This is a genomic window from Paenibacillus protaetiae (assembly GCF_004135365.1).
Lineage (GTDB): Bacteria > Bacillota > Bacilli > Paenibacillales > Paenibacillaceae > Paenibacillus_AP > Paenibacillus_AP protaetiae.
Window position 1 is genome coordinate 2,397,672 of record NZ_CP035492.1, and the last position, 57,671, is coordinate 2,455,342.

54 protein-coding genes, 3 pseudogenes and 1 riboswitch (2 of these 58 cut by a window edge) are annotated in these 57,671 nt (G+C 51.5%); of the genes and pseudogenes, 14 read left to right on the forward strand and 43 right to left on the reverse strand.

The window, feature by feature from the left end:
* A riboswitch (cobalamin riboswitch) is annotated at positions 1 to 5 on the reverse strand; it reaches 189 nt to the left of the window's first position.
* Positions 6 to 164: 159 nt separating this feature from the next.
* The 5 genes from ET464_RS11150 to ET464_RS11170 all read left to right on the forward strand — a co-directional run bounded on the left by ET464_RS11150 (position 165) and on the right by ET464_RS11170 (position 4,786).
* Complete coding sequence (locus ET464_RS11150) at positions 165 to 1,424, forward strand: ABC transporter ATP-binding protein (protein WP_129440885.1); 1,260 nt, start codon at positions 165 to 167, stop codon at positions 1,422 to 1,424.
* Positions 1,425 to 1,427: 3 nt separating this feature from the next.
* Complete coding sequence (locus ET464_RS11155; protein ID WP_129440887.1) at positions 1,428 to 2,087, forward strand: ABC transporter permease; 660 nt, start codon at positions 1,428 to 1,430, stop codon at positions 2,085 to 2,087.
* A complete protein-coding gene (locus ET464_RS11160) occupies positions 2,084 to 2,989 on the forward strand; it encodes a glycine betaine ABC transporter substrate-binding protein (RefSeq protein ID WP_208543852.1) in 906 nt (301 codons plus the stop codon). The genes ET464_RS11155 and ET464_RS11160 overlap by 4 nt, the downstream gene beginning before the upstream one ends.
* 7 nt (positions 2,990 to 2,996) lie before the next feature.
* The gene (locus ET464_RS11165) at positions 2,997 to 3,698 is read left to right on the forward strand and encodes an ABC transporter permease (protein WP_129440889.1); all 702 of its coding nucleotides are present in this window, start codon (positions 2,997 to 2,999) and stop codon (positions 3,696 to 3,698) included.
* Positions 3,699 to 3,958: 260 nt separating this feature from the next.
* Positions 3,959 to 4,786, forward strand: coding sequence for a restriction endonuclease (locus tag ET464_RS11170; RefSeq protein WP_129440891.1), 828 nt, complete (start codon positions 3,959 to 3,961; stop codon positions 4,784 to 4,786).
* Positions 4,787 to 5,009: 223 nt separating this feature from the next.
* Here ET464_RS11170 and groL read toward each other — a convergent pair whose 3' ends face one another.
* From groL to ET464_RS11220, 10 genes and pseudogenes are all read right to left on the reverse strand, one after another.
* Positions 5,010 to 6,638, reverse strand: coding sequence for a chaperonin GroEL (groL, locus tag ET464_RS11175; RefSeq protein ID WP_129440893.1), 1,629 nt, complete (start codon positions 6,636 to 6,638; stop codon positions 5,010 to 5,012).
* Positions 6,639 to 6,731: 93 nt separating this feature from the next.
* Positions 6,732 to 7,013, reverse strand: a complete 282-nt coding sequence (groES, locus tag ET464_RS11180) for a co-chaperone GroES (RefSeq protein WP_129440895.1) — start codon at positions 7,011 to 7,013, stop codon at positions 6,732 to 6,734.
* Between the two features lie 296 nt (positions 7,014 to 7,309).
* On the reverse strand, positions 7,310 to 7,906 hold the full coding sequence (locus tag ET464_RS11185) for a TetR family transcriptional regulator (protein ID WP_129440897.1): 597 nt from the start codon (positions 7,904 to 7,906) through the stop codon (positions 7,310 to 7,312).
* A gap of 52 nt (positions 7,907 to 7,958) precedes the next feature.
* Positions 7,959 to 9,134 (reverse strand): YhgE/Pip domain-containing protein, encoded by a 1,176-nt coding sequence (locus ET464_RS11190; protein ID WP_129440899.1) that lies wholly within the window; start codon positions 9,132 to 9,134, stop codon positions 7,959 to 7,961.
* A gap of 121 nt (positions 9,135 to 9,255) precedes the next feature.
* Positions 9,256 to 9,993: a twin-arginine translocase subunit TatC gene (gene tatC, locus ET464_RS11195; protein ID WP_129444300.1), complete on the reverse strand. Its 738-nt coding sequence runs from the start codon at positions 9,991 to 9,993 to the stop codon at positions 9,256 to 9,258.
* 94 nt (positions 9,994 to 10,087) lie between these two features.
* Entirely contained in the window at positions 10,088 to 10,330 is a 243-nt protein-coding gene (locus tag ET464_RS11200) for a twin-arginine translocase TatA/TatE family subunit (protein WP_129440901.1), read from the reverse strand.
* A gap of 37 nt (positions 10,331 to 10,367) precedes the next feature.
* Positions 10,368 to 11,386, reverse strand: a pseudogene (locus ET464_RS11205) (molybdopterin-binding protein).
* Positions 11,383 to 11,880 carry a MogA/MoaB family molybdenum cofactor biosynthesis protein gene (locus ET464_RS11210; RefSeq protein ID WP_129440903.1) on the reverse strand — a complete coding sequence of 166 codons (498 nt, stop codon included), beginning with the start codon at positions 11,878 to 11,880 and terminating at the stop codon, positions 11,383 to 11,385. The pseudogene ET464_RS11205 and the gene ET464_RS11210 overlap by 4 nt, the downstream one beginning before the upstream one ends.
* A 27-nt stretch (positions 11,881 to 11,907) precedes the next feature.
* Positions 11,908 to 12,390 (reverse strand): cyclic pyranopterin monophosphate synthase MoaC, encoded by a 483-nt coding sequence (gene moaC / locus ET464_RS11215; RefSeq protein ID WP_129444301.1) that lies wholly within the window; start codon positions 12,388 to 12,390, stop codon positions 11,908 to 11,910.
* A 70-nt stretch (positions 12,391 to 12,460) separates the two neighbouring features.
* Positions 12,461 to 13,075: a 5-formyltetrahydrofolate cyclo-ligase gene (locus ET464_RS11220; RefSeq protein ID WP_129440905.1), complete on the reverse strand. Its 615-nt coding sequence runs from the start codon at positions 13,073 to 13,075 to the stop codon at positions 12,461 to 12,463.
* Positions 13,076 to 13,251: 176 nt separating this feature from the next.
* Here ET464_RS11220 and ET464_RS11225 point away from each other — a divergent pair, with 176 nt between their 5' ends.
* Positions 13,252 to 15,204, forward strand: coding sequence for an ABC-F family ATP-binding cassette domain-containing protein (locus ET464_RS11225; protein ID WP_129440907.1), 1,953 nt, complete (start codon positions 13,252 to 13,254; stop codon positions 15,202 to 15,204).
* Between the two features lie 340 nt (positions 15,205 to 15,544).
* Here the strand turns inward: ET464_RS11225 and ET464_RS11230 are convergent, their stop codons facing one another.
* From ET464_RS11230 to yyaC, 18 genes and pseudogenes are all read right to left on the reverse strand, one after another.
* Positions 15,545 to 16,195 carry a response regulator transcription factor gene (locus tag ET464_RS11230; RefSeq protein ID WP_129440909.1) on the reverse strand — a complete coding sequence of 217 codons (651 nt, stop codon included), beginning with the start codon at positions 16,193 to 16,195 and terminating at the stop codon, positions 15,545 to 15,547.
* Between the two features lie 20 nt (positions 16,196 to 16,215).
* Positions 16,216 to 18,468, reverse strand: coding sequence for an ATP-binding protein (locus tag ET464_RS11235; RefSeq protein WP_129440911.1), 2,253 nt, complete (start codon positions 18,466 to 18,468; stop codon positions 16,216 to 16,218).
* 145 nt (positions 18,469 to 18,613) lie between these two features.
* Positions 18,614 to 18,781 carry a competence pheromone ComX gene (comX, locus tag ET464_RS19840; protein WP_165279981.1) on the reverse strand — a complete coding sequence of 56 codons (168 nt, stop codon included), beginning with the start codon at positions 18,779 to 18,781 and terminating at the stop codon, positions 18,614 to 18,616.
* Positions 18,782 to 18,915: 134 nt separating this feature from the next.
* Positions 18,916 to 19,836 carry a polyprenyl synthetase family protein gene (locus tag ET464_RS11240; protein ID WP_129440913.1) on the reverse strand — a complete coding sequence of 307 codons (921 nt, stop codon included), beginning with the start codon at positions 19,834 to 19,836 and terminating at the stop codon, positions 18,916 to 18,918.
* A gap of 111 nt (positions 19,837 to 19,947) precedes the next feature.
* Positions 19,948 to 20,154, reverse strand: a complete 207-nt coding sequence (locus ET464_RS11245) for a hypothetical protein (protein ID WP_129440915.1) — start codon at positions 20,152 to 20,154, stop codon at positions 19,948 to 19,950.
* A 57-nt stretch (positions 20,155 to 20,211) separates the two neighbouring features.
* A complete protein-coding gene (locus ET464_RS11250) occupies positions 20,212 to 21,036 on the reverse strand; it encodes an ABC transporter ATP-binding protein (protein ID WP_129440926.1) in 825 nt (274 codons plus the stop codon).
* A 606-nt stretch (positions 21,037 to 21,642) separates the two neighbouring features.
* Entirely contained in the window at positions 21,643 to 22,701 is a 1,059-nt protein-coding gene (gene tsaD / locus ET464_RS11255) for a tRNA (adenosine(37)-N6)-threonylcarbamoyltransferase complex transferase subunit TsaD (protein WP_244226766.1), read from the reverse strand.
* Positions 22,702 to 22,790: 89 nt separating this feature from the next.
* Entirely contained in the window at positions 22,791 to 23,267 is a 477-nt protein-coding gene (gene rimI / locus ET464_RS11260) for a ribosomal protein S18-alanine N-acetyltransferase (protein ID WP_129440931.1), read from the reverse strand.
* The gene (gene tsaB / locus ET464_RS11265; RefSeq protein ID WP_129440933.1) at positions 23,264 to 24,073 is read right to left on the reverse strand and encodes a tRNA (adenosine(37)-N6)-threonylcarbamoyltransferase complex dimerization subunit type 1 TsaB; all 810 of its coding nucleotides are present in this window, start codon (positions 24,071 to 24,073) and stop codon (positions 23,264 to 23,266) included. The genes rimI and tsaB overlap by 4 nt, the downstream gene beginning before the upstream one ends.
* Complete coding sequence (gene tsaE, locus ET464_RS11270; RefSeq protein ID WP_129444303.1) at positions 24,066 to 24,557, reverse strand: tRNA (adenosine(37)-N6)-threonylcarbamoyltransferase complex ATPase subunit type 1 TsaE; 492 nt, start codon at positions 24,555 to 24,557, stop codon at positions 24,066 to 24,068. Before tsaE ends, tsaB begins: the two co-directional genes overlap by 8 nt.
* 22 nt (positions 24,558 to 24,579) lie before the next feature.
* On the reverse strand, positions 24,580 to 25,653 hold the full coding sequence (gene thiL / locus ET464_RS11275) for a thiamine-phosphate kinase (protein ID WP_129440935.1): 1,074 nt from the start codon (positions 25,651 to 25,653) through the stop codon (positions 24,580 to 24,582).
* A 20-nt stretch (positions 25,654 to 25,673) separates the two neighbouring features.
* Entirely contained in the window at positions 25,674 to 26,546 is an 873-nt protein-coding gene (locus ET464_RS11280) for a YitT family protein (protein ID WP_129444305.1), read from the reverse strand.
* A 188-nt stretch (positions 26,547 to 26,734) separates the two neighbouring features.
* Positions 26,735 to 27,817, reverse strand: coding sequence for an HD-GYP domain-containing protein (locus ET464_RS11285; RefSeq protein WP_129440937.1), 1,083 nt, complete (start codon positions 27,815 to 27,817; stop codon positions 26,735 to 26,737).
* A 140-nt stretch (positions 27,818 to 27,957) separates the two neighbouring features.
* On the reverse strand, positions 27,958 to 29,637 hold the full coding sequence (locus ET464_RS11290) for a histidine kinase N-terminal 7TM domain-containing diguanylate cyclase (RefSeq protein ID WP_129440940.1): 1,680 nt from the start codon (positions 29,635 to 29,637) through the stop codon (positions 27,958 to 27,960).
* 92 nt (positions 29,638 to 29,729) lie between these two features.
* Positions 29,730 to 30,910 (reverse strand): annotated as a pseudogene (locus tag ET464_RS11295) (class I SAM-dependent methyltransferase).
* An 11-nt stretch (positions 30,911 to 30,921) separates the two neighbouring features.
* Positions 30,922 to 31,581: a DUF6483 family protein gene (locus ET464_RS11300; RefSeq protein ID WP_129440942.1), complete on the reverse strand. Its 660-nt coding sequence runs from the start codon at positions 31,579 to 31,581 to the stop codon at positions 30,922 to 30,924.
* 14 nt (positions 31,582 to 31,595) lie between these two features.
* Entirely contained in the window at positions 31,596 to 32,441 is an 846-nt protein-coding gene (locus tag ET464_RS11305; protein ID WP_129440944.1) for an alpha/beta fold hydrolase, read from the reverse strand.
* Positions 32,442 to 32,453: 12 nt separating this feature from the next.
* Positions 32,454 to 32,987, reverse strand: a complete 534-nt coding sequence (gene yyaC, locus ET464_RS11310; protein WP_244226508.1) for a spore protease YyaC — start codon at positions 32,985 to 32,987, stop codon at positions 32,454 to 32,456.
* 169 nt (positions 32,988 to 33,156) lie between these two features.
* On the opposite strand from yyaC, the gene ET464_RS11315 reads away from it, so the two are divergent.
* Positions 33,157 to 33,381 (forward strand): DUF1128 domain-containing protein, encoded by a 225-nt coding sequence (locus tag ET464_RS11315; protein WP_129440948.1) that lies wholly within the window; start codon positions 33,157 to 33,159, stop codon positions 33,379 to 33,381.
* 142 nt (positions 33,382 to 33,523) lie between these two features.
* On the opposite strand, the gene ET464_RS11320 is transcribed toward ET464_RS11315, so the two are convergent.
* The 4 genes from ET464_RS11320 to ET464_RS11335 form a co-directional block, all read right to left on the reverse strand.
* The gene (locus ET464_RS11320; protein ID WP_129440950.1) at positions 33,524 to 33,985 is read right to left on the reverse strand and encodes a hypothetical protein; all 462 of its coding nucleotides are present in this window, start codon (positions 33,983 to 33,985) and stop codon (positions 33,524 to 33,526) included.
* A gap of 177 nt (positions 33,986 to 34,162) precedes the next feature.
* Entirely contained in the window at positions 34,163 to 35,746 is a 1,584-nt protein-coding gene (locus ET464_RS11325; RefSeq protein ID WP_129440952.1) for a UDP-glucose--hexose-1-phosphate uridylyltransferase, read from the reverse strand.
* A 19-nt stretch (positions 35,747 to 35,765) separates the two neighbouring features.
* Positions 35,766 to 36,758, reverse strand: a complete 993-nt coding sequence (galE, locus tag ET464_RS11330; RefSeq protein WP_129440954.1) for a UDP-glucose 4-epimerase GalE — start codon at positions 36,756 to 36,758, stop codon at positions 35,766 to 35,768.
* 41 nt (positions 36,759 to 36,799) lie between these two features.
* On the reverse strand, positions 36,800 to 37,972 hold the full coding sequence (locus ET464_RS11335) for a galactokinase (RefSeq protein ID WP_129440956.1): 1,173 nt from the start codon (positions 37,970 to 37,972) through the stop codon (positions 36,800 to 36,802).
* A 200-nt stretch (positions 37,973 to 38,172) separates the two neighbouring features.
* Here ET464_RS11335 and ET464_RS11340 point away from each other — a divergent pair, with 200 nt between their 5' ends.
* Both ET464_RS11340 and ET464_RS11345 read left to right on the forward strand, forming a co-directional pair.
* Complete coding sequence (locus ET464_RS11340; protein WP_129440958.1) at positions 38,173 to 39,033, forward strand: AraC family transcriptional regulator; 861 nt, start codon at positions 38,173 to 38,175, stop codon at positions 39,031 to 39,033.
* Between the two features lie 46 nt (positions 39,034 to 39,079).
* A complete protein-coding gene (locus tag ET464_RS11345; RefSeq protein WP_129440960.1) occupies positions 39,080 to 40,312 on the forward strand; it encodes an NAD(P)/FAD-dependent oxidoreductase in 1,233 nt (410 codons plus the stop codon).
* A gap of 112 nt (positions 40,313 to 40,424) precedes the next feature.
* On the opposite strand, the gene ET464_RS11350 is transcribed toward ET464_RS11345, so the two are convergent.
* Entirely contained in the window at positions 40,425 to 40,949 is a 525-nt protein-coding gene (locus ET464_RS11350; RefSeq protein WP_165279982.1) for a general stress protein, read from the reverse strand.
* A 190-nt stretch (positions 40,950 to 41,139) separates the two neighbouring features.
* Here ET464_RS11350 and ET464_RS11355 point away from each other — a divergent pair, with 190 nt between their 5' ends.
* Positions 41,140 to 42,297, forward strand: a complete 1,158-nt coding sequence (locus tag ET464_RS11355) for a magnesium transporter CorA family protein (RefSeq protein WP_129440964.1) — start codon at positions 41,140 to 41,142, stop codon at positions 42,295 to 42,297.
* A gap of 47 nt (positions 42,298 to 42,344) precedes the next feature.
* On the opposite strand, the gene ET464_RS11360 is transcribed toward ET464_RS11355, so the two are convergent.
* On the reverse strand, positions 42,345 to 43,319 hold the full coding sequence (locus ET464_RS11360) for a Gfo/Idh/MocA family protein (RefSeq protein ID WP_129440966.1): 975 nt from the start codon (positions 43,317 to 43,319) through the stop codon (positions 42,345 to 42,347).
* A 95-nt stretch (positions 43,320 to 43,414) separates the two neighbouring features.
* Positions 43,415 to 44,394 (reverse strand): annotated as a pseudogene (locus ET464_RS11365) (cation diffusion facilitator family transporter).
* A gap of 238 nt (positions 44,395 to 44,632) precedes the next feature.
* Here ET464_RS11365 and ET464_RS11370 point away from each other — a divergent pair.
* Positions 44,633 to 45,481, forward strand: coding sequence for a lipase family protein (locus ET464_RS11370; RefSeq protein WP_244226509.1), 849 nt, complete (start codon positions 44,633 to 44,635; stop codon positions 45,479 to 45,481).
* Between the two features lie 14 nt (positions 45,482 to 45,495).
* Here the strand turns inward: ET464_RS11370 and ET464_RS11375 are convergent, their stop codons facing one another.
* The 8 genes from ET464_RS11375 to ET464_RS11410 all read right to left on the reverse strand — a co-directional run bounded on the left by ET464_RS11375 (position 45,496) and on the right by ET464_RS11410 (position 54,372).
* Entirely contained in the window at positions 45,496 to 46,194 is a 699-nt protein-coding gene (locus ET464_RS11375) for a lipase family protein (protein ID WP_129440968.1), read from the reverse strand.
* Positions 46,195 to 46,250: 56 nt separating this feature from the next.
* Positions 46,251 to 47,657 (reverse strand): glycoside hydrolase family 26 protein, encoded by a 1,407-nt coding sequence (locus ET464_RS11380; RefSeq protein ID WP_165279983.1) that lies wholly within the window; start codon positions 47,655 to 47,657, stop codon positions 46,251 to 46,253.
* Positions 47,658 to 47,842: 185 nt separating this feature from the next.
* Positions 47,843 to 48,052 carry a hypothetical protein gene (locus ET464_RS11385; RefSeq protein ID WP_129440972.1) on the reverse strand — a complete coding sequence of 70 codons (210 nt, stop codon included), beginning with the start codon at positions 48,050 to 48,052 and terminating at the stop codon, positions 47,843 to 47,845.
* A gap of 279 nt (positions 48,053 to 48,331) precedes the next feature.
* Positions 48,332 to 49,267 (reverse strand): TRM11 family SAM-dependent methyltransferase, encoded by a 936-nt coding sequence (locus tag ET464_RS11390; protein ID WP_129440974.1) that lies wholly within the window; start codon positions 49,265 to 49,267, stop codon positions 48,332 to 48,334.
* Positions 49,268 to 49,282: 15 nt separating this feature from the next.
* Entirely contained in the window at positions 49,283 to 51,079 is a 1,797-nt protein-coding gene (locus ET464_RS11395) for an FTR1 family iron permease (protein ID WP_129440976.1), read from the reverse strand.
* 19 nt (positions 51,080 to 51,098) lie between these two features.
* Entirely contained in the window at positions 51,099 to 52,406 is a 1,308-nt protein-coding gene (efeB, locus tag ET464_RS11400; protein ID WP_129440978.1) for an iron uptake transporter deferrochelatase/peroxidase subunit, read from the reverse strand.
* A 1-nt stretch (position 52,407) separates the two neighbouring features.
* A complete protein-coding gene (gene efeO, locus ET464_RS11405) occupies positions 52,408 to 53,283 on the reverse strand; it encodes an iron uptake system protein EfeO (protein ID WP_129440980.1) in 876 nt (291 codons plus the stop codon).
* Positions 53,284 to 53,505: 222 nt separating this feature from the next.
* Positions 53,506 to 54,372 carry a YitT family protein gene (locus ET464_RS11410; protein ID WP_129440983.1) on the reverse strand — a complete coding sequence of 289 codons (867 nt, stop codon included), beginning with the start codon at positions 54,370 to 54,372 and terminating at the stop codon, positions 53,506 to 53,508.
* A gap of 1,067 nt (positions 54,373 to 55,439) precedes the next feature.
* Here ET464_RS11410 and serS point away from each other — a divergent pair.
* From serS to ET464_RS11430, 3 genes are all read left to right on the forward strand, one after another.
* Positions 55,440 to 56,741 carry a serine--tRNA ligase gene (gene serS, locus ET464_RS11420; RefSeq protein ID WP_129440985.1) on the forward strand — a complete coding sequence of 434 codons (1,302 nt, stop codon included), beginning with the start codon at positions 55,440 to 55,442 and terminating at the stop codon, positions 56,739 to 56,741.
* 203 nt (positions 56,742 to 56,944) lie between these two features.
* The gene (locus ET464_RS11425; RefSeq protein ID WP_129440988.1) at positions 56,945 to 57,658 is read left to right on the forward strand and encodes a response regulator transcription factor; all 714 of its coding nucleotides are present in this window, start codon (positions 56,945 to 56,947) and stop codon (positions 57,656 to 57,658) included.
* Positions 57,636 to 57,671: the 5' portion of a sensor histidine kinase gene (locus ET464_RS11430; RefSeq protein WP_129440990.1), read on the forward strand. It continues 2,148 nt past the right edge of the window; the window shows 36 of its 2,184 coding nt (coding positions 1-36); the start codon lies at positions 57,636 to 57,638; its stop codon lies off the right edge, out of view. Before ET464_RS11425 ends, ET464_RS11430 begins: the two co-directional genes overlap by 23 nt.

The following is a 57,671-nucleotide window of genomic DNA, read 5'->3' on the forward strand; positions in this document are numbered from 1 at the left end:
TCAGTTTGTAAACCATCTTATCTAATCCTATAACATTTGTCATGTATAAATGATCATTTTTGCCCGAATAAAGAAATGTTTTTTCCTGTTTTTGTTTCAAAAACAGCCCGGAAGCTTATATTAACTTTAATAAGCAACCAACAAGAGCGGAGGAAACGAGATTAATGATCGAAATCCAGAACGTCAATAAAATTTATCCCGATGGATATCATGCGCTTAAAAATATTAATCTCACCTTTCACAAAGGTGAAGTTACCGTCCTGATCGGCCCAAGCGGCTGCGGCAAATCCACAACGATGAAGCTGATCAACCGGCTTATCCTGCCCTCGAACGGCAAAATTCTTATTAATGGAGACGATATTTCCACAATCGATCCGGTCAAGCTGCGGCGTAATATCGGCTATGTCATCCAAAGCATCGGCTTGTTCCCGCATATGACTATCGGCCGCAATGTCGGAGTCGTTCCCCATTTGAAAAAATGGGATAAACAGCGCATCGACAAACGTGTCGAAGAGCTGATGGACATGGTGGGCTTGTCCGCCAGCCAATATAAAAACCGTTATCCGTCCGAGCTGAGCGGCGGCCAGCAGCAGCGGATCGGCGTCATCCGCGCGATGGCGGCCGATCCGGAAATTATATTAATGGACGAGCCGTTCAGCGCGCTGGACCCGATCAGCCGGGAGCAGCTGCAGGACGATATCGTCCGCTTGCAGCAGGAGCTGCACAAAACGATTGTATTTGTTACCCATGATATGGATGAAGCGCTCAAAATCGCCGACCGCATCGTCATCATGCAGGCGGGAGTTGTCGTGCAAAGCGACAAGCCGGAGCGCATATTGCGCCGTCCGGCCAATGATTTTGTCCGTTCCTTTATCGGGCAGCAGCGGCTGGAGCAGGAACATGCAGCCGAGACATCTTCATACGATATTCCGCTCGTCGACGACGTCATGATCCGCCAGCCGGTCACCATCTATCCAAACCGCGGCTTGGCGGAAGCAATTACCATTATGGAGCGGCGGCGCGTCGACTCGTTGTTTATAACCGACCGGAATCGAAAGCTTCAGGGCATTGTGTCCATCTTCAACGTGCTTGAACATTACGGCAACGAAGATATGACCGTCGCCGACGTTATGAAGCCCATTGCATACAGCTTGCCCTCCGGTACGCCACTGCCGAATGCTGTCGAGATGCTAAGTCTTCATCAGCTGTCCAATTTGGCTATCGTCGACGGCACGAACCGCCTTGTAGGCCTCATTACAAGAGGCAGCGTCGTCCGGCATCTCGCAGAAGTGCTGCCGGTACTTCCGCCCGAACCGGAAGATTCGAACGAAGAATCGGCAAAAGAGTCCGGAACTCCGGATGAGACGCAAAATTCGTCCGCTGGCGATGCTGCAGCAGCTGACTCCTCCGGCAAGGAGGTGTAGGCGATGACTGACATTGGCGCTTTCATTCAGGAGCGGTGGCCCGACATTGTGACGGCTCTTCGCGAGCACCTTATCATTTCGTTTACGGCTGTCGTATTCGGCAGCATCGTCGCCATTCCGCTTGGTATTGTATTGGTGTATACCAAGCTGGGCTGGCTTCGTTCGGCTGTATTTTTTATCGCCAACATTTTGCAGACGGTCCCGAGCCTGGCATTGTTGGCTGTGCTAATTCCGCTGCTGGGCATTGGCGTAAAGCCGGCCATCCTGGCGCTGCTGCTGTATTCCATTATGCCGATTCTGCGCAACACGTACGACGGGTTTAAAGCCGTTGATCCGCATGTGCTGGAATCGGCAAGAGGAATGGGCTACAGCACGATGCAGCGCATTTGGACCATTCAGCTGCCGTTATCGCTGCCGTACATGATGTCGGGCATTCGCATTACGACCGTCTATATTATTAGCTGGGCCACGCTTGCGACACTGATTGGCGCAGGAGGCCTCGGCCAGCTGATTGTGTCGGGAATGGGCGTCAACAAACCGGAGCTGGTTTTTGCAGGCGCGATTGGTGCGGTTGTGCTTGCTTTTATCGCGGATTTTCTGCTCGGGCTGCTGGAACGGTGGCTGTCCGGACGATTCGGCCGCACAGGGGGTGCCGCTGCGTGACCCGGCATTTTAAACTTAAACCGGCTATAGCCGGTCTGCTGATTGCCGTTATTCTGCCGGCCGCCAGCGGCTGCGGCATTCGCAGCGACATTGTTATCGGCGCCCAGACGTTTACGGAAACGAAAATTTTAGCGGAAATGTACAAAGCGCTTATTGAGGACCGGACGGACGCAACTGCAGAAGTCATTCCCGATCTCGCATCCAGTCCGCTTGTTTTATCCGCAATGAAAAAAGGCGACATCGACATTGCGACGTTATACAGCGGCGAAATATTCAACAACCATTTTCCAATCGAAGAAACCAAAGACCGGGCACGCGTGCTGGAGCAGGCGCAGCAGGGGTTCCTTAAATTTTACAACCTGAAATGGTTTGACCCGCTGGGCTTTGAAAATACGTATGCCTTCACCGTCCGAAAGGATGTAGCGGAGCAAAAAGGCTATACGAAAATTTCCGATGTGAAGCCCGATGCAGGTTCAATGCGCCTCGGTGTCGACACAACTTGGCTGGAGCGGCCCAGCGACGGCTACCCGGCCTTCTCCAAACATTACGGCATTACGTTCGGCACCATTTACCCGATGGAGCTTGCGCTTGTCTATCAAGCCGTTGCCAACCGGCAAGTGGATATCGTACTCGCTTATTCCACCGATTCGCGGCTGAAGGCATACGATTTGAAAACATTGGAGGACGACAAGCAGTTTTTCCCTCCGTATGATGCTTCAACCGTTATGCGCGGCGATATCGCCAAGAAATACCCGGAAGCGGAAGCAGCCCTCACCAAGCTGATCGGAACGCTGGATGTCGAGACGATGGTCGATTTAAACTACCAGGTCGATATTGAGAAAAAAAGCGAGCGGGAAGTAGCCGTCAGCTATTTGAAGCAGGTTGGATTATTAAAGGAGTGACATGGCGATGGCAGGACCACATTTGACGATCGGGGATTTTTTCAGCTACGTATCACGCAATCGGGCGATGTTATGGGAATATTTGTTCCAGCACATCATGATGGTGCTGCTTGGCGTCGGTCTGGCCATCATCATTGGCGTGCCGCTTGGGATATGGTGCAGCCGAAGTAAAGGAGCAGCCAAAATCATTATGGCCATTACCAACGTGCTGCAGGTTATCCCTAGTCTCGCCATGCTTGTGCTGCTTATGATGTGGCTTGGCCTCGGTATGATGACGGTCACGTTCGGGCTGTTCCTCTACTCGCTGAATCCGGTTGTGCGGAACACGTACGTCGGACTGACGCAGGTGAATTCCAGCTACGTGGAAGCCGGAAGAGGCGTTGGAATGAGCCGCATGCAAATGCTGCTGCAGGTGCGCTTGCCGCTGTCGCTGCCTTACATTCTATCGGGCATCCGCATCGCTGCAGTCATTGCCGTCGGCGTGGCAGCCATTGCCCCGCTTATTGGCGGCTCAGGCTTAGGCCGCGAAATCTACGCCGGCATTAACAATCAGAATCCGCTTCGGATTTACGCAGGAGCAATCCCGGCCGCTGTGCTGGCCATTGCCGCGGATATTGTGCTTGGCGCACTGCAGCGAAAGGTGAACATGGAACGGCGCAAGTCGCGCAAAAGCGATGCCGTCCCGCCTGTGCCAAAAACGCAAGGCTAGACAAAACAAGGCGGCACTAAGCTGTGCCGCCTTTCATTGAACAAAATCACGTACAAAAGAGCCTAGGGCTCCTATATAAAAGGGACTTTGGCTCTTTGCTCCTGTCTGTTTTGAAATATGGAATATCAATGTGATGGATGATCCCCGATTCAAGAGTTCCAATTTGAACCCCGTAACTTCTTATCTAAATCTATGAATCTTTTAAATACGATATTCCTACGGCAAAGAGCTCCTTCCACAATTAGGATGAAGTAGATATAATGACCTATATACAATTCAAAATACCTAACAGAATCGAGGTCAAGACTTTGGCAAGGAGACGTAAAAAAGATCCTACATTCGTAGACATTGCATTGCAGCTTACACTTGGTTGCGCCTTTTTACTTGCATTCAACATCATCTTTAGCAAGTACGGAGCAACAATTGGAGGGGCATGGTTAAATCCACTTCTTATTTTCATCATTATCGTGCTTTCGACAAGTATTGGCTTACGCATCTACTATGTCCAGGAAAAGCTTAAGAAGGCAAATATCCAAGAGATTGATAAGATGAGTGGAACGATGTTTGAGCGTTACTTAGAGCAGTTCTTTAAACGTCGGGGTTGGCAGGTAAAACGTACTGGTGGCAAGGGAGACTACGGTGCTGACCTCATAATAACTTCAGGAGCAAGAAAGGTTGTCATACAAGCTAAACGTTGGAAAAAAAACGTGGGTTATGAAGCAATTCAGCAAGCCTACACAAGCAAGGATGTATATGGCTGCCAAGAAGCATGGGTAATTACCAACAGCGGCTTTACAGAACAAGCTAGGGATGGCGCAAGGCGTCTTGGCGTAAAGTTATGGGATAGAGGAGTTTTAATCGAGCAGATGGCAAATGTTAATGCAGCACAGACGATAAAGGTTAGCGATCTTGAACCTGTTAATGAGATAGCTGCTTCGACTGTTACTTCTGACTATAGACAGGATGGTGATCTGTTTGTTTGCGCTAGATGCGGAAAGCCGGTTGCAAATAAAGTTAAAGAATACTGCTTAGCGAATCCCAAACGTTTCAATGGACGAATTTACTGCTATGATCATCAACGGCACTAATCCTGGTTTTCTTTTGACTTGTTATCACCAAAACCTGATTGCAAGTCACGGAGTCTATGTCGAATAATTTATCTTCATCTAGATATTGAAACCGCAACATAAAAAGACTACCTCCTCGAAATTAGGAAGTAGTCTTTTCTTGGTTGCATGACCAGTGCTCAATGAACCGAGCAGGGGCGGGAAAGCAGCTTGCGCTACTTTCCCAACATAAGGCTTATCAGCCTTACATCATGCCGCCCATACCGCCCATGCCGCCCATGTCTGGAGCAGCAGCGCCTTTAGGCTCTGGCTTGTCGGCAACAACCGCTTCGGTTGTCAGGAACATCGCTGCAACGGAAGCTGCGTTTTGCAATGCGGAACGCGTTACTTTCGCAGGGTCAACGATACCCGCTTCGAACATGTTCACCCATTCGCCGGTTGCTGCATTGTAGCCTACGCCGATTTTTTCGTTTTTCAGACGTTCAACGATGACAGAACCTTCTTGGCCTGCGTTCGCTGCGATCGTGCGGATTGGCTCTTCGAGGGAGCGAAGCACGATGTTAACGCCTGTTTGCTCGTCGCCTGCTGCTTGAACAGCCGCAACCGCTTTGTATACGTTCACGAGTGCCGTACCGCCGCCGGATACGATGCCTTCTTCCACTGCTGCGCGAGTGGAGTTCAGGGCATCTTCGATACGGAGCTTGCGCTCTTTCAGTTCAGTTTCCGTAGCTGCGCCAACTTTGATAACCGCTACGCCGCCAGCCAGTTTAGCCAGACGTTCTTGCAGTTTTTCGCGGTCGAAGTCGGAAGTGGTTTCTTCCAGTTGCGCGCGGATTTGGTTGACACGAGCCGTGATGTCGGCTTTGTCGCCAGCACCGTCAACGATGATCGTGTTTTCTTTCGTTACACGAACTTGGCGAGCGGAACCAAGCTGTTCCACAGTCGTCGATTTCAGGTCAAGACCAAGCTCTTCCGTAATCACTTGAGCGCCAGTCAATGCCGCGATATCTTGCAGCATCGCTTTGCGGCGGTCGCCGAAGCCAGGAGCTTTAACGCCTACGGACGTAAACGTACCGCGCAGACGGTTCATGATCAGGGTTGCTTGTGCTTCGCCTTCGATATCTTCAGCGATGATCAGCAGTTGTTTGCCGGATTGAACCACTTTTTCCAGAACAGGAAGGATCTCTTGGATGTTGGAGATCTTTTTGTCTGTGATCAGGATAAGCGGGTTGTCCAGAACAGCTTCCATTTTATCCGTATCCGTAATCATGTACGGGGAGATGTAACCGCGGTCGAACTGCATGCCTTCAACCACTTCAAGCTCCGTCAGGAAGCCTTTCGATTCTTCAACCGTAATAACGCCGTCGTTGCCGACTTTTTCCATCGCTTCTGCGATCAGTTGACCAACTTCTTCGTCAGCTGCAGAGATCGAAGCAACTTGTGCGATCGATTGTTTGCCTTCGATTGGTTTGGAGATGTTTTTCAGCTCGTCAACAGCCGCTTTAACCGCTTTGTCGATCCCTTTGCGGATAACCATAGGGTTAGCGCCAGCCGTTACGTTTTTCAAGCCTTCGCGAATCATCGCTTGAGCAAGAACCGTAGCTGTCGTTGTGCCGTCACCGGCTACGTCGTTTGTTTTCGTTGCTACTTCTTTAACGAGTTGAGCGCCCATGTTTTCAAAAGCGTCTTCAAGTTCGATTTCCTTGGCGATGGATACGCCGTCATTCGTGATCAGCGGGCTGCCGAATTTTTTCTCCAGCACCACGTTGCGTCCTTTTGGTCCAAGTGTTACTTTTACCGCGTTAGCAAGCGCATCAACACCACGCAGCATCGAGCGGCGTGCGTCTTCACTAAATTTAATTTCTTTTGCCATTGCCAGTTACCTCCTCGAAAATATAGGGTTGATTAAGCATCGTCTGCTTAAAGTAATCGTGTTCGAAATAGCCCTCTATGTGTAAGGGGCGGCTTATCCAAAGATCGCGTGAATGTCGCTTTCCTTCATAATCAAATATTCTTTGCCGTCATATTTGATTTCTGTGCCCGCATATTTGGAGAACAAAACGCGGTCTCCTTCTTTCACTTCAAGCGCTACACGGACGCCGTCTTTTACTGCGCCGCTGCCTACTGCCACCACTTTGCCTTCTTGCGGCTTTTCTTTAGCCGTATCCGGCAGCACGATGCCGCTTGCAGTTGTTTCTTCTTTTGCGATCGGTTCGATCAATACGCGTTCACCCAAAGGTCTGATCATTGAAAATAGCCTCCTTTTAAAAATGTAACCTTTTTGTTTTTATTAGCACTCATAAGCATGTAGTGCTAACAACCATTTTTATCATACTTTTTTTTGAATCCAATTTCAAGTGCCCAAGAGCGCTTTTATTACGATTTTTACATGATCTTATCAAGTTTTTGAACCTGCGGAATGCATCTCCCCATTTACTATTCACCATTCCCGGTTTCCTAATCCTTCCTTTTGCCACAAAAAAAGAACCATCCGTTTCGCCGTGAAACGGATGGTTCCTTGCTTTAAGCTCATTTGGTCGCAGCTTACTGCTGCGCAGCGTTCATGCCAAGCCCGTTTAATATAAACTCGGTCATATTAGCGATTTTCTCTTCGATGGTTTCCTCTTCCCGCTTCAGCACCACATCCCAATAATGGTCTTCCCGTGCGAACAGCAGCACGCCCATAATGGACATAAAAGCGGAATCGAGCGAGCGGAAACGGAAACGCCCTTCTCGTTTGCCGGCTTCCAGCCATCCCCGCAGCCGAAACCACATCGGCGACATATGCTGCCGGATTTTATCGGTTCGAGGCGTTTCGAAAGAAACTTCCCGCTGAATAATTAACGAAATTTCCGGGTCGCTATGCCGGAACGAGCTTACTTCCCGGATAAAAAGCTTTACGCCTTCAACCGCATCCATAGCAGGGTCGATCTGATTAATCAGCTCATTCGGAAAAAACTGCTCAAAGATTTGACCAAACAAATTTTCTTTGCCGCCAAAGTAATATGAAATAAGAGCGATATTGGCATTCGCTTCCTCGCAAATTTGCCTGACGGTAGTTCCATCATATCCTTGCTTGGCAAACAGCCTTTTCGCTGTCAGCAAAATACGCAGCTTCACATCACCGTCAGAAGAAGACATTGGAGTTACCACCTTTACATCTTATTTGTTCAATGGCCGGCTGCTCGCTTTACTAAGCTTGTTGTGTGCTTTCCAGCTGGGCATGCTGCGGCGCGCCTTTAGGCGCGGTTTGTTTTTTAAGCGCAATGGCAGCCACGGTAACAGCCACGGCTACCGCCATAATTACAGCTAATGCGCCGGCTTCCCCGCCAATGCTGGAACCGCCGAACAATACATTCATAATTCCTTCTACCGCATAAGTGGCCGGGAGCAATGTGCCCAGATCGCTATAGAAACCGGATAACAGCTCGCGCGGCACAATAGCGCCAGAACTTACCAGCTGAGCCGACAAAAGCATAATGTTGAACAACATGCCCGGCATGCCAATAAGGGACAAAAACATTTGAGAGACAAACATAAATACAAGCAGGAACAGCCCTTGGAACATCCACATTTGGAAAAACTGGCTGTGGTCGATTTGTCCTCCGAGTATTGTAACAAATGATACGCCTACAAGCGACACTACAACTGCAGAAACAATGTTCAGCACCGCTTTCACGCCAAAAATTTGCCAGCGTCCGGCTTGTGCCCGCACCATCATTGTAGATTGCTCCAGGTTCATCCCCATGATCATTGCGCCTACAAAAGATGCAAGCACCATCATCATCGGCACCATCTGATTATTCATACCTTGCACGACATTCATCGAATGGAGTTCCGATGTCACCCGCTCCGACAAAGCATTTCCGGCAGAAGCCGCTTGATCGGTATTTTGGATCGTGCTGCTCAAAGCGGATTGGACTCCCACTGCTACCGCCTGCTTATTCACTTCGGCTGTAATTTGATCGGCAACGCCTGTCATAATCGATTTGATCATAGCCGGATTGGATTCGTTAACCCAATATTGAATAGCTGCCTTGCCGTCTGCAGCGGAAGCCTGCTGTGTAAACCCTTCAGGCAAATAAACGATCATTTGCAGATCGCGGTTGTTCAGTTCCGACTTCGCTTGTTCCAGATCGGTCAGGCCCACCATTTTAAACGGAAGTTCCTTCACCAGCTTATCGGCAATTTGAGTGCCAAACTGCTTATCTTCATTAACGACTGCAATATGCAGCTGTTTGGCACGGTCGGTTACACCGTCGTAAGCCGTCATCCAAATAACCGAAAAAATAATTTGGAACATTAAAGCGGTTATTATGCCTACCATCGTTGTTGGCTTTGACATAAATGCCTTTACCACTTGTTTCATGCTTCTCACCACTCCTATTTTTAAACATCTATTTAAAACATCTGTTTATTATAATAACATCATTCTTTTTATTGTCAATCAAAAAGAAAAAAGACCTGTCCGGGGGTCCGGGACAAGTCCTTTATGTCGCGTATTCATTTTCCCATTGCTGGTCTGCAGCCACTTGCTTTCGATAAATCATGCGGGACATAAATACACTTAGCTCGTAAAGCAGAATAAGCGGGATCGCTACCAGCGAGTCGGAAATAAAATCCGGCGGTGTAACGATAACCCCTATTGCGATTAGAATGAAATAAGCAAGCCGCCGCATTTTCCGAAGCCGAAGCGGATTTAGTACCCGAATGGCGGTGAGAAACATAATCGCTAACGGAAGCTCAAACAGCAGTGCAATCGGTATAACAATGCTGAACATAAAGGAGAAATATTGGGTAATGCCATACGTCTCCTCCAGTTGGAGCTGTGAGGACACATGCCTTGTAAAATTAAACGCAAGCGGAAATACAACCAAATAAGAAAACGACAAGCCGATCAGAAACATAATTAACGCAAAGGGAATATACTTCAATGTCGCACGCTGCTCATGCTTGCGGAGCGCAGGCTTCACAAACGCCCACAGCTGGTACGCCGCGAATGGAATCGTAGGAATAAGCCCGATTACAATCGCAAATTTCATATAGATGCCGATGCCGTCCCATAACGAAAACGCATGCAGCGTCATCGTATTGGCCGGTTCTCGGGTCGTTAAGTAATGATAAGCAGGATCTGCTGCAAAAAGGCCGCCGATAAGCGCAAGCAGCAAAACGATCAGCACATAAACAATACGTTTGCGAAGCTCGCCAAGATGCTCCATAAGCGGCATCAAGCTATCTTGCCCGTCAGCGGAGCCGCTGCCGGCAGCTGCATTATCCTCGGACGCCACGAATGCTCACTCCTTTATACCCTTTAAGCTATTGTTAGTCCGGGAGCCTCTTCGTATCCGTATTGGCCGTCTCAGCCGCAGCTTCCTTGACTTCTACACGCTGCGGATTGTTCTCTTTCGGGCTTGAATCATCCATCAAGTCTTTTGCGCCCGCTTTAAATTCTCTTAATGTCCGGCCGAAAGCTCGGCCAAGCTCCGGCAGCTTGTTAGGACCAAATAATAACAGCGCAACTAGTACCAGCAGAATAAAACCCGTTGCTCCAATCCCATTAAACATCGTTAGTTCCTCCTTTAGATGAGTGGACCTGTTTCAATTAGGCCCGTCCTTGCAATCCGCCATATCCCATGTGAATGATTTCCTCCCGCTCGATTCTGTTGCCAGCCAGTATTTGCGGCAGCAGCACATCAAACGAGGTGTAAGGATCATGCATGACACAGCCGGGCAAACCCATAATCGGAATACCGTTCAAATAGCCTACAAGCAGCATGGAACCGGGAAGCATTGGCGTTCCGTAACTAATGATGTCAGCGCCAGCTGCCTTAATCGCTCCAGGCGTACGGTCATCGGGGTCAACGGACATCCCCCAGTCACTAGTATCATATCATAACCTTTATCAGCCAAATAGTGGATTTCATTGACAATTGTTTGTCGATCATCCGGAGCAAAACGCTGCTCGGCGATCGTTGAGCCAAACGCTTCTACTTTGCTGCGGACCGCTGGTCCGAACTTATCCTGGATACGACCGCTGAATACTTCGCTGCCGGTCGTCAGGAGCCCGATTTGCATCGGTCGAAACGGCTTCACGCGAACCGGCGCTTGTCCATGGTTGGCGTTTCGGTAAGACAGCGCCAGCTGCTCAACCGCTTCGATTTTCGTTTTGGCGACAAACAATGGAATAACGCGGGTAGCCGCAAGTGCTTTATCCGCTTGTACCACCGTATTCGAACGAACGGTCGCCAGCGCAATTTCGCCCAGCGCATTTACAGCATGCACGAAATCGGCGTCAACCTGCGCCAGCCCAAGCTCTATCGCTTTTACCGTTACCTTCCCTTCATGCGGCTCCGTAAGTTTGGTGCCTTGCCCATACAGCGCATACGCCATGCGCTGCGCAGCATCGTCTTCATGCAGGTCGCCGTCGCCCAGCTCCATCACATAAATATGTTCCTTGCCGATATCAAGCAAGCTTGGGATATCTTCTTGTTCAATCTTATGCCCTTTTTTAAACAACCTGCCTTTAAATTCACCGGGAATAATCCGGGTCAAATCATGGGCAAGCCTGAGGCCAACCGCTTCATGTACCGGCACTTCCTTCAAAACGGTTGTTTGGCTCATACTGTATGATCCCCTGCCTGTCCCGTCAAAATTTCCAGCGCATGCGGCAGCTGATCCATGACAGCCATCAAGCTTTCATGCACGCCTTTAGGACTGCCCGGCAAATTGAGAATAAGGCATCTTCCCTTCGTCCCGCAGACGCCTCTGGACAACATCGCTCTGCGCGTTTTATGCATGGCGCCGGCACGCATAGCCTCCGACAATCCCGGAACGACGCGGTCAACCACCTTCAGCGTCGCCTCCGGCGTCACATCGCGTAACGATAATCCGGTGCCGCCGGTCGTAAGCAGCAGATCCGCGCGGTAATATTCAATCATTTCAATCATGGCAGCAATAATTTCGTCCTGCTCGTCCGGCACGACCCGGTAATCTACAATTTCGCCGCCTAGTTCTTCTTCAATCAGCTCGCGTATCACTTGCGCGCTTGTATCTTCTCTTTCGCCGCGAGAAGCTTTATCGCTTGCCGTCAATATTGCTACCTTCCACTGTTGCATCTCCCGTTCCTCCCGTCCCCTACCTGTTTATAGGTTTGTTGACAAACGGTAATCGCCGCTTTTTCCACCCGTTTTGGATACAAGCTGCGTCGGGCCAATTACCATATCTTTTTGAATCGCCTTGCACATGTCATAAACGGTTAACGCAGCGGCGGAAACCGCCGTTAATGCTTCCATCTCAACACCCGTCTTGCCGGTTGTCTTTACTGTTGCGGTAATATAAAGCGCATCGCTGCCATTGTCCGAAAACCGGACATCCACTCCCGTCAAAGGAAGCGGATGGCACATTGGAATCCAGTCCGACGTTTTTTTGGCTGCCATAATGGCCGCAACCTGCGCGACCGCAAGCACATCCCCTTTTCCTACAGTGCCCGCTTTAATCCGGTCCAGCGTATCCGGATGCATGGTTACCGCTGTAGAGGCCGATGCCGTACGGGCGGTAACCTGCTTATCGCTTACATCAACCATTCGTGCTCTGCCCTGATCGTTAAAATGCGTAAGCTGATCCATCCATTCCACCTCCTTCATCATCCGCAGCCTGCAGTTGTTCATTATGCCGGATCCCACTATGGCGATGCCGTTAGTTTCTGTCATGTTTCGCTGTAAACAGCTTTATTCCTTCTTCCGTAGCAACGCCGCCGATTCGCTTGTCATGCGCCTCCATCGGAAGTGCTTCTTGCGACAGCTGCAGCTGATAACCTAATCCTATCCAACATGTACTTCCGCGCGGAGAGCTTAAATCAGTCCGCACGGCCAGCCTATCGTAATAACCGCCGCCGTAGCCTAATCGGCCGCCATCCCGGTCAAAAGCCAGTCCCGGTACAAAAATTACATCCGGCCACTCCCGGACCGCCTTATTTGTATCCGGAGACGGCTCCATAATGCCGTAAGCACCGAGCTCAAGCCCGTCCCAGCCGGTCAATTCATACAGTTCCATCGAGCGGTCTTCCGGGTTGGATCTGGGAACAATCACTTGAACTTTCGTCTCCCAGCACCATTGTATTAACGGCTTGGTATCCAGCTCCGTCCGAAATGGAACATACGCCATCACACTGGAAGCCCCAACGCTTTGCAGCCATACCGCGGCTTGCCGGCAAGCCGCTTCGGAACGCAGCGTGCGTTCATATGCAGACAAAGCATTCCGCTTCTCGGTAAACCGCTTTCGAAGCTCATTTTTTATTATCGTGTTATCCATTCCGTTCACCTGTTCTGCAGATATGATTCAGCCGCCGGCAGTTGCATCTGAACATATGCTCGTATTATTTGTAGTTTACCATTGTTATGCAACTTTCGCCAATGGCAGGACAACTTTATGGTACACTAGTCATAAGCAACCGCTTTGTTGCAATTATGGGTTGGAGGTTCATTGTTATGCTGCTGCAAGTATCCAATATTTCTAAAAGCTATGGAATTGACGTCATCCTTTCCGATATTTCCATGCAGGTGCTGGAGCGAGAACGAATTGGCATCGTAGGCATAAACGGCGCGGGTAAATCTACTCTTCTTAAAATCATAGCCGGCGAGCTGTCCGCCGATTCCGGTGCTATCCATAAATCAAAAGAAACAAAACTAGGCTATTTGGCCCAGAACAGCGGTCTTCAATCTAACCGCACTATAATAGAAGAAATGCGTTCCGTCTTCGACCATTTGATTCAGGCCGAGCAGGAGCTGCGTGATCTTGAAGCGCAGATTGCCGATCCGGAACTGCATGCGAATGAAAAACGGTATGCAGAAGTGCTTGAGCGTTATTCCCGCAAATCCGACTGGTTCCGCGAGCAAGGCGGATTTGAAATGAACACGCGTATTAACAGCGTGCTCCACGGCATGGGGTTTGGCCATTTTCCTGCCGATACTTTAATTTCAAGCTTAAGCGGCGGCCAAAAAACGCGCCTCGCGCTGGCCCGCATTTTGCTGCAGGCACCCGACCTGCTGATGCTCGATGAGCCAACCAACTATTTGGACATCGAAACGCTGACCTGGCTGGAAAGTTATTTGCGCAGCTATCCTGGCGCTATCGTCGTTGTTTCCCATGACCGCTATTTCCTGGATGCCATTGTGCAAACGATTGTCGAAATTGAACGTCATTCCGCCAAACGCTACACCGGCAACTACAGCCGGTACATTGAGCTGAAAGCAGCCGAATATGAATCACAGCTGAAGCAGTACGAAAAACAGCAAGATGAAATTTCGCGTATGGAACAATTCGTGCAGCGAAATCTGGTGCGTGCTTCTACAACGAAACGTGCCCAGAGCAGACGCAAAGCACTGGAGAAGATGGAACGTTTGGACCGCCCGGCCGGCGAGCTGAAGAAGGCGAGTTTTTCTTTTGAAATTGAAAAACAGACCGGCAAAGATGTTCTTGACGTTCGTTCCCTTGCTGTTGTCTTTAAAAAAGACCGGGAGCCGGATAAATTGTTATTCCAGAATGTAAGTTTCCACCTTTCGCGCGGCGAGACAATAGCGCTTATTGGCCCTAACGGCATCGGCAAGTCCACGCTGCTAAAGGTACTGGTCGGCGAACTGCAGCCGGCTGCCGGAAACTTCAGTTGGGGCTCTAATGTCAAGCTTGGTTATTACGATCAGGAACATACCGGATTAAATCCCTCTAATACAGTGCTGGAAGAGGTCTGGTCGCATTATCCACACCTGGAGGAAGTGCGGATCCGCACAGTGCTGGGCAACTTCCTGTTCAGCGGCGATGATGTGCAGAAGCGGATCTCGTCCTTAAGCGGCGGGGAAAAAGCACGCGTTTCGCTTGCGAAGCTGATGTTGAAGCAAGCGAATGTGCTTATTTTGGACGAACCGACTAACCATCTGGACTTATTCAGCAAAGAAGTGCTGGAATCCGCGCTGCTTGATTATGAAGGCACGCTTCTCTTTATTTCCCATGACCGTTATTTCCTGAACAAAATGGCGGAACGGATTGTCGAGCTTTCTTCGACAGGGACCGAGCATTTCCTAGGAAATTATGATGATATGCTGGAGAAAAAACGCGATCTGGAGGAAGCAAGGCTTGAAGCGCTGGCCAAACAAACAGCCGCTGCTTCCAAAGGGCAGTCAGCTCCGGAAGCTCCAACGGCTGTAAATTCATACGAAGCCGAGAAGCAGGCAAAACGCGAGGAACGTAACCGCCAGCGCAAAATCGAGCAGCTGGAACAGCAAATTGCAGAACTTGAACAGCAGCTGTCCGTGCTTGAGCTGCAGCTTGCCGACCCGGCTGTCTTTAACGATTATATCCGGGTATCGGAAGTCCAGGCCGAGATGGAGCAGACGAAATCAGCGCTTCAATCCGCTTACGAGCAGTGGGAGCAGCTATTAAATTAACAACCAATAAGTCAAGCCAAAAGCCGTATTGCCTCCAACAAAGGGCATTGCGGCTTTTTCCGTTACAACCGGTCAAGATCGCGCAGACAGTTACGGCTCGTTAGCAAAATGCCCTGCCCCCGCTGCACCGACTGCAGGATCACATAACCGCCTGCTGCCGCCTAACCCAATCAAAAAAAGATGCTTACGCCATAAAGGCGTAAGCATTGAGAGGGAAAACTATGTCGAAGTACTGCAAGCGGGATAACGGTTGGCCGCAGCCTTGGTTATCCCATATAAGTAATGCCAGCCGGCAACGAGTGACCGGGCAGCAATAACTTCCATCATCAATTGGGCAGCTTCAAAACTGCTCCATACGAATTAAACCAAGCCGTTTGGCTTCCACAATAGCTTCGGAACGCGAACGGACCGCCAACTTCTCGAATATTCTCGATAAGTTATATTCAACCGTCCGCTGGCTCATATGCAGTTTTGCCGCAATGTCCTTATTGCTGTTTCCGGATGCTACCTCTTGTAAAATTTCCTGTTCGCGCTCATTGATGGATACTTCCTCAATGATTTTTTCGCCACGCGTAATTTTAATTTCGTTACGCCTTAATTGTTTCAATAATGAAATCGGAATGACAGCTTCGTCCCGCATTGCGCTTCGAATGGCATTATGAAGTTGGTCTCTGGATGCTGTTTTTGATATAAAACCACACACGCCATTTTCAATTAGCAAATTAAAATGGGTACTGATTTCATAGCCGGTGTAAATAAGCACCTTGCGGTCGGAATCCTGCTGGATCAGCCTTTTGGCAAGCTCCAGCCCGCTTATGCCAGGCATATTTAAATCGCATAAAATAATATCAAAAACTTCTTCTTGAATAATGCCAAGCGCCTCCATAGCGGACAAAACCACCGTCACTTTCATGTCAGGGTCCTGTTCAATCATCGTCTTCGTCCCTTCTCCAACGGACGGATGATCATCCACCAATAAAATTCGAATCACGCCGGCAAACCCCTTTCTAACTACTGCCTTTCACTTGTCATCGTTTCCGGCATTACAATTGTAACTTCCAGCCCTTTTCCCTTTTCGGATCTGAAAGTAATGCTGCCCTCAAGGCTCGCAACACGTTCCTTGATGCCGGATAAACCCATATGTTCAAAAGAGGCTTCCATGGAATGGACATCCATGCCAATTCCATCATCCGAATAGTTTAAATACAGGTAGCCTTTACGCTGATCCAGCTCAAGCTTAACCAGATTTGCTCTCGCATGCTTGGATGCATTGCGGAGCAGCTCCTGAACGATCCGGTAAATAACGGTAATTTGTTCTTCGTTAAGCTGTTCGCCGGCAAACGGCTTTGCCCGGAAGTCAACCGCAAAGTTGTCTCGCATTTGAGCATGTTCAATAATGCTCTCTATCGCTTCAACAACCCCCATCTCCTTTAATAATGGAGGACGAAGCTCGTTGCAGGTTTCCCGAATTTGATGAATAACATCAAGCAAACCTTCCTTAATATCTTCCAGTTCATGATTTAATTTGTCCGACATCGGATGGTCAATCATGACGCTTTCCAGTTTGCGATACCAAAGCAGCTGGTCCTGCAAAGCGGAATCATGCAAATCAGCCGCCAGCTTCCGCCGTTCGTTCTCTGACAATGTAAACAAAAGGCGCAGAATCCAAGGCGAAGTGGTATGTTCCCTTTGCACTTCCGATTTCAAATCATCAATAAGCCCTTCAACGAGATACAGGTTCTCAAATACGATGCTGGCGTAATTCGCCATCGTCTTCAACCATCTAAGCTCGTCCGAATTAAACCTCGTATGGTTTGTTTTCGGGCCGATCCATACGACATGAATGCTGGAGCGCTGCTTTCCGATTACAAGCCCAAGCCCGGAAGGCAAATCTACCATCTCGCCAACTTGCAAAATATCGGATATTTGCAGCAAAAAAGCTATTGTCCGCTTTTCTTCTTCCGTTTGCCCTTCTGTTCCTGTCACTCCTTCAATTTGATCCACTTGAATGAACTCAATTTGATTGACGGGAAGCAGCTCATTAATCTCCTGGCGTAATGCGATTTGCAGGTCGGTTTTTTTCATAATGCGGGCAATTTTCCGAGAGAAGCGATCCAGGCTGTCCTGGTAACTGTACATGGCCTTAAACATTCTCGGGCGAAAACGGTGATCTATCAGCTCTTTTATGTACAGGAACAACGTAATGCTAATATAAATAATGGCAAACAACTGTATCGTTTTTGTCCAGAAATGATTGGACTGCTGCTCAACCATCAACGCCAGCACAAAAATAGAAATGAGCAGCGAAGGCACAAACGACAAAGATGTATAATACTTAAACCTGGTTAATATAAAATCAATGTCGAACAATTGGTTCGAGGTCAGCAAATACAAATACACGATAGGCAATACAAACAAAAAGAGAGCTGTAAATGCTGCCGGAATAAATTGTTTATACCCTGTCATCAGCGGCAAAAGGTTCATAATGGTGAACGGTGTGAAAGCAACCAAATGCGCCATTAATGTAATTTTGAACAAGGAGTTAAGTTTCGACTTCCGATGCTCAAAAAACCGGTAAAACAGATTGAACACACAGAGCAGATTCCCTAACAAAATAATCGCACTGTGGACCATTTTCATATAGTTGTAAACTTCGATCGAAAACAAATCGGTCCAAAAATAAAGAAGGCTTACTAAGGTTAGTATAGCTGACATTGCATACAATGCTGCCAATACTTTTGCGTTCACGAAGCGAACGTAATATTTCTGCAAATAAATGTTCATGAAGCTCATAAACAACAACGGAATACATGGCAATACGATATAGATGATCGACAGCCCGACCGGGTCGCTCCGGTAAGACGCGGATGATCCGTAATAACTGAGGCCAATCGACATAAAAAACACGATGAGCAGCAGCGCTGCTTTATCATGTCCACGTTTCGAATAAAGAAGCATTGAAAATGCGGTAAAAATAATTAACGATAAACCCGGTATGTAAAATTGGATTAACAGCTCCCAATTGGAATGGTCGCCTATCCATTTTTCTTGAAAATAAATCGTTTGCTCCACTTGATTCGGATGCAAAACTTTAACGCTGTGCGCTCCTTCTATTGAGCCGTATTTGCGGACGTTTTTAAAATCGCTGACATTCCCGCTGTCAACCGTTTGGACCCGGTCTCCTATCCGGATGCCTTTGACATCTGCTTGTCCGGCCGGCTCCGTGCTTTTGACAATGTAACCGCCGGCAGAATCCTGGACCAATATTGCCCCGATAGAAGGTACTCTAATAATACTTGCCGTGAGGTACAAAATCACCACGATTAATACTATCAGGGAGAGAAGCGCTGTTAATTTACTTATGAGCCGTGCCTTCACTTAGTTCTCTCCCTTTTGACTTAAACTCTTATTAGCTCCACATAAAAGAGTAGCCGTCTTTTTTTCCTTCTTTGTTCAGTTCGCCAAGAAGTGCTTTTTGTTCAGCTACAGAAACGCCTGCAAGCTGGAGTTGTCCACCCATCACCATAGACAGTTTTTCCTTGCTCATCGCCAACGAACGAATAGCCTCTTTCAACATTTGAACTCCTCCATCCCATTCTAATAGATTTACTTGCCTATCACTACTATAACAGGAAAAAGTTCGACTTCAAACGCCAATATAGTTCGTAATTCCCGCAATTGTAGTTGCGGTTATGTAAAAAATAGTAAATTTTATGCCAGTAATTGCATAAAATAATCTCTAAACGGGGGACTTTCCGGTACTGAATCTAGTAATTCCTCAAACCGGTTATAGTGCATACGACTCATAACCGAGCCATATAAGATCGTCCCCGTCCGCTCGCAAGCTTCCTTCAACAAATGATGCTTGTCCCGAATGTCATCCTCTTGCAGGCGCCCCTCCAAATAATCGGCGATCCATTGGTCGTTTTCCGCTGCGCTCTCCTGCAAAAATAAGGTCAGCAATGTTTTTTTGCGGTTAATAAAATCGCTTTTCTCATCCCATCGCAGCAAATCTCTCAAATCGTTGCGAATTTGGGCTGCCATTCCGATTTCGCCTGCATACTCGGCTACAGTGTCATGCCAGCCTTGTCCAGCGAGCATCACGCCGGCCATACAAGCCAACACCAGGATTGCAGCGGACTTCTGCCTGATCATCTCAAAATAATCCTGCTCTTCCTGAATAGCGTTAGCCAGATCCAGCATTTGCCCGTTAGCAGCTGTAATCAGCTGATTGTTCATCATTGCTGCCAGCCGCAGGCGTATCTCTGCGTTTTCGCCGCATTCCATAAGCGCCTGCTGCGACAGTGTTATCAGCGCTGTAGCTGTATTCAGCGCCATCGGAAGCGGCACTTGCATCCAAGCTTTGGAGGGCGCATCCTGATCCTGGATATCGTCCAAAATATCCGACGCCAAAATAAACAATTCAACCGCTGCCGCCGCTTTGTATACGATGTCGCTTACACCGCCAAACATGCGGTAATGCAAAATGGTCAGCTGCCCGAAATGAACGGGCTCTTTCCGTTTTTCATTTACAAACAGCTGCGCATGACAAAAAAGGGGCGCCGCCGTAAAGCGCTCCTTAATCAGCTCGTCCAATTCATGTTCCATTCTAATCCGGTCTTCGTTCATCATTCCAATGCCCCCACCCGACTATGTTCCATTTTATTGTACAGAAGCCGGAAATGTTGGGCAATCAAATCTGTTCGTCCAGCATGACCAGCTGCTACACAAAAGTAAACAGCTTCATGCACTTTTTGAACCATTCTTTCTTCTGAGGCTGTTTATGAAGTTCCCCCTGTCATGGCTTTCGATCTCGTCCAAATTGCCTGTTTGTCCTATCGCCTCCTCATTTAGACGCTTTAACAGCATCGCAATCATTTCCATTCGTTTTTCCACTACATCGCTTCGTTGCCAAAGCTGGCTTTCCATCATGCTGCGTCCTCGTTCCATTCCTAAAGACCTCCTTAAGACTGCGCATCCGCGCATGCCGTATCGTAAGCAGCCCTATTAGCGATCCGAAATAACAGACAGGGAGTTTCTCAAATCCGTAAATTTCGCAAAACTTACCCATTCAGCCAAATGCGGCAGCGTAAATGCCGGCTCATTTTTTTGCTCAAGCGCAAAGTGGACATAAACGGCTTCCATCGTCAGTCCGCCCGAAGGGATTCTGGCGATAAGCCCCTGCGGCGAATCACAGCTGACAAGCTTGCCTTTTCGCATCACGGCAACCCGGTCACAATTGCGCTGGGCTTCGCCCATGTCATGGGTAGCGATAACGATAGTTTTGCCTTGGCTTTTTAGTTCCAGCAAAATTTCCCAATACTCCGAACGCGTCTGCTGATCCAGCCCCGTCGTCGGCTCATCCAAAAAGATGATTTTGGGATCGTTGACCAGTGTAATGGCGAGCGCGAAACGCTGCTGCCATCCGCCGGACAGCCGCTTAACCATTTTATGCTCGTAAGGCCTAAGCCCCAGACGATCCAAAATGGCGTCCAGATCATTTTTCTTATGATAAAAAGACTGAAACAGATCCAATGCTTCCCGAACCGTCATCTTATCCACCAGCGAAGTGTTCTGCAAATGTATACCGATATGCTCCTTCAAGCTTTCCGCTTCAAGCTCCGCATCCATATTCAGTACTTTCACGCAGCCCTCGTCAGGCTGACGCAATCCTGTCAGCAATTCAAGCAGGGTCGATTTGCCTGCCCCGTTCGTTCCGATAATCCCGAACAGTTCCCCTTCCTTCACTTGAAGAGTGACCTGTTCAACTGCGCTGTTCGCTCCGTAATACTTGCTTAATGAGCTGACCTGAATGACTGTTTGTCTATCCACTGCCGTTCTCCCTCCATTCGCGCTTGAATCAGACTTTAATAAAGCTGCCGACTAATGATTTGCTATTGTCCACTTTACAGCAGGACAACCAGCTTTTCACCGAAAACAATACTGCGGGATAGCGTAAATATGTTGCGGTGCCGCAAGGGACATTTTCCGTTCAAAAGGCGATTAGGAAAGGGAAGGATCATAAGGAATTAATCACCATATGCTTGGATGCTCTATTTATCCACAACTATATCCACAACCGTTGACAAATTGTTAGTCAATTCTGTCGATACTAGCATAGAACAATAAACGGATTGTAAAGGTCGTCACGATTCGACAAATGTCTGCATCTGTAAATTCGAATATTTATCCCTGTTATCCACATTACCCACAGGGTGATTGTGAAAATAATATCCACTTTTCCACCACAATGCGGAAGCCCCAAAACATGAGTATTTATAAGGGGTTTTGGCACTTATGCACATACATTCTAAGGTTGTGGATAAGAGCAATAACAGCTGGCTATTCACTCGTTTGGCAGCGGAGACGCAACAAAAAAAGCCTGCCGTCTCTAAAAGCGAGACAACAGGCTGATCTTCTTTTGACTTCCTCTATTTGCTACTCGGATTGTACAGACCAGGCTTCTAACGAGAAGGAAGGCTCCGCCTTCATATCCAGCTCTGTAAATTCACCTCTTGCCCATTTCAAATGGGCGGCAGCGCCAATCATGGCGGCGTTGTCTGTGCATAACGAAAGCGGCGGCACCAGCAGTTCAATGCCTTCATGGCCGCAGCGCTCCGCAAGCGCCGCACGCAATCCGCGGTTAGCCGCAACACCGCCGCATAACAACAGCTGCTTCGCTTCATATACCCGCAACGCGCGAACGGCTTTTTCCGTTAAAACCTCAACTACAGACTCCTGAAATCCGCGGGCCAATGCCGCCTGGTTCAGTTCTTCGCCTTTCATATTGGCTTGATTGATGACAGCAAGCACGGCTGATTTCAACCCGCTGAAGCTGAAATCAAAGGAATCCGCCTCCAGCCATGCGCGGGGAAGCGGCACAGCCTCCTCCGCTTCGGCAGCAAGTTTGTCGATATGCGGTCCGCCCGGATACGGCAAATGGAGAGACCGGGCTACTTTGTCATATGCTTCGCCGACCGCATCGTCACGGGTCTGTCCGACTACGCGGAATTTCCCCTCGGACTCCAGCAGCACAAGCTCGGTATGTCCGCCCGAAGCGACAAGCGCCATGCACGGATAAACGATATCATGCACAAGCTGATTCGCATAAATATGCCCCGCAATATGATGCGTCCCGATCAGCGGAATCCGAAGCGCCATTGCCAGCGCTTTTGCCGCTACAACCCCAACGAGCAAGGCGCCGACAAGCCCTGGCCCTTGCGTAACAGCCACAGCCGACAAGCGATTCATCGGAATGCCCGATTCTGCAATCGCCTGCTCGATCATAAGCGTGATGATCTCTACATGCTTGCGGGAGGCGATTTCCGGCACCACGCCGCCAAAACGGCGGTGAACTTCAACCTGGCTCGACACTACGTTGGACAAAATCGTTTTGCCGTCTTGCACTACGGCAGCCGAAGTTTCGTCACAGCTTGTTTCAATCGCCAAAATATAGCTTGCTTCACCGTCAGCTTGAGTTGGATTAGATTTATTTATAAGTTGTTTTATACAATTATCGCTCACGTTCATTAACTCCTAAAGGTTGAAGCCTGCGCCAAAGCGCAAGCGAGAATGGTAGTAACAGGTTAAGCTATAATATTACGTTCCAGCTCCGCCCACATTATCAGCGCATCTTCGTTATTATCGGAATAATAACCCGGTCTTACGCCGGACGGCTCAAAGCCAAGCTTGCGATACAAATTTTGGGCGACCGTATTGGACACGCGAACTTCCAGCGTCATCCGTTCCGCACCGTAAAATACCGCTTTATGCTGAAGCTCCGACATAAGCAGCCTGCCGAAGCCTTGTCCGCGGCAATCGGAACGTATCGCTACATTCGTTACATGCGCTTCATCCACAATGACCCACATGCCGCCGTAGCCGATCAATTCTCCGCCAGACTCCATAACGATATACTTGGCGAACATGTTGTTCGTCAGCTCGTTGGTAAAAGCGTCCGATGTCCACGGCGTTGCAAAAGCTTCCTGCTCAATCTCCTCGACAGCCGGAATATCGGCAAGCACCATCGGCCGGAACAGAACATTCCGTTCCGCCCCCGTCATGGCTGGCCTGCTTCCGCCTGCTTGGCGAGCAGCTTCACTTCGGCCTCAACAAGCTGGGTATAATTCGGAATAAACGTATGGACATTTTCCGTCTGCCCTGCCCGCAGCTTCGCGCGTCCGAGCTGCGCCAGCCAGCGGCCTTCCAAATCGTAAGGCAGCAGCTCTACCTGTACGCCCGCCGCCCGGCACTGCTCGCGCAAACGCTCCGCTTCCTCCAGATGCAGCTTCAAGTCGCCCGTCACGTAAATGCGCTGGACGCCGGCGTCTTCCTGCGCTGCCCGGCCTGCCATATCATCCGCCCAATCTTTCATCAGCCGGACGCCGTCCGCCGCAAAACAGGTCCAGCCGGCTTCAGCCGACTGTTTGTAGCCGCCCGTATATACTTGGCCGCGCCGCGCATCCATAATCGGCAGCACCCACTCGGTTCCGGCGGATGTGCCAGCTGCTTGTCTTCCGCCGGAAAGGGCACCGGCATGCAGCCCGCCGTAAGCCATTGCCTCCAGGCTGCTGACCGCAGCCAGCGGTTTTCCCCATGCCCAGGCGAGCGTTTTGGCTGCTGCTACGGCAATGCGCATGCCCGTATACGATCCGGGACCTTGGCCGACAACGATACCGCCAAGCCCGTCCGGACTTACTCCGCTTTCGTCTAAGAGCTGCTGCAGGCGGTTAATGATTTGCACGGAATGGTTCCGTTCCGCAAACGATTGTACCTCGCTCAGCACTTGATCCCCTTGTATAACCGCCCCGGCCAAACAGGCCGTTGACGTATCAAAAGCGAGAACCGGGCGTTCTATTTCGTTACTCATTTTTTTGCTCTCCCATCTCATTCAAAACTTCGCACCAAGCGGCATACGGCTCCCCGATTCCTTTGATCCGGATCACCCTTGCATCGCCGCCTGCGTGCTCCAAAAACAGCTCAAGCCGCTCCGGCGGGAGCAGCTCTTCGATCAACCGGGCCCATTCCACAATCGTGACGCCTTCTCCGTAAAAATAATCGTCAAGCCCCAGCTCGTCCGCTTCTTCCTGCGAAAGCCGATACACATCCATATGATAAAAGGGCATTGCAAGCCCTTCGTATTCTTTAATAATCGTAAAGGTTGGGCTGTTCACCACCGCCTTTACGCCAATCGCCGCAGCAAACGCTTGCGAGAACGTTGTTTTGCCCGCGCCTAAATCGCCGTCCAAGGCGAGCACCGTTCCCGGTCTCGACCATTCTGCCAGCAGCCGCGCCAGCTCCGCCGTTTGTTCGCGGCCGGCAGCATGCCATATGGCTTCGCTTGTTGTCTCCATATCGTTAACACACCCATCCATGTTACGCAAAATGATTGTATCCCCGCTTCGCCAGCGGAATCCGTCTAACCGCCTTGGAGCCGCTCCAGCCTGACGCTTCCGCGATCAGCTCCACCCCGGGCTCGCCCGCCTCCGTCTCGCCGATTATAAAAAACGGCAGCCCTTCCCGGCGGAACAACTCCTGCAATGGCTTGGCATCCTCGGCGGCGGCCGTGCCAATCATGGCATAATCTTCGCCGCCGTACAGCATCCACTCCAGCGGCTGAACGCCGGCATCGCGGGCGTAAGCCGCAAGGCTTCCCGCGAGCGGCAAATCCCGCTCGCGAAGTACAAGCCGAAGCCCTGACGCTTCGGCGATTTCCCATGCTTCGCTGGCGAGGCCATCGCTCACATCGTTGAGCGCGGTGCATGTCCCGCGCTCCAGCAGCAGGCGGCCCGCCCGCACCGAAGGCGCCGGGCGGCGATGCGCCTGGACAAGCGCGGCCGCCGCTTCGCCGCAGGCGGCCGCAGGTACAGCGCCCTCGCCCGCATGCGGTTGGGCGAGCAGCGCATGCAGCCCGGCCGCGGACATGCCGACGGGGCCGGTCACAAAGACGGCATCGCCGGGACGGCTGCCGGTGCGGCGCAACGCGCGGCCCGCTTCGACGGCGCCAAGCACTGTGACGGCGACGACGAGATGCTGCGGCGACGAGGTCGTGTCGCCGCCGGCCACCGCTACGCCGTATCGTTCGGCGCAGGCGTACAGTCCGTCGTACAGCCGGCGCACCCGCTCCGGACCGAAGCTTCGGGGCACACTAACCGATACAAGCGCCTGCAGCGGAATGCCGCCCATCGCCGCAATATCGCTCACATTGGCGGCGAGCGCCTTGTAGCCGATATCTTCGTCCATCATCGTTGCCGCATTAAAATGGACCGTCTCCACCATCGTATCTACCGCAGCGACGATTTGGCGCGGACCAGTCAAACCATCTATCGGCACAGCCGGATCAAGCAATGCGGCATCGTCGCCAATGCCGAGCACAACGCCCCGCTGCTGCTGCCACTGCTTCGCCTGGCGGCCTTCCGTCCAAAGCCGAATGCTAGCAAATTCATCCACTTACAGTTTCCTCCGGCTTCCTAATGAATATTCCGTTTTTTGAACCGGCCGCCCTTCACATCGTGAATATTGCCTACCGCCAAAAACGAAGAAGGATCCAGCTCTTCGACGATCAATTTCAGCTTCGCTTCCTCAAGCCGGTTAATGACCACAAAGATCACTTTTTTGGAGCCGCCGGTAAACCCGCCTTCGCCGTTCAAATACGTAACGCCCCGCCCAAGGCGGTTCATGATGGCCGATCCGATCTCCTGCCATTCCTCGCTGATGATCCATACCGACTTCGATTCGTCAAAACCTTCAATGGCAATATCAATCATTTTATAAGCGATAAAGTAGGCAATAAGCGAATACATCGCACTGTCCCAGCCAAATACAAAACCTGCGCTTGATAGTATAAAAAAGTTAAAAAACATCACCACTTCGCCAACCGAAAACGGCAGTTTTTTCACCAGCAGTATCGCTGCAATTTCCGTGCCGTCCAGCGACCCGCCGAAACGAATAACAATGCCGACCCCCATCCCGAGCACAAGGCCGCCGAATATCGACGCTAAAAATAAGTTAGGCGTGAGCGGGGCGACAGGGTGAAGGAAATAAGTGCCGAGCGACATGACGGTAACGCCGTACAACGTCGATAAAGTAAAAGTTTTCCCAATCTGCTTATAGCCGATGATGAGAAACGGGATGTTAAGTACAAATAAAAAAAGTCCGAGGGGTACCTGCATCACATGAGCCAAAAGAATGGAAATCCCTGTAATCCCGCCGTCAATAATATGATTCGGAACGAGAAAAATTTCCAGGCCGACAGACATCAATAATGCGCCGATTGTAATAAAAAGCGCCCGCCGCGCCACAGTTAAAGCCGATAAACGATGATGCTGTTTGGTCTGTGTCATGGGCTGCATACCTACGCCTCCTCTTGAGACCCGATTTCTATTATTTTACCCCATGCGCATTTGAAATCATAGCTGTTGGTACTTTCGTCCGCATAAAAATATCGTTTCATAGCGCTGAAACGGCAAAAGGACAGCCCCTCTTAATAGACAGAGGCTGTCCCGCGCTACAACAAGTCCGCAAACACCGGCTACATTTCTTTGACAATCGTAATATGCACTTCATCTTTTAACTCCAACTCATACGGTTCCTTGGGCAGCGTTCCGTTCGCTTCCATAATAATCCGCACGCGAGGACGGTGAAGAGCAAGCTCATTATTCGCCGATACGACGCCGATCTGTCCGGTGCTGAGCAATAAAGTGGTGGAGATCGGATAAATGGAAATATGCCGGCAAAATAATTTAATCAGCTCAAAATCAAAAAAAGTGTTGCCGGCAGCAAACAAATATTCAATCGCTTCGGCAGGCGAATACCTTCTGCGGTGTGGCCTTGGCGAAGTCATCGCATCATACGTATCCGCCAAGCCGACGATTTGGGCGTACGTATGGATCTCGTCTTCCTTTAAACCCCGCGGATAACCTGAACCGTTAAATCTTTCGTGATGCTGCAATGCACAATGAGCCGATACAAGCGAAATATCATGATATTTGCGCAAAATATTGAAGCCTTCGGTTGTATGGCTTTGCACGATTTTCGTTTCTTCCGGAGTTAGAGCGCCCGGGCGTGCAACAAGCTCTGACGGTATCTTGGTCATTCCGATGTCAAACAGCAGCGCGCCGATTCCAAGCTCCTCCAGCTGAATGCGGTTATACCCTTTGGCTATGCCGATAATTCCCGCCAGCACCGCAACATTAACGGAATGCTGGAACATGTAAGCGTCCAATGTATGTATATTCGTTAGCGTAACAAGCACGTTAGGGCGTGAAGCCAAATCCTGAATAATTTCGCCAAACGCGCTGCGGAATTTTCTTCCCATATCCGGCGCGATTGTCCTGCCTTTTACAATATGGTTATCTTTAAACTCCATCATCGTTTTGTAGACGGTATCTATAGCCTGCCTGCGTGTATCTTCCTGAATCGTTTCCTCCGGTATCAGATCTTCTGTCCGGCCATCCTCTATGTAAATCACATCGATGCCCAACATTCTTAAACGGCTAATATAACGCTCGGTCAATTCGACGCCTTCTCCAAGCAATACATGACCGTTCTCCTGGAAGATGGCTTTGGCGAGCTTGTCCCCTTGGTTGACCTGATCGATATGAATTTTTCTCATAGACTTGTTCCCGCCTTTAATTCAAGATAAGCCTTTTTCCAATTGTATTTTAACAAATTCACCGTTAGCTGACTATCTGCGAAACAAAGTTCGTGATACACGAAAAAAGACAGCCCGGATCGAAGGGCTTTTCCGGGCCGTCATGCCATCTTGCGTTTCACAATTCGGTTTCTCCCGCTGAATTTGGCTTCATATAGCGCAGAATCAGCCTGGTTCAGCAGCACATGTATAAATGCTTTATGATCCGTTATAAATGCAATTTCCCGGCTTTCGATCGAAATAAGCCCGATGCTGATCGTGACGGAAATCGGCAGACGCTCGGCATCTATGGCCAACTGGTTGTTTTGTACCGCTTCCTTCATCCGTTCAGCTACAAATTCCGCTTGTTCTTTCGTTGTGCCCGGCATATAAATTGCAAATTCTTCTCCCCCGTAACGGGCAAACACATCCGTTGCTTTCAGCGTGCCGCGGACCGCTTCCACTGTGGCGCACAGCACCTCGTCGCCGACCAGATGCCCATACGTATCGTTAATCGTCTTGAACAAATCAATATCCAGCATAATGATGGAGAACGGTTCCTTTGTTTTGATGCTTTGGGCAAGACCTTCCTCCATCCGCTCCAGCAAATGACGGCGGTTAAAGCAGCCGGTCAGGCTGTCCGTTATTGCCATGTGCTCCAGCTTCCGGTTCGCTTCGGATAACTCCTGCTGAATTTGCATAAGCTCCCGGTTACGCTCCTGCAGCAGTTCATTTTGCGTATTCGTTTCTTCAATGAGGAGCCGCAGCTCCGTGACGTCCTGGAATGTAATGAGCCGGCCGATCGTCTGTTTGCGTTTGTTCCGGATCGGCGCCGACTGCATCAGCAAATAGCGCAGCCCGTCCAAATAGGCGCATAACTCAAGCTCCAGCCGTTCGCCGGGATTTTCGGCTTGTTCTTTGAAAAAGGCTACAACCGCCCGCTTGTCCGCTACCCGAAGACGCTCTGCCATCGCAAGCGGGTCAAATTTGTCGCCGATTCTTAAACGATAGAATGGCCGGAATATCATATTGGCGTCTACGATAATATCATGCTCGTCCAATACAAGAATCCCGCTGGGCATCGTGTTCATTACGTCCCGCTGGGCGATTTGAATAATATCAAACACTTTCTGCCTGGTCATCGCATGTACAAGGTATAAGGAGACCACTGTAAGGCCGATGGACAAAAGCGGCTTATAGCCGCTGATGTTATGGAGCAGATAGCCATTCACAATGAGATCCGCCGCTCCGAACAATACAAGCGCGGCAAGGCCGTTCGCCGCGGTGCGGATCATCTTTTTGTGCGGATCGGTTAACGCTTTGCGGAACGTATACGCCATAATGACAAAAGATACCGCTAAATATAACGCAATTTCTGCAAGCATCGCCCAATAAAGCGGGCCGTATTTCAAAAAGCCGGTTTCCGCGGAACGCGTGACAAACCAGCCTTCGGGATTCGCAATTACAGCTGCCGCACACAATACTGCCGGCAGAGAAAAAGCGATCAGCCGTTTTCTTTTTACAATATACGGCTGACCGGTTAAAAATATCGTGAAAACAAGCCAGCCTACGCCAAGTAACGTCAACCCCGCGTAGGCAACGGAAAGATAAAAAAGCCTAACCTCTGTATTAGGCGTGGATGTTTGCGAAATAAACTGAAAAAAGGGCCATATCATAAAAATGATATGCAGCATTAAATAGATTCGGTGCAGCTTCGTAATGGAGCTGAAAGCAAACATATAGAAGAATAAGCCAAGCAGCCCGATAAAAACACTAAAGTCCAGCCACATCTTCCAATTCAATAAGGCTCACCCATTCGTCATTAGCCATCTTCTTCCATTATAGCAAAATATATTTGGGCAGACAATTAGCGAATAGGAATATATTCATAGTTTCATTCGCTTTTTATAGGCCAAAGGTCTGATAACGTTCGTTCAAGGTATGGCGAGATATGAAGGAAATCACGAAAACGGGCATATTCGTCCCATTTTTCCTTCGATACCCGCTCAGTTGTCCGTACAGCCCGGATGAGCAGGTTTTTAGGCGTATGCTCGGGATCTACAAATTCCAGCATATGAACTTTGTAGCCAAGCACTTCAAGCAAAGCGCCTCTTGCCGCATCCGTTGCAAGTGCAGAAAACCGTTCTTTCAGCAGGCCCTGGGAAAGAATCGGCGACAAAGCATCGCTGCTGACTTGGCGGAACAGTTCATGCTGGCAGCAAGGCACCGTCATCAGCACGGAAGCCCCCAGCCGACCGCTTTGGCAATCGCCGCATCCGTCGCTGTGTCGCAGGCATGCAGCGTAACGACCATGTCGGCAGCTTGCAGCTCCTCGTATTCCGCTATATCGCCGACCAGGAACCGCAAGCGGCTGTAGCCAAGCGTCTCCGCTAACCGTTGGCAAAATTCAATCACATCTTTTTTCAAATCAAGCCCGATAATCCGAATATCCCGCTTCTGTTCAACGGCCAGCAGATGGTACAGCGCAAACGTCAAATACGATTTGCCGCAGCCAAAATCTACAATCGTGATTTCGCGGTCTGCCGGCAAATGCGGCAAAACATCGGTTACCATCTCCAGAAACCGGTTGATCTGACGGTATTTATCCTGTTTTTTGGCATGGACTTTGCCGTCGGGCGTCATAATGCCCAGCTCCACAAGGAACGGCGCAGGCGCTCCTTCTGCAAGGATCCGGTTTTTTTGCCGGTTATGCTGGAGGCCGCCTGCCGGCGCTTTGCCGGTCGGCGGCTTGCGGAGCAGAGCGGCTTTGCCTTTTTTGCTGATCAGCAGCTGCACATCGGCTTCCGCCGTCTTAAAAAGCGCCTGGCGGTATTGGGAAGCGAGAAGCTCCTCCATCCGTTCAGCCGCTTGCTGCTGCGCAAGGTTTTCGTGTGTCACCTTGTTTGTATAATGAAACTCGAATTGATAATAAACGTCGTTTTTTATTGCAACAGGGCGGATAACCGTCTTCTGCGGCGCCTCCGCTTGTTTGGTGCGCAGCTGGCTTAGCGTCGCCTGATACAGCTCCCCCGCTTCCATCCAGCTTTCAACCTGCTGCTGCCATGCTTCGTTCATAGCTGCCTCCGTCACCCTTTGTTGTTGTACTTCAGAACCAGATCGACGTATGCCGCATCCACTTCGTCGCGCGGAAGGCCGCCTTCTTCCAATGTATCGTCATCAATAAGCCGGATCCGGCTGTAGAAAGAGCCAATGACCTGCCAATCAATTCCTTCATCCTCCAGAAGCTCATACAGCGTATTTTCCGCCAGGTCGTACCGGCCTGTCGCTTCATGCCATTCCGCTTCCAACATCCGTGTCTGGATCGGCAGTTCGTAATCGCTCAGCTTGTCCAGCAGCTCGCCCGCTTCTTTTGCAGAATCGGCGATTGCCGTCGGGGCATCCAGCAGCGTCAAGCGCATAAACAGCTGCAGCGCCTGCAGCTCGCGCGTATACGCTTCATTTTCTTGCCCCAAATCTTCATATAATTCGCCCTGCTGCTTAAACAAGAGCGCAATCGCTTGGAGCTGGTCGGTTTGGACAACGCCGTTCGTCGTCATAACGGCAACCAGGTCTTCATCGGACAACGAACGGAGCAGCTTGGAGCTGAGTCCAAAATCTTTGTCCAGCAGATCGTCAATCAGCTGGATCGCTTCCGCCTGCTTCTGCTCTTTTCTCAGCTGCATAATTTGGCCTGCCGCTTCCGTCATTTGCTCGATCATCCGCATAAAAAAATCCCGTTGAAACATAAGTTTTCCCCTCTCTATTCGCGCCCCGCAAATTGCCGAATCGCTTCGGCCAGCTTCCCGGGTTGCTCGTACATGCCCATGTGGCCTGCTTGTTCAAGCAGTACCTGCTGTACGTTATTGCCTTCTTTCATAAAAGTACGCTCAGGCGGAATAACGCCGTCATGCTTCCCTGCCGCAAGCAGGATCGGAAGCGGCGAATTCTGCAGCGTGCCGGTACGGTCCGGCCGTTCCTTCATGGCCAGCGCCGCCTGCTCGACCCCCGCTGCGCTTGTCTCCCGCCCGATGGCAAGCGCCTGCTCCACAGCGAAAGGCAGACGCTCCTTGCTTCCCGGGGCAAACAGCTTGGGCACAAGCCCTTCCACAAAAGCGGCGACGCCAAGGGTGCGTACCGTCTCTACCGCTTTATCCCGGCCGGCTTTCGCTTCCGGGCTGTCCGGCAGCGGCGTCGAATGGATAAGCCCGAATCCGGCCAGCTTGCTCGCATATTTATCGGCGAAAGCGAGCGTAATATACCCGCCCAGCGAATGGCCCAGCAAAAATACAGGACCAGGTTGGAGCTGCTCCAGCATCAGAGCGACATCGTCCGCATAACGATCAATAGAAGGAGCTTCCGTACCGGCGATGCCCGATCGTCCATGGCCTCTCAAATCAGGTGCGATGACACGCAGATGCGGCTGCAGCAGCGGCACGACCTGTTCCCAATACGCTGAGCTGCCGCAAAAACCATGGAGCATGACAACCGCAGGCTTCTCGCCGCTCTTACCGGCATGCGTTTCTGGATGAACATCGGAATCATAATAAGCGATTGTCAAACCGGTTTGAAGCGTCATCCGCTCCGTTGCAATGGATACGTTGCTCATCTTCAGCACTCCTTACAGCCATTGGAATTTCGTTTCACGCTGCGCAGCAAAGGGCTGCGCGCCCCAAGCCCGTTCAATGGCATCCGCTGTAAGCTTCGCCATCTGGAGGACTTGGTAAAGGGAAGCCGTCTGCAATACCCAATACGGCTTCGGGCCGTTCTCGCCGACAATGCCGGCAATGCTGTAGTGGCCGGCCGAAGGCAGTCCAGCCTTGGTCGCTTCGCCCGGCTTCAAAGCGCCTGGCGTACATATATACTTGCCCGTCGAACCAGGCTTGCCCAAGCAGGCATCTACCGCGATGATAACGCCGGCATTAGCCAGCGAATGCACCGCCGTTTCATATGACAAAGCATCACACGGCTGCTCCAATGTGCCGACGACGTTCGGCCACCCTCGTTCTTTCAGCATCATTCCGACCAGAGGGCCGTAGCTGTCGCCCGTCGAACGGTCGGTGCCGATGCATAAAAACGCGACGGCACTGCGGTCGGGATAACCGTCCGCTATCAGCTCCAAAAAAGCAAATAAGCCGTTTTGATCCGTTTTCACTTTTTCGATTACCTCATGCAACAAGTTTTACTTCATTGTATCGGATTTGAACCGCAGGTTCAATTTGTGGTGCAACCATAGCTATTATGTTACAATGTCCGCATCAGCCGCGGTTATCCGCCGGCTTAGGGCATACGGCAAAGTCGTAATGAAACAGGAGGATCTATCAATGGCCAATTTGGATCAAGCAACTCGCGAGAATGTGGAATTTATGATCGAAGGAATTAAAACGAAGCTGAAAATGGCATCCGCCGCAGCTATGCAGGCAAGCCACTTCGACCTGAAGCAATATGAAGATATTAAAGACCTGTACGAAGTGGTCGTATCGAAAGAAAACTTCAGCATCAGCGAAGTGGAGGCGCTTGTTTCCGAGCTCGGCAAACTTCGCGCGTAACGAAATGATAATTTCGTTCTTTTTTTAAAGAACTAATTACAAAATATTACAAATTGAAACATTAAATCATTTAACCGGCAAAACCGGTTTTACAACGAAATGCCTCCTGCCGGATAACCCGGCAGGAGGCATTGTTCTGAAACTATCCGTTTTCCGGTTCCTCTTGGCCGTCCTCTTCCAGCGACGAAGGCTCAATGGATAAATGAATCGTCATCTGTTTGGATTCACCGTTCAAAAAATTCGCCAGCCGCTCCAGCCGGTCGGCAAGTTCCGGTCCGCTGAGCGTCGTGTTCAGCTGATAGGAGAAACGGTCTTCCGGCAGCTTGCCGCTTGGGCTGTAGCCCCGGTTCCAAGCCGCTTCACGCCCGCTACCCGTTTGGGCAGCCGGATCGTTAACCGGATAAAACTTATCCGATTTGTTAACGACTCTTTCATAAATGCGCAGCTTTTTCAGCAGCATGTAATATTGGGCGGAATGTTTAAAATTCCATGCTTCGCGGATATCTTTCAGCGTGTAATCCATTTTCCATCTTTTTAATTTTTCAACCTGCTCGTCGGCGCTAAGCTGTAAAAAATCGTCTAACGGTAAAATTTTCTCGGACATCTTGATCCCTCCGATTTTCATAAAGACCGTACAATAATAACTTCTATCATTAAATAAAAATCGAATACTTTACAATAAAAAATACCATAAAATTGTACTGTTTTCAAATTATTTTTACTATTAAAACATTAAAAAACCGCTTCGTCTTTGTCATACGAAACGGTTTTTTAATTCATTTTATTCAGCCTGCAAACCGCATGCTTCCAAAAAGCGGCAGAATGCTTCCAATCCTTGCGGCGTACGTTTGTAAACACCGGCATCTTTAAGCACTTCCAGGAATTTGCCGCCTGTTTCTTCGCGAACAAACTGCATCGCTTCATCCATGCTGTTAGCCGTTCCGTAGGCAGCCAGCAGCCCCTTGATCCAGCCTGCATGCTGATGAAGCGGATGCGATGCATCCTGCAGGGCGGATTCATCCCAGACCGGCTGGCCGGTCAAGTAAGACGCAATGCGCTCCAGCTCCGATTTCAGCCGTCCCGGCAATACAGCCAGCCCCATCACTTCGATCAAGCCGATATTTTCCTTTTTAATATGATGCAGGTTGCTGTGCGGATGGAATATTCCATGGGGGTGTTCTTCGCTTGTGCGGTTGTTGCGCAGCACAAGATCCATCTCGTATTCGCCATTATCCCGCAATCTGGCGATTGGCGTAATCGTATTATGCGGCGTACGGCTCCCGCCGCTTTCCGTATACGCATAAATGTCCGCCTGCTCGTCCGAATAACCGCGCCATGCATCCAGCAGCCTGCAGGACGCCCGGTATACTTCGTCCTTCGAGTTGCCGTTTATCCGGACGACCGACATCGGCCATTCTACGATGCCAAACCGGATGTCCGGCATCCCCGGGTCGGTATACCTGGCTCCGACCGGCGCTGTTTCCATCGGGAACGTATGGCGGCCGCCTTGAAAATGATCGTGGTTTAAGATCGATCCGCCAACAATCGGAAGATCCGCATTGGAGCCGACAAAATAATGCGGAAACTGTTCGACAAAGTCCAGCAGCCTTGCAAACGTGTTAGGGGTAATCGCCATCGGCTCATGTGCGCCCTTCAGCACAATGCAGTGTTCGTTGTAATAAACGTATGGCGAATATTGAAAATACCATTGCTCGCCCTGCAGCGTCACGGGCAGCACGCGCAAGTTTTGCCGGGCAGGATGATTCAGATGGCCCGCATACCCTACGTTATCCGCACATAGCGGGCATTTTGGATAATGCGCCTGCGGGAGCGTCTTCAGCAGCGCAATTTCTTTCGGATCTTTCTCCGGTTTTGATAAATTAACGGTAATTTCAAGATTGCCGTATTCCGTTTCTTTGAGCCAATACAGGTTTTTGCGGATCCGGTCCATCTGAATGTAATGCGAGTCGATATTAAGCTGATAGAAGCGGTCTGTCGCTGCCTTCATGCCCTGCTGAGCGGCAGCCGCCGCGAAAGCGGCTGCCGTTTCCGAAGGGCGCGGCAGAAGCAGCCCCATGATGCGCGCGTCCAGCAAATCGCGGTAGGTTGCCGTTGATTCCGGTATTAAGCCAATCGCAGCTCCGTAATCAAGCAGCGGCTCCAGCAGTGAAACCGGATTGTCCAGTTCCTCTTCCGGCACTTCTCCTTCATAAGGCTCCGCAAAACGGAACAGGTCGAGCAGGCTGTTGCGTGCCGCGCTTTGATCAAGAGGCTCGATCAGTCCGCGCTGCAAGGCGAATTGGACGAGGCGCTCGATGGCTAAAAGCGCTGGCTGCGGCCCGTCCGGTATAGGTAAGTCGACCATGATGTTGTTGCCCCTTTCGCTACTGCTTGTCGTTATACCCCTTTGGATTCGCGCTATGCCAGTTCCAAGCGCTGCGGATAATATCCTCCAGCTTGTTGCGGTGCGGGTTCCAGCCCAGCTCTTTGCGGGCGCGTTCGGAAGATGCAACAAGCACAGCCGGGTCGCCTGCACGGCGCGCTTCAATTACCATCGGAATTTCCCGTCCGGTTACGGACCGGGCGATGCCGATTACTTCTTTAACCGAAAAACCTTGGCCGTTGCCCAGGTTGTACACCGCGCTGTCCGCTCCGCTGCGGAGGCGGTCCACCGCAAGCACATGGGCGTCAGCCAGGTCGCTGACATGAATGTAATCGCGGATGCAGGTGCCGTCCGGTGTCGCATAATCGTCGCCAAACACCGAAATGTGCGGCCGCTGTCCAAGTGCCGCTTGCAGCACGATAGGGATGAGATGCGTCTCCGGATCATGATCCTCGCCGATTTTGCCGCTTTCGTGTGCGCCGGCCGCATTGAAATAACGAAGCGAAATAAATTTGATGCCATGCGCGACGTCAAACCATTTCATCATTTTTTCCATTGCCAGCTTCGTTTCGCCGTAAGCGTTCGTCGGAACGGTGCGGTCAAATTCGTCGATCGGAACATTTTCCGGCTCGCCGTAAGTTGCTGCCGTAGAGGAGAAGACGATTTTTTGGACGCCGTATTCATTCATTTTCTCCAGCAGGCATAACGTTCCGTACACGTTGTTATGGTAATATTGGCCCGGCACCTTCATGCTTTCGCCTACAAGCGAATTCGCGGCAAAATGGATCACCGCGTCAATGCTGTTTTCTTGAAATACCGTATCCATAAATGCGGAATCGCGCAGGTCCCCAACATACAGCTTGCCGCCTAATACCGCCTTGCGGTGGCCTTGACGCAAGCTGTCTACCACTACAATCTCTTCTCCGCGTTCCAGCAGCGCCGCCACTGCATGAGAACCGATATAGCCGGCCCCTCCCGTTACCAATACAGCCATGATTGACAGCTCCTCTCCAAAGTAGATGTTATCTATTCTATTTAAACAAGCTCTTCTACGCCGTTACCAATACTGCATACATAGAAATCTGCGGCCAGTCCGGTCGCTTCCCCATAAGCCTTGCCGACCTGCTCAATAAACAAGCCGACGCTGTCCTCATGGACAAGCGATACGGTGCAGCCGCCGAAGCCTGCTCCGGTCATCCGGGAACCAAGCACGCCCGGAATTTGGCGGGCTGCGTCTACCATCGCGTCCAGCTCTTTGCCCGTTACTTCATACAAGTCGCGAAGGGAATCATGCGAGCCGTTCATCAGCTTGCCGAAAGCGGCCAAATCGTCAGCCTTGAGCGCTTCCATGGATTGCAGCACGCGACTGATTTCTTCAATGACGTGCTGGGCGCGCTTACGGACCGTTTCGTCCGCAATCAGATGTTTATACGCCTCAAACTGCTCCGGGCTTACCTGGCCAAGCAGCGAAATGTCCGGCAGCGCGGAGCGCAGCGCTTCCACCGCCTGCTCGCATTCGCTGCGGCGTGTGTTGTACGCCGAATCAACAAGTCCGCGGCGCTTGTTCGTGTTGCCGATAACCAGCTTATAGCTGCCCGGCTTGAACGGCACAAGATCGTATTCCAGCGTATCGCACATGAGCAGAATCGCATGGTCCTTTTTGCCGTTCGCTACCGCAAACTGATCCATAATGCCGCTGTTAACGCCAACAAACCGATTTTCTGTCCGCTGGGAAAGAAGCGCGATTTCTACTTTGTCCGCAGGCTGCCCTTCCATCGCAAGCAGCGCATAGGCGGTGACGACCTCGATGGATGCGGAAGAAGACAAGCCTGCTCCATTCGGAATTTCGCCGTGAAACAGCAAATCGTACCCTTGCTTGAACACAAGCCCGGATTTTTGCAGCTCGCTGGCAATGCCTTTCGGATAATTCATCCAGTCGTCGCCCTGGTCGTAGACGATATGTTCCAGTTCAAATGTGCCGGCAGCCTCAAAGTTCGTCGTTGCAAGAGCAAGCTTACGGTCAAGGCGGGGACGGATAAGAAGTGTCGTTCCGAACGTCAGCGCCGCCGGGAACACGTAACCTCCGTTGTAGTCGGTATGCTCGCCGATCAGGTTTACACGGCCTGGAGCATGGAATACGCGAATCCCGTTATCCCCGCCGCCGTGGTGCTGTATAAATCGCTGTGTCAGCTCTTGGATGTCAGCCATTTGCTATCACGTTCCTTTATAGATATGGGATTGGTTGTTTTTTCTGCTTCAGTATATACGAACGATCACGAAAACAAAATGGCTGAAAGTGCTCATCATATGGATTTATGTGACTTCATGCTTATAAAGGGATATGCTATATTGGTACCAAAATGCCGTATGAAGGCAGAAGACTTCAATTGCGAAGCAGGTGTAAACGAATGTCTGTAACAGAAACATACACGGTTGCATCCAATCCCGTTATTGACCGGACCGGGCCGGTCAATGTGCTGTTCGCCGGTGAAAGCCAGACTGTGCCCGGACACCGGCGCGGACCAAAAGTATACGATTTTTTTCTGATGCATCATGTTCTATCCGGCAAAGGAACGTTTATATGTGAAGGAAAACGTTATGAACTGCATGCTGGCCATACATTCCTGATTAAACCCGAGCAGCTGGTCAGTTACGAGGCGGACGGCGTGAATCCTTGGCGTTACCGCTGGGTGGCGTTTCACGGCGGCTTTGCTCCGCAGCTGGTAGAGGAAGCTGGTTTTACAGGCAGCACGCATACGGCCGATACCGGGCACAGCCGGCGGACCGCAGTGCTGTACGGCAGCATCATCCGTACGTTCCGGGAAGGCGGTCCATCGGCCCATTTGCAGGCGGCAGGTTATATGCACCTGCTCTGTGCCCTGTATGCTTCTGCAAGAGGAAACGCGGCAGCCGAAACGATCCGGACAGCTGAAGGGGAAAGCGAAAAGCTGTTCCGCCAAATGGTTCATTATATGTCTACCCAATACGCCCAGCCTGTCTCGATTGAGCAAATGGCCGAGTCGCTTGGCTACAGCCGCGCATACTTATCCCGCTTATTCAAGCAGCGGACCGGCGACTCGCCGGTTACTTTTCTGCTGAAGCTGCGCATCGATAAAGGGCGGCATATGCTGCGCGAGCGACCTGAACTAACCATCGAACAGGTCGCTGCTTCGGTAGGGCTGCAGGACGCGCTTTATTTTTCCAAACAGTTTCGCCGGTTTTACCATCAGTCCCCGACTGCATACCGCAAAGAAATGCTAAGCCTGTAATTGGGCCGGCCCCTCCTTGGATATACTACGCGGAGGGAGTGATATCATGAGCAAAAAGCTGCATAGCGGCAATTTGTATTGGCCGACAACGATGTCCGGCGAAGCGGCATATCCGGGCGTCCAAACCGATATACAGACACAGACGGTTATTGTCGGCGGCGGAATGTCCGGCATAATGTGCGGGTATATATTCGCCAAAAGCGGTATTCCATGTGTTGCCGTTGAACGCGGAGCCATTGCCGACGGAAGTACTTCAGCCAATACGGGACTGCTGCAGTTTTCCAACGATATTATGCTGTGGGAGCTGATCGAGCAGATCGGGGAACATGACGCCGTCGCCTTTTACCGCGCTTGCAAGACGGCGATCGAGCAGCTTGCTCGGGCGGCCGGCGATATTCCGGCCGATGTCGGCTTCCGGCGCCGCAGCAGCTTGTATTTCGCCAGCAGCGAGCAGGATTTGCCCAAGCTGAACAAAGAGTTCGAGGCGCTGAACCGCAGCGGCTTTGATGTTGAATATTGGCAGCCCCGGGATATCGCCGCCCGTTTTCCTTTCTCCAAACCGGGAGCAATTGTGACACATGGCGATGCCGAAGTTAACCCTTATCAGTTTGTGCACGGGCTGGCAGGCCGGGCGGTGCAGGAAGGGCTGCAGCTGTACGAGCATACCGACATTGTTTCGCATGAAACCGGCCATGACGGCAAACATCGGCTGCTGACGGCAGACGGCTACACGCTTACCTGCGACCAGGTTGTTTTTGCGGTCGGCTATGAGCCGGAGGAGCTGAAAGGAAAGCTCGTAAAAGCGGAGCTTAACCGTTCGTTTGTAGCCGTCAGCGCTCCTCAGCAAGACTTGTCGCCTTGGCATGAGCGCTTTATGTTATGGGAAACCGCTAGGCCGTATCTGTATATGCGGACAACCGTGGACGGCCGCGTTGTCATCGGCGGCCTGGACGAAGAATCGCAGGCGCCGATCGAAGGCAAACATGCGCGCCAAAAGCGGACTGAAAAGCTGTATAAGCTGATTGCCGCTTATTTCCCGTCGTTTGACGCCCCGCTCGAATATGAATGGAGCGCCACGTTTGGCGAGTCAAGCGACAACCTGCCGTTTATCGGGGAAGATCCGCACCGGAGAGGCGTCTATTATTGCCTCGGCTATGGCGGGAACGGCACTGTGTACAGTACGATTGGTTCCTTGCTGCTGCGTGATCTGATTGCAGGCTACGATAATCCGCTGGCCCGCATTGTCGGGCTGGAGCGGGCCACGCTGGCGAAAGTTTAATGCCGGCCTGCTGACTGCTGGCTGACCGCTGCCGCCTACGCCAGCGGACAAACAACAAAAGGAACGAACGGCACTGAAATGCCTGGTCGTTCCTTTTGTTGTTTGTTCCGGTTTAGATTACGCGGGATGCACCCGCCTGGCGGAAGATGCCTTCCGCAATGCCAAGCCGGCTCAAGTCCGGCCCGCCGTCATGGTCAAACAATGTCGGGCTTTCATCCGACTCGACATATACAATCGTTTTCCCCGCCCGTATCTCATTGATGCATTGCTCCGCCTCATCATCACTCAGCCCAAGCGATTCCAGCGCAGCCGTAAAGCCGTCATGATCTTGTTTGTTCCATATGCCGTAACTGCCGTATACGGCGGGAACGCCGTTCCATGTCCCGGCTCCTCCCGGCATCGGCATAAAAGCGGCCAACGCGTAAGAATCGGTGATGTCCTTGCTTTCATAACGGGTTTCTGCCAGCTCCTGCAGCTCATCGGCATGAAGCCCGCTTTCATGCTCGATCCGGCGCGAATGTTCATCATCTTTTGCCACAATATGCATCTCGCCCGGCACGAAACCGTTCGTTTGCAAAAGCTGCACACAGTTAACGACCTGCTGCTCCGTTTGGAATATGCCTATTTTCCTTCTCATGCCCATACCTCCCGAAAAAAAGTGCTGCCTTGGGCAGCGCGCCTGACCTGCCGAAGGCGATTATGTGATTGGTATGCCCTATTTTTGCAAGAACAATCAGTTCTGCAGCACAGTTGTACAATGGACAATGTTCAGGTTATGATAAAAGATAATCATTGGAAAAAGTACGAGTTAAACAGGAGGCAGTACGATGATTCATCGGGTGCTTCAATTCGGAGCAGGCTGGGAATGGCATATGCTTCAGCCGCAACTACATATTGATTTGAACGGGCCGCTGCCCAAACGGACGTCAAGAGAGCCTGCGGCCGCAAGCACCGTCTCCGATCTGCTGGAGCAGCGGCGGGAGCAGTTCGAAGCCATGAATGCGGTAAAGCAGCTGTTGCCGGAATGCGCCGGCTGGCTGGACACCTGTCTCGGCAATACGTCCAACCGGATTACGACAGCCAGAACGCCGGGCATCGGACCGCATGTATACGGAACGGTTATTTTCCAAATATCCGAGGAACAGGACGATCTGCAGCCTTTGCACTTTTGGGCATCGGAAAAGCAGCTCGTTACCGTACAAACCGACTTGCGGCTTGGCATACGGATGCAGGGCGATGAAGAGAAAATGTCGCTGGAGCAAAGCTTATCCGCGCCGGAAGCTCTTATGGCCATATTTAGCGCCATCCTTCAGCCGTTTCAGGACGGGCTGGACGGATTCGAGCAGCGGCTCGGCGATTTGGAACGCTCGATGCGTTACCGTAACCGGACAAGCCTGATTGATATTATTTTCGACCGCCGGTATGAACTGCTGCACTGGAGCCATCTGTTTATTCCGATCCGGGAAATTCACAGCGCCGTGAAGGAAGCTTTTATGGAGCAGATCACAGGAACCGAAGGCTACCGGCGTATGACAGCCAAGCTGGATCGTATTGATTTGCTGCTGAAGCATTATACGATTGAAATGGATACGCTAATCGCTATGGATGATGCCATCTCCAGCTTTCGCGGCAATGATATTATGAAAACTTTAACGATATTTACGGCAATCTTTACGCCGGCAACCGTTGTCGGGGCGTTATGGGGCGAAAACTTCGACTTTTTGCCATGGACGCATGAACGATGGGGTTTTGCCGTTTCTACCGCCATTGTGCTGCTTATTACGATCGCCATTTACTTCTGGCTTTGGCGTAAAGGCTGGACCGGCGATATTTTATACGGCAAGCGCCGGCAAGCCTTCCGTATAAGCGCGGCGGCAAAACGTTCAAGGCGCAGGGCTGTACAGGTCTCTGCCCCGGACGAGCCGTCAGCAGCCATAAGCAGCGAAACATTGGATTTGCCGCTTAGCCGGTCGAAACGCAAATAAAAAAACAGAGGGTATCCCTCTGTTTTTTTATTTGGCAAAGGAAGCTGTTACAGCCTTACCGCCACCGGCTTGCCCGCTGCTGCGGATTCGTTCGCCGCCATTGTAACCCGATGCGTACGCCACGCATCGGTATAGGCAGAACGGATGCGCGAAGCATCCCCGGTACGGACCGCATGGAGAAATGCTTCATTCTCGCGCTCGTACGGATTCAGCCGGTTGATGTATTCGGTCTTTCGGCTCCCCTCCCAATCCAGCAGCCCGCCGTTCGACAGCTCCACAACGCCGGCATTCGTATAAATGTGAAGCCCTGCGCGGTGTCCGCCTTCAATAGCGCAAGTGTTCGATATAGAGGCTACCGTCCCGTTCGCCAGCTTAAGCGTTACCGTTCCGACGTCAGGCACCGTCACGCCTTCCGCTTGCTCCGCCATATACCGGCTGCCGTATGCGGCATACACCTCCGTAATTTCGCCAAGCGTATAACGGAGCAGGTCCACGATATGCGTCGTCTGCTCGACAAACTGCCCGCCGGAGCCTTCCATCCGCCGCCACCAGCCAACACCCGGCATCGAACCCATCCAATGGCCGGCTGCCATCAGCGGCGTTCGTTCCGCCAGCAGCTCACGGGCGCGGTCGGTACTTTCCATATAACGAAAATGATATCCTACCGAAGTAATAAGACCCGTCCGCTCAACTGCTTCCTTGATTTGATCCGGCTGCTCGTAATTGACGCCAAGCGGCTTCTCGACAAGGAACGGAATCCTCCGTTCAATAAGCGCCAGTTCCATACCGCCATGCGCAAAAGGCGGCACGCAAATATAGACGGCATCCGGCTTGCTGCCGTCCAGCATTTCTTCTATGGAAGCATAGCCTTTGGCCCCGCTGTATGACACTGCCGCTGCATCCGCTTTTTGCTGGCTTGTGGCACAAAACGCGGCAATTTCCACGCCTTCCATCGCAGCCAGCTTCTCCGCATGCATGCGGCCAAACCATCCCGTTCCGACAATACCGATCCGAATCGCCAAAGCTATCCCGCTCCTTTGTCCGCTATGGACGTATGGTTATACAAAAAAAGGCGGCGCTTCCCCAAGGCAGGGAAGCGCCGCCTGTCTTATGCCCATTATAACTGCGGCTGTACTTTAGCGTCTATACGGTTCCGGATTTGCTGGCCGTATTCGCCATGCGGGTGAATAAACACATTTTCCGTCTGAATTGTGGAATGGTGGATGCCGTATTTTTGCTGAAGCATCTCATTAATAGCCAAAATCGCGCAATAAGGCTGAATGCCCTCCCTGACGAATACATGGGCCGTAAGCGAATAATGGCCGCTTGCAATGGTCCAAAGATGCATCTCATGCACATCCTGCACCCCTTCCACCGAGCCGATATCGCGGCGCACCTCATCCAGGTTAAATTCTTCCGGCACAGCTTCCATAATGATCAGATAGCTTTCGCGCATAATTTTGTAGCCCCGGTAAAAATGATACCGCCGATCACCATGCTGATGATCGGATCGAGAATCGTAAAACCGGTGAAATAAATAATAACGGCCGATATAATAACGCCTGCCGAACTGAGCAAATCGCCAAAAAAATGCCACAGCGCGCTGCGCACGTTCAAGTTGTCTTCTTCCTTCATGCTGCGGCTTAACACAATCGTCAGCGTCAGGTTCACGATAAAACCGATAACCGCAATGGTCAGCATAAAGCCGAGCTCGACGTCCTGCGGATTCATCATCCGCCTGATGCCTTCCACCAAAATACCGATGGCGATTACCGCCAGCGCCAGCCCGTTCAGCATAGACGCAATAACTTCAAACCGTAAAAATCCGTACGTATATTTCCGGTTTGGCGCTTTCGTCGCCATATAGATCGCCGTCATACTAAGCCCAAGCGCCAGCACGTCGGATATCATGTGCATCGAATCGGACAGCAGCGCAAGCGAATGCGAAACGATGCCCCCGATCACTTCCACCACTGCAAAAAAGAATGTCAGCAGCAATGTAAACCACAGCGTTTTTTTGGACGCTTCCTGTTCTTTAACATGATTTAAATGATGATAGTCATACGGTGTCGCTTTTACCACTTTAGCGGCTTTCATCCCAAGTTCCTCCCCTAAATGTCAATGAGAATCGAAATCAACCCTCAAATAGCACGAAAGCTGCCATCAAGTGGCAGCTAATCCCATTTTGACGAAACATCCGTTTCGTTCAAATGATTATTTATTTATAATCAATATAATCTGGAACGATCCGTCCGTCAATTGATTTTCCCGAAAATAGGCTCACCTATTTCAGTTCCCAAACGCCCATTTATTCATAATATGGAATACGTACGATGTGTTGAAAGGGTTGATCGGACCGATGGGCAAAGAGAAGCGCACAATCATATCGCAGCCGATGGATTATCGCACCGCCATTTTCCTTGCGGCTGTATGCAATCAGGCCTACTTAAACACGATTAATGCAGACGGATCTTTCCTTGTCCCCAAATCTTATCATTTAGTGGGAGAATTCTCAGCGCAAAGCTACAGCGGATCCAATGAACGGTTTGGATTTATTTTGCAGTCGGAACAAGCTATTATCCTTGCGTTCCGCGGAACGCTGTCGGCTACGGATTGGGTAGCCGATCTGATTGCCCAGCAGGTTCCGTACCGTTTTGTCAAAAACGGAGGAGCCACACATAAAGGATTTACCGATTTATATTCATCTGCAAGGGATTCCATCTTGTCCGTGCTGGAAACCCTTCCAAAGGATAAGCCGCTGTTCATTACCGGACACAGCCTTGGAGGCGCGCTTGCTACGTTATCCGCTCTCGATATTGCGGTCAACAAACCGTTCGCGAATCCGCTTGTTTATACGTTCGGGGCGCCGCGCGTCGGCGATCCGGCCTTCGTCCGCACCTATAACAGCCAAATCGGGACGCACTGGCGCATTCAAAATGAGTATGACATTGTGCCCCATTTGCCGCCGCTTGTCTATCAGCAGCCCAACAAAGACAAAACGTATTACTACATGCATGTTAGAGGCGAAGTGATGCGAAAGTTCCGGATGGGCACGGTTTCCGGGAACCATGTCATCAGCAGCTACTTTATGGATCTGGCCAAAGAAGATCCGGAGTTTGCAGCAGCCGTATGCCTGGAGCCTCCCGGCTGGTGCCCGATCCCCGATCCGAAAGCAGCGCCCTAATTCCGTTAGGCCGGTCAAGCGTAAGCTGCTTCTTGCTGCAGCCAGCTGTGCATCCGGCCAATGGTTTTGTCGAGATTGCAAACCGCTTGCTGATCGATAAACGGTTCCGTATGCCGGAAATAATCGGCGTGTCCCCCAATCGTCGGGATGCCTTCCACATAACCGGGCGCATATTTCATCCGGTTCCAATAAGGCACAGCCAGCTTCGGCGATGCGGCAAATCCGCCCCAGCTTCCAATTTTCGTAATCGGATCGTTCGACCGCCCCTGCTTGTCAACCGAATGGAAATAGCTGACGCGCTGCTTGAAATCCGGATCAATCGGCATGCGGGGCGATCCTACCTGGACGACACGGAAATCGTCTGCCCCTTCCGCATGCAGCATTTTCGCCGCTTGGTAAGCCGCCGCCCCGCCTCCGCTATGGCCGATCAGCAAAAGCGGCTCGCCGCTGTACGTTTTGTTAATGTCGCGGAACGCCTGCTTTCCGCCAATCCGGCCAAACCCCAGCTTGCGGGGCAAATCGCTCCCCACTTCAAACACTTGCCGGACAAGCTTTCGGCTTGCATCCCCATACGGCAGCAGCATCTCGATGACCGGCTCGATGCCGTCCGAGCGGAACAATTGCTCCAGCTTTGCCATACATTCTGTAAAAATGGTCGGGCTTGTAGCCACGCCAGCTAGCAAATAAATGCGGATTTTTTTGACTGGCCCCATCCTGTATCCCTCCGTATAAATAAATGTAAGCTCATTATGCGGGGGAAAGCCTGCTTTCATGCAGTAATAACGATGTCATTTCCGCTTATTTTTACCTTGTATCCTAATGTTTCGGCTGTCTGTACAAGCGGCAAACCTTCATTGTCCCGTTTGACAGGACGGTTCAACCAATCTGTATAGCCGGAGCTGGCTTGCCAGCTCGTCAGCTTCCCCGCTGCGGTCCGTGCAGCTTCACCCGGCTGGCTGCGGCGCGTCAACCGGACATTGCCGTCCTGCAGCACATCCAGCTTCAGCTGCAGCAGCTGCGTAAACAAGCTGATATCTGCATAAATGACACCGTCAAGCTCCTCTATATTGCCGCGGTTTGTAAATGTCTGGTTCACGGTCGTTGCAGCGGTGCCGCCAGCGTAATAACCGCTCAAAAAATACGGGCTTGCGGTTGCAAGCTCATAAGCCCGCAATAGATCAGGCTCCGCCGTAATGGAATAATTATTAATTTTACGCCGCACATTATACTCGGTCAAATTGTTCACATCAAAATAGTAAACGGCTTTCACGCGAGGGTACAGCTGTTCCAAATGGCTGTATAGGCGCGAAATTTTGCCGGCAGCAAAGCCGGTGTCGCTTAAGCCGTCCGTCGCATTATAATGCGTCGCCCCGAACTCAGAAATTTGAATCGGCTTTGTGCGGCTGTACAAATTATAGACATAATCCAGCATCGCCAGCGGATCTTCCTGTCCGGCTGGACGTTTAATGTCCCCGTCATGATACTTGACGCTGTACATATTAATGCCAACCCAGTCCACATACGCGTCACCCGGATAAAAAGACTCGATTGGCTTCTCCGGCACGTTCAGCACCGTCCACACCATTGCAGCATTAGGCGCTTTGTCATGCAGAACGCGGTAGACAAGGCGCCATTTGTCAATATAGCTGTCCGGGTCGCTGCTGTACAACGTCCATGTGCCGTTCATTTCAGATGCGAACCGGATAAAGACGGGAACGCCGGATTTGCCGGCCGCTTCCGCAAATTGCCGCAAATAATTGTCGTCTTTCACCTGATCGAGCCCGTCGTTAGGCTCCCATGCGATTTGCGGGAACCCGCCGGCTGCAATTACTTCTTGCACCCATTCGGCCGGATAAGGCGAGCCGTAACCAACATATTTGAAGAAGCTGGCATGTTTTTTCCCGGTCAGCCGGTTGAATGTATCCATGTTTGCATGAATCGTCTGATCCTGGACAACATAAGCGCCAAGATAAGCGCCTTGTTCCGGCTCCCATTTCGCCAGCTGATAGCCGCCTTTGTCCTGGTAATACACCGTCCAGTTGCCCTCACGCGGCGTTTCATCCGCCACCGTCAGCGATGCCGCTTCTTTTGCCGCACCTTTATGAAGCAGCAGAAGCAACACTATGGCCGCACACAGCCATAGTGACGAACGGTTTAATTTCAAATAGCGATGCAAGGTTATGGCCCCTTCCCGGAATAGTCGTTACGATCGTGACGCCCTATTCTCCATCTTGAACGGCCCAGCCCTGATCTATACGCACACAGCAGGCTGCCGCCTGGCTGTAATCCCGGTAAACTAAAAAAGATGCAGGCTTATTAAAAGCCGTGCATCTTTCTAAACATGCCATAGGGGGCAGCTCATTAAACGCCCATTTTTTTACGCTGATTGTTTACTTTTTTGGTGTTTTGGCTCTTCAATACTTGCGTTTGCGTAGAACCGTTTTTAGCAGTCGCATCGTTTTGTTTCGATTGCTTCTTCTGGGCCAGCAGCTGCTTTGCCCGTTCCGCTTGAGACAGCTTCTTCGGCTGCTCCTGCGGCGTGCCCTGCTCATCATGTTGCAGCTCGGACATCGTTGTCACCTCACTTTATGTACAATAACTGTTGAATCTACAGATAGCATATATTACGACTCGATTACTCCGCAACATAAAAATAGCGGTCGAACGAGCCTGCTCGTTTATTCAGCCACGTAAATATGGCGAATAAATGAGCCTGCTCGTTTATTCGGCTACGTAGATATGGCGAATAAACGAGCCTGCTCGTTTATTCAGCCACGTAAATATGGCGAATAAATGAGCCTGCTCGTTTATTCGGCTACGTAAATATGGCGAATAAATGAGCCTGCTCGTTTATTCGGCTACGTAAATATGGCGAATAAACGAGCCTTTCGCAAGCTCACAGCCGTCGATCACGGAAAATCTGGCCTGCCGAAGTTCATCCGCAATCGGATCGGTTGCGATGACGACAGCTCTCGCAGCCAGCTTCCTTGCTCCGCGCAGCATCTCGAGCCGCTCCGCCGCCGGCAGCACCGAGCAGCGATTGTACGGCAAGTCGATGACTGCTCCGTCATAACTTCCGTGCAGCCCGCGCATGTCGCTTAGCGTGACAGGAATAGTATACCCAAAAAAAGCAAGATTTTCGCGTGCGCCCTGTACGGCAAGCGGATTGCGGTCATTGCCGTCGATCGTCAGCCCCATCGAAGCCGCTTCAATCAACACGGTACCAATGCCGCAGCACGGATCAATTAAACGCGGAGCGGCCAGGCCGGTTGCCGATACGGCGATAGATACTGCCGCACGGGCCGTCCGGGTGCCAAGCGCCGTAGAATATTGGCGCGGCTTGTTCTGGTTCCGCAGCCAAATCGCGTTGTTTTCTTCCAGCCGTCCGAACAGCCAGCGCCCTTCCCGCTTCGTCAGCCCAAACCAGGCTTGCGGCGAACGCATATCCGCTTTGCCCCGGATTTTTGAGCCGGCCAGCCGTTCCACCGCACGTTGTTCTTCGTAACTTAACGGATCATTTTCATCCGTTGTATAGCAAACGACTTTGAACGTGCCGCCGCCCGTATCCACATTTGTCAGCCATTCAACGAACGTCTCCAGGCAGCCGTCTCGTTCTCCCTGATGCGTCACCGTCAGCTTTCGTTTAATGAACGGGCTGCGGTTCACATCAAAGTCGGTGCCGCTTGCCATTGAACCGCCCTCCGGCTGCCGGCCGAACATCATCCGAAGCTCGAGGCTGCACAAAGGCCATTCGTCTTCATGGCATACATAGCTGTAAATATACATTATTGCCCCATTTCCTTATTCCGCTTTAACAGCTTGAGCCGCAGGACGATTATCCGAGCGTTTCCACATAAACCGCAATACGATATAAATCAATATGGCGAGCTGCGGTACGGTAGTCTCCCAGGTCGGATAAATACCAAGCGCCCCCAGCGTTGGCAGCATCTCTTCCGTATGCGACGGAATGGCCGATGCGACTTGCAGCGCATGGATGCTTTCCCCGACAAACCGAAATACGAGGTAATAGATTAACAGCGAAGCCGTCAGGAAAAAAGGTTTAATCGGCAGCCGTGTGCCGTACCTGATAATAAGAAATGCTAACACGACAAGTGCAACAAGCGCGCCTGCAATGCCGATAGCAAGCTGAACATAACTGATCGAAGAAGCCATGCCGACGTAGAAAATCGTCGTTTCCGCCCCTTCTCTTAACACGGCCAGCCCGGATACGGCAAACAGCGACCACAAGTTCCCCCTGGCCAAAGCGCCGCCCATTTTGGAATCAATGTATTTGTTCCAGCTGCTGATATTGGACTTGCTGTGCAGCCAGCTGCCTACCGTCAGCATCAGAATGACCGACACAAGGCCGGTTATCCCTTCAATAAGCTCCCGCGTGCTGCCGGCTACCGCTTCTTTAATAAGCAAAGTAAGGGCTGCTGCAAGCAGGCAGCTTAATATAATACCGGACCATACGCCGGACCAAATCCATCCCCGTTTCGACTCGTTGCCTGTTTTTTTCAAATATGCAAGCAGCGCCGCAAGCACCAGGATCGCTTCAAGCCCTTCGCGAAGCAGGATAAGGGCTGCATCCCAGGCGTTATAAGTCGTTTGCTCTGCCATCGGGCGAAGCTGATCGCGCATTTGGCTGATCGTTTGCTTCGCTTTGTCGGCCGACGGCGGGTCAGACAGCAAATAACCGGATACGGCCGACATTTCAATTTCGATTTTGTCATAGATGGCCGCAGAGCGGATTTGCACTTCCCCTTCCACCGACGGCCACTCCGAAATAAAGGAGGTCATCTGCCCGTTCGCCTCATCATATAAACCGGACTCAACATCCTGATAGGCTTTATTGAGAATGGCAATCAGCCCGGCGACCGTATTGCCCTCCTGCACCGGCTCTGCGGCGATTTTGCCGTTTTTATAATCCTGGATCAGCTGGATAAACTGCTGCGTTTCATCAAGCGCCTGCGGCGCGCGCGGCGGCTCCGCCTGCAGCGCAATCCGGATCATGCTCATATGAAGCTCCAGCTTCGCATATACCGCCGCATTCTCCGAACGGATCGGCGTTTCGATAGCTTTCCAGCCCAAATCAATTTCGTGCAGCGATGACAAGGCCGCCGCCCAGTCAGAAGCCTGCACGTTCTGCAGCAGCTTCTCCGCTTTCGGCAGCATCCCCGCCGCCGCAGCTGCTCCGCCGCCGGCATCCGCCTGCTTCAAGCTTTTGGCATAAGCGCTAATCGCCTTCGCCAGCGCCGACAGGGAGGCTTTCGCTTGATCCGGGTTGGCTTCCGCTTCTTTTAACGCCTTGCCGGCCTGCGCGACGGCAGAATCTACGTCCGCCGCTTCGGCGGAGCTTGACGGATGAAGCGACTTCCACAGCTGTTCCGTCTGCGCAATATCGTCCGAAACAGACTGCCAATTGAGCTGTCCGGCTTCAACGAGTGCCGAACCAACTAACGAAAGCATTTGATCAGCACCCGATGACTGATCCTGCGCCGCTGCCTTGCCAACAGGCTGGAAGGCAGCCAGGCTTAAGCACATAACCGTCAGCACTACAGCCGCTGTTAGCATTATGCGCTGTTTAAAGGTTCTCATCGTCTGTCCGCTCCTTTATTTAAAACAACGTCTCGCCGATATACCCGCCTTGGCGCACGCCAGGGAAGCAAGCGAACAAGGCGCTGCCGTTATGCACGATATATTCGTTTAACGCATCGTTTTGGCCCAGCTTTTGCTGCAGCGGAATAAACTGCTTGCGGCTGTCCCGGTTAAAGCAAATAAACAGCAGGCCAGCATCGAGCTGCCCTGTTTTATTGTCCATGCCGCTGGAATACGAATAGGAGCGCCGCAATATTCGGACCGAGCCGTCGCCATGCGCCAGCGCAACATGTGAACGGACCGGAATAAGCGCCTTGCCTGTATCATCCTTGGCATTCAAGTCGATTGGATCAAATTCATTGGCGCTGCCTAACGGCGCCCCGCTGCTGCGATGGCGCCCGAACGTCTGCTCTTGGTCGGCCAGCGTGGAGCGGTCCCACACCTCAATCCGCATCCGGATGCGGCGGACCGCCATATAACTGCCGCCGGCCATCCAGTCCGTGCCGTCTTCAGGCTGCGCCCATACGACCTCATTCATTAACCGGTTATCCGTTACATCCGGATTACCCGTTCCATCTTTAAATCCGAGCAGGTTGCGCGGCGTCGATCCGGCCGGATCGGCTGCCCCAGTACGCTGGAACCCTTCCTGCGTCCAGCGCAGCACAACTTTGCCGCGCCCGATGCGTGCCAGATTGCGGACTGCATGGAAGGCGACCTGCATATCGTCCGAGCATACTTGAACGCCAATATCGCCGCCGCACCATTCCGGCCGAAGCTCGTCGCCGCCAAAAGCGGGCATGTCGACCAGCGCCGCCGGCCTCCGGGCAGCCAGCCCGAACCGGCTGTCAAAAAAGGAAGCGCCGACTCCAAACGTAATCGTTGTCCGCGATGGAGACAAGCCGGCCGCTTCGCCCGTATCCGCCGGCGGCAAGTTCTCGTTGCCGCTTTCGGCTTGCACCGTTTCGCCACGTGACACAGCCGCCGCAGCGGCAGTCCATGCTTGAAACAAAACGCGCACATCATCCAGGCTAACCGTTACAAGGTCGAATGCCGCAAACATAATAAAATTTTGCGAAGGGGTCGTAATGCCCGCTTGATGCTCGCCGTAAAAATCAACGATGCCGCCGTTTCCCGCATGATTCGGCTTGTTTTCCGGCGCTTTAATGGCGCCTGCAGCTTCCAGCACGCCGCTAACGCCAGCGGCGCCGAGCAACAGCCCGGCGCCTCCAATGCCAGCCATCCGCAGCAAATCGCGGCGGCTGAGCGGTTTATTCAGCAAATGCTCTTTCATTTGCGTTTGTTTTTGATCATCTTGATGTTCGCTCATCTTACTCCGCCCCCAAAATAACTCCCATTTGCGACAACGGTTCGGCCAGAGCGTCAATCAGCTGGCTTAATTTTTTAGTGTCTTCTTCTTTCAGATCCGTGTAGGAAACGTAGCCGTCCCCATTCTTATAAGTGTCGAGCGCTTTGTTTAGATTATCGAAGCTGGTTCCGATTTTGCTTTCCAGATCCGCATCTTTTTTGTTCAAATCGTCCTTCAGCAGCTCGTAAATTTTTTGCGCGCCTTCCACGTTTGCAGCAAAATCATACAAATCCGTGTGGGAGTAACGTTCCTCTTCGCCCGTTACTTTGGAGGAGGATACTTCGTTCAGCAAGCCGACTGCGCCGGTCACAAGCAAAGAAGGCTCAATGTCGACCGTTTCCATCAACGCGCGAAGTTTCTTCGTATCGTCCAGAAGGCGATCCGCGAAATCCGTCACATCCGCCGTTGTGTTATTGACCCACAACCCTTGCTCGATGCGATGGAATCCGCGCCAGTCAGCTGCGTCTACATCGTTTTCACGGGCGTCGATATCCGGGTCCAAGTCGCCAAGCGCTTCAGCAATCGGTTCAATCCGCTCGTAATACATGCGTGTAGGTGCATACAGCTTTTTGGCTGTATCCATATCGCCTGATTTGACCGCCGTTACAAATTTGTCGGTTTCCGTAATGAGCGTATCCGCCTGGCCGATCGAATACTGGCGGTATGCGTCAATAATCGGCGTCCAGTTCACGCTTTCCGCCGGCGCGGACGCGTCAGCGGAAGGCGCAGCTGTCTGCGCTGCATTGGCATTGCCGCTATTATTGTTATTGGAACTGCATCCGGTAAATACAACGCTGCAAGCAATTGCTGCAGCAGCCCATTTCAAGTTCGTTCTCATTTCTCAATACCCCTCATCCCTGCAAAATAGTAAAACAGCCGTTTCATCCTATTAAAGCTCTAAACGAAGTATATGGGATACTGATAATCATTGTCAATTAGATTTTTTAGGTTCCCTTTTGCCGCCGTGCGCAAAAAAAAACCGATGCCGCAACCGGCTGCCGCCGGCCGAAACATCAGCTTTATTTTCATTCAGGAATGCAAAGCCGCCTTCCTGCTGCTATTAATGGATGTCTTTTTTCGCAAAATTGCTGCCATGCACGTCGGATACGCTTTGGATGGACAAGAAAGCTCTCGGGTCTACATCATGGACCAGCGATTTCAGCTTGGCCAGCTCCACCCTCGTCACAACGCAATAAATAACTTGCGTTTCCTCGCGGGAGTAGCCGCCTCTCGCCATAATAAAGGTCGTGCTTCTGCCCAAACGGGAGTTGATCGTATCGGAAATTTCCTCGTATTCGTTGGAAATGATCATCACCGATTTGGATTCCTCCAAGCCGTCCACGACAATATCAATCAGCTTGATGGCGATATAATAAGTAATCATCGAGTACATCGCCGAATCCCATTTAAATACAAAACCTGCGGCAATAAAAATAAAGACGTTGATAATCATGACAATTTGTCCGACGGACATGTTTGTTTTTTTGGAGAGCAGAATCGCCACGATTTCCGTGCCGTCCAAGCTTCCCCCGAAACGCATTACGAGACCGACGCCTGCGCCGAGAATCATGCCGCCAAACAGCACCGCCAGCAGCTTTTCCTCCGTAAACGGAGCATGATGATGGAGAATTTGAGTGGTAATGGACATGATCACAATGCCGTACAGCGTCGAAAATACGAATGTTTTGCCTATTTGCTTAAACCCCAAGACCAGAAACGGTAAATTCAGAATGACAATGAAGATGCCATAGGACATGCCTGTCAAATGCGAGAGCATGATGGATATGCCGGTAACCCCGCCGTCGATAACGGAGTTGTTTACCAGGAACAGCTCAAGAGCCACGCCCATCATCACCGCTCCGATTGTAATAAACAAAATGCGTTTTACAATTTCGAGAAACGATAATTTTTTATGCGCTTTTGCCATGGACCAAACTTCCTCCTATTCCTTCTACTACATAAAGCTTATCATAAATTGTCGTTGTTCTCCAAATTGAGAAGAAGGCTGAAGAAGTTTTTTCATCAGAAAATGGGTAATCGTCCAAACACATCCACACCTGTCCTGCATAAAGTAGGGTGAACACCTATCACGAAAGGTTAAAGGAGCTGAACGACCCTGTCTAAAATGAAAAAACAACCTAAACAAAATAGAACCATTACGCCGTTACCGGGCTTGCTCGGACCTGGTGGTCCTGGAGGTCCCGGCGGCCCCGGCTTCGGACCCGGAGGGCCGTTTGGTCCCGGCGGTCCAGGCGGCCCTGGCGGGCCTGGTTTCGGTCCCGGTGGCCCTGGCGGTCCCGGAGGGCCGTTTGGTCCTGGAGGCCCCGGCGGGCCATTCGGACCTGGCGGTCCCGGCGGCCCCGGCTTCGGACATGGAGGTCCTGGAGGTCCTGGAGGCCCCGGCGGGCCTGGAGCGCTTGGTTTCGCACCGGGCTGCGTGGGCAGATGGGCATTCGTCAGAACCAATAACGGCCAGTCGTTCTGGATGTTTATCCAAAGGTCGCAGCCGTTTGGATCAACTTCCGGCTGGGTATTCCCAACCTTTACGTTCCAGACCATTCCGTCGCACACGATTGTCAGCGTAAATTGCAGCTTCTAACTATAAACCGGCCAGCGGCCGCGCCGCTGGCCGGTTTCATTTGCGCCGTTTCCAATGGCATCCGCCTTGTCCGGATAGCCGCTTCTTGTAAGACCGCGTTTCATGCGGTATACTTATGAACAAATTTCAGAACGACCAATCGCCGATGAAGAGCATCCAACTCGGAGGCGTTTTCGCCAAGGAACAAGCAAGCAAGGCTGTATACCGCCATTTCCGCCTGCTGCACATGCTCCCTAAGTTAACCGGATCCGCCCGTTATCGCGGAACCAAGGCGGACTTGCCAGGCTTTCGCGCCGGCAGGTCAAGTTGGGTGGCACCGCGAGTTCAAACGCTCCTCGTCCCAAACGAGAGGGCGTTTTTTGTGTTTTTATAACCCAAAAAGGAGCGGTGCCATCATGTTGGAGATGAAGTGGATCAGAGAAAATGCAGATAAGGTGCAGCAGGCTGCGAATGACAAACGGATGGAGTTCGACGTTTATGAGCTGGTAGAGACGGACAGTTTGACGCGCAGACTGCAGCAGGAAACCGAAGCGCTGCGGCAGGCGAGAAATACGCTATCGCAAGCAGTCGGGCTCGCTATTCATCAAGGGATCGAGGCGGAAGCCGACGCGGCCAAAGCCAAGGTTGCCTTGGTCAACGAACAGCTGGCCGTTCTGGAACAGGAATTCGCGGCTGCGGAAGCACGCCGCAGCCGCCTGCTGCAGCGCGTGCCTAATATCGTATCGGAGGATACGCCGGCCGGGGCATCGGATGCTGACAATGTTGAGATCCGGAAAGTTGGCGCCTTGCCGGAATGGGGCTTCCTGCCTAAAAGCCATATCGAGCTTGGCGAGCTGCATGATATGATCGATTTCCGCCGCGGCGTCAAAACAGCCGGCACCCGGAGCTATTATTTGAAGGGAATGGCGGCTCTGCTGCACCGCGCGGTGCAGCAGCTTGCTTTGGACCTGCTGCTGGACAAAGGATTTACTCCGCTGGAGGTTCCGCTTATGGTGCGCGAGGACACGCTTGTCCATGCCGGTTTTTTACCGCTCGGCGAAGACCAGGTCTACCGCATCGCCGGCGAGGACCGCTGGCTTGTCGGCACCTCGGAAGCTCCGCTTGCCAATTATTACGCCGGTGAAGTCATTGACGCGGCCCGGCCGGTGAAGCTCGCGGCCGCCTCGTCATGCTTCCGGAGCGAAGTTGGTTCGGCGGGGCGGGATACGCAAGGACTGTACCGCGTCCACCAGTTCGCCAAGGTGGAGCAGGTCGTCATATGCAAAGCCGACTATGCCGTTTCGGACCTGCTGCTTCATGAAATAACAAGCAATGCCGAGCAGCTGCTGCAGCTGCTCGAACTCCCTTACCGGGTGATGGCCGTTTGTACCGGCGATATGTCGCAAAAAACGTACAAACAATACGACATTGAAACCTGGATGCCCAGCCGCGGCAGCTACGGCGAGACGCATTCGTCGTCGAATCTCGGCGACTTTCAAGCCCGCCGCTCGAACATCCGTTACCGCGGCGCGGACGGCAAGCTGCGATACTGCCATACGCTTAACAACACGGCGGTTGCTTCGCCCCGCATCTTAATTCCGCTGCTTGAAAATCACCAGCAGGCGGATGGCTCGATCCGTATTCCCGCCGCTCTCCAGCCTTACATGCGCGGTGCGGAGCGCATCGTGCCGCCCGGCCAAGAAGAAACAAACGGCTGATTAAAGCCGCCGCCAGGAACCGGCTGTCCAGAGCAGCCGGTTCCTTTTTTATTCGGAACTTGCCATTCCCCTTTTTTTGCATATGTAAAATAATCTAACATATTTATTGCCTCATATGCTATTTTTCCTTTAAAATAAGGAATGTACGTCATAAATCCTTACATAAATATGGTTGTCCATTTAAAACCGATGAGGTGAGCAGCATGCCAGGGGAATTAATCTTAACGGTTGACGATGAATCGCGGATTGGCGAACTGGTCGGGATGTATTTGGCCAAAGACGGCTTCCGGCACCGGACTGCCGCAAACGGCAAGCAAGCGCTGGAAATTGCCGAAAGCGACCGCCCTTCCCTTATTGTACTGGATGTGCGCCTTCCCGATATGGAAGGTTATGAGTTATGTTCGCTTCTCCGCCAAACTACCGATGTGCCAATCGTATTTTTAACCTGCAAAGATACCGAAATTGATAAAGTCGTAGGTTTAAGCGTCGGCGCTGACGACTATGTCAGCAAGCCGTTCAGCCCTGTCGAATTGATGGCCCGTATTAAAGCCCAGCTGCGCCGCAACCGGATCGTGCAAAGCCGGGATGAAGATACGCCCGCAGAAATGCTTGCCTCGGCTCATGTGCGCCTGTCGGTCCGGACGCATGAAGCGTTTGCCGACGGCAACCGGCTTGATCTTTCCGCCAAAGAATTCCAGCTGCTGTCTTATATGATGCTTCACGCCAAACAGGTGCTGACCGCCGAGCGTTTGCTCACCTCCGTCTGGGGTTACGAAAATACGCTTGATACGAAAACACTCCAGGTACATATTGGCCATCTCCGCAAAAAAATTGAGCCCGATCCGGCAAATCCGAAGCGCATCGTAACGATTCGGGGCTTCGGGTACAAATTCGATGAAGCCGTTCGTCCGATTTAGGCGGGGCGGCGGC

Bases quoted from the DNA above. Each gene is read 5' to 3' on its own strand.
- ET464_RS11425 (WP_129440988.1), top strand. From the start codon at position 56,945: ATGCCAGGGGAATTAATCTTAACGGTTGACGATGAATCGCGGATTGGC.
- ET464_RS11410 (WP_129440983.1), bottom strand. From the start codon at position 54,372: ATGGCAAAAGCGCATAAAAAATTATCGTTTCTCGAAATTGTAAAACGC.
- tatC (WP_129444300.1), bottom strand. From the start codon at position 9,993: ATGCCGCTTATGGAGCATCTTGGCGAGCTTCGCAAACGTATTGTTTAT.
- ET464_RS11320 (WP_129440950.1), bottom strand. From the start codon at position 33,985: ATGTCCGAGAAAATTTTACCGTTAGACGATTTTTTACAGCTTAGCGCC.
- ET464_RS11355 (WP_129440964.1), top strand. From the start codon at position 41,140: ATGATTCATCGGGTGCTTCAATTCGGAGCAGGCTGGGAATGGCATATG.
- ET464_RS11220 (WP_129440905.1), bottom strand. From the start codon at position 13,075: ATGGATAACACGATAATAAAAAATGAGCTTCGAAAGCGGTTTACCGAG.
- ET464_RS11185 (WP_129440897.1), bottom strand. From the start codon at position 7,906: ATGTCTTCTTCTGACGGTGATGTGAAGCTGCGTATTTTGCTGACAGCG.
- ET464_RS11340 (WP_129440958.1), top strand. From the start codon at position 38,173: ATGTCTGTAACAGAAACATACACGGTTGCATCCAATCCCGTTATTGAC.
- ET464_RS11345 (WP_129440960.1), top strand. From the start codon at position 39,080: ATGAGCAAAAAGCTGCATAGCGGCAATTTGTATTGGCCGACAACGATG.
- ET464_RS11335 (WP_129440956.1), bottom strand. From the start codon at position 37,972: ATGGCTGACATCCAAGAGCTGACACAGCGATTTATACAGCACCACGGC.
- ET464_RS11155 (WP_129440887.1), top strand. From the start codon at position 1,428: ATGACTGACATTGGCGCTTTCATTCAGGAGCGGTGGCCCGACATTGTG.
- ET464_RS11375 (WP_129440968.1), bottom strand. From the start codon at position 46,194: ATGGGGCCAGTCAAAAAAATCCGCATTTATTTGCTAGCTGGCGTGGCT.
- ET464_RS11385 (WP_129440972.1), bottom strand. From the start codon at position 48,052: ATGTCCGAGCTGCAACATGATGAGCAGGGCACGCCGCAGGAGCAGCCG.
- efeO (WP_129440980.1), bottom strand. From the start codon at position 53,283: ATGAGAACGAACTTGAAATGGGCTGCTGCAGCAATTGCTTGCAGCGTT.
- ET464_RS11190 (WP_129440899.1), bottom strand. From the start codon at position 9,134: ATGAAACAAGTGGTAAAGGCATTTATGTCAAAGCCAACAACGATGGTA.
- rimI (WP_129440931.1), bottom strand. From the start codon at position 23,267: ATGACGGGGGCGGAACGGAATGTTCTGTTCCGGCCGATGGTGCTTGCC.
- groES (WP_129440895.1), bottom strand. From the start codon at position 7,013: ATGATCAGACCTTTGGGTGAACGCGTATTGATCGAACCGATCGCAAAA.
- ET464_RS11350 (WP_165279982.1), bottom strand. From the start codon at position 40,949: ATGAGAAGGAAAATAGGCATATTCCAAACGGAGCAGCAGGTCGTTAAC.
- serS (WP_129440985.1), top strand. From the start codon at position 55,440: ATGTTGGAGATGAAGTGGATCAGAGAAAATGCAGATAAGGTGCAGCAG.
- ET464_RS11225 (WP_129440907.1), top strand. From the start codon at position 13,252: ATGCTGCTGCAAGTATCCAATATTTCTAAAAGCTATGGAATTGACGTC.
- moaC (WP_129444301.1), bottom strand. From the start codon at position 12,390: ATGGATCAGCTTACGCATTTTAACGATCAGGGCAGAGCACGAATGGTT.
- ET464_RS11240 (WP_129440913.1), bottom strand. From the start codon at position 19,836: ATGATGAACGAAGACCGGATTAGAATGGAACATGAATTGGACGAGCTG.
- ET464_RS11170 (WP_129440891.1), top strand. From the start codon at position 3,959: ATGACCTATATACAATTCAAAATACCTAACAGAATCGAGGTCAAGACT.
- galE (WP_129440954.1), bottom strand. From the start codon at position 36,758: ATGGCTGTATTGGTAACGGGAGGGGCCGGCTATATCGGTTCTCATGCA.
- efeB (WP_129440978.1), bottom strand. From the start codon at position 52,406: ATGAGCGAACATCAAGATGATCAAAAACAAACGCAAATGAAAGAGCAT.
- ET464_RS11300 (WP_129440942.1), bottom strand. From the start codon at position 31,581: ATGTTTCAACGGGATTTTTTTATGCGGATGATCGAGCAAATGACGGAA.
- comX (WP_165279981.1), bottom strand. From the start codon at position 18,781: ATGTTGAAAGAGGCTATTCGTTCGTTGGCGATGAGCAAGGAAAAACTG.
- ET464_RS11280 (WP_129444305.1), bottom strand. From the start codon at position 26,546: ATGACACAGACCAAACAGCATCATCGTTTATCGGCTTTAACTGTGGCG.
- ET464_RS11395 (WP_129440976.1), bottom strand. From the start codon at position 51,079: ATGAGAACCTTTAAACAGCGCATAATGCTAACAGCGGCTGTAGTGCTG.
- ET464_RS11245 (WP_129440915.1), bottom strand. From the start codon at position 20,154: ATGGAACGAGGACGCAGCATGATGGAAAGCCAGCTTTGGCAACGAAGC.
- tsaE (WP_129444303.1), bottom strand. From the start codon at position 24,557: ATGGAGACAACAAGCGAAGCCATATGGCATGCTGCCGGCCGCGAACAA.
- groL (WP_129440893.1), bottom strand. From the start codon at position 6,638: ATGGCAAAAGAAATTAAATTTAGTGAAGACGCACGCCGCTCGATGCTG.
- ET464_RS11285 (WP_129440937.1), bottom strand. From the start codon at position 27,817: ATGAGAAAAATTCATATCGATCAGGTCAACCAAGGGGACAAGCTCGCC.
- ET464_RS11390 (WP_129440974.1), bottom strand. From the start codon at position 49,267: ATGTATATTTACAGCTATGTATGCCATGAAGACGAATGGCCTTTGTGC.
- ET464_RS11305 (WP_129440944.1), bottom strand. From the start codon at position 32,441: ATGAGCAACGTATCCATTGCAACGGAGCGGATGACGCTTCAAACCGGT.
- ET464_RS11210 (WP_129440903.1), bottom strand. From the start codon at position 11,880: ATGCAACAGTGGAAGGTAGCAATATTGACGGCAAGCGATAAAGCTTCT.
- ET464_RS11325 (WP_129440952.1), bottom strand. From the start codon at position 35,746: ATGGTCGACTTACCTATACCGGACGGGCCGCAGCCAGCGCTTTTAGCC.
- ET464_RS11165 (WP_129440889.1), top strand. From the start codon at position 2,997: ATGGCAGGACCACATTTGACGATCGGGGATTTTTTCAGCTACGTATCA.
- ET464_RS11150 (WP_129440885.1), top strand. From the start codon at position 165: ATGATCGAAATCCAGAACGTCAATAAAATTTATCCCGATGGATATCAT.
- tsaB (WP_129440933.1), bottom strand. From the start codon at position 24,073: ATGAGTAACGAAATAGAACGCCCGGTTCTCGCTTTTGATACGTCAACG.
- ET464_RS11200 (WP_129440901.1), bottom strand. From the start codon at position 10,330: ATGTTTAATGGGATTGGAGCAACGGGTTTTATTCTGCTGGTACTAGTT.
- ET464_RS11315 (WP_129440948.1), top strand. From the start codon at position 33,157: ATGGCCAATTTGGATCAAGCAACTCGCGAGAATGTGGAATTTATGATC.